Source organism: Desulfovibrio sp. SGI.102, assembly GCF_050314315.1.
Taxonomy (GTDB): Bacteria; Desulfobacterota; Desulfovibrionia; order Desulfovibrionales; family Desulfovibrionaceae; genus Desulfovibrio.
Window position 1 is genome coordinate 1 of the sequence record NZ_JBNPNC010000022.1, and the last position, 41,249, is coordinate 41,249.

A 41,249-nucleotide genomic window follows, 5' to 3' on the forward strand; every position below is an offset into this window, starting at 1 on the left:
ATGCCGCACACGCCATGCTGCGCCGGGCGCAGATGGCCGTTGACGAAGGCCGCGGCCTCCATGTCCTTGCGGCCCTGGGGGCGCACCACCAGCAGGCGGTACCAGCGATCGGCACAGGCCACGCACAGGCCTTTCTTGTCCGTACGCAGGCTGCCGGGCTGCACACCGTCGCAGGGCTCGTCCACGCGACCGGGCTGGAGCAGCAGGGGCAACAGCTCGTCCTGCCCGTCGAAACGGGCCTGGAGACGCGCACCGGGCCAGGGCGTCACGCCGCGGATGCGGGCGTGGACCTCGGCGGCCGGACGGGCCCAGTCGATATAGCCGTCTTCCTTGGCCAGCTTGGCGGCATAGGTGACGCGGCTCTCGTCCTGTTCCCGAGGCTGGGCGCTGCCGTCGCGGAGCTGGTCCAGCACCGTGAGCAGCAGCTCGCCCCCGGCTTCGGCCAGGGCGTCATGCAGGCTGCCCGCCGTATGCTCGCCGATGGGCACCTCGCACTGGGCGTAGACCGGCCCGGCGTCGAGAGCGGGCACGATGCGCATGATGGACACGCCCGTCACGTCACCGGGCTGCCAGTTCTCCATGACGGCGCGCTGGATGGGCGCGGCGCCGCGGTAACGCGGCAGCAGGGAGGTGTGCACGTTGAGGGTGTCCACCGTGGGGATTTCCAGCACGGCCTGCGGCAGGATGAGGCCGTAGGCGGCCACCACCAGCAGGTCGGGTTTGAGGGCGGCCAGCTCGTCCACCGCGCCTTCCTGACGGAAGTTCAGGGGCTGGTGCACGGGCAGGCCCAGCTCCAGGGCCAGCTTTTTCACCGGCGAGGGCGTCAGCTTGTGGCCCCGGCCGGCGGGCCGGTCAGGCTGGGTGTAGACGGCCACCACGTCGCCGCCGGGCCACCGGACCAGCCGCCGCAGCACGGCGGCGGCCAGGTCCGGAGTACCCATGAAGACTATCCTTTGCGCTTGAGCCATTTCTTCACCCGGGTGTCGTACAGGGAACGACGCAGACGGCCGATGCGGTCGATGAAGAGGGTGCCGTCCAGATGGTCGGCCTCATGCTGGATGACGATGGCCGGGAATCCTTCCAGATCCTCTTCCACGATCTTGCCGTCCAGATCCATGTAACGCAGGTGCACGCGCTCGGCGCGCTGCACGTCGGCCCGGTAGTTGAGGGGCACGGAGAGGCAGCCTTCCTGACGGCTGAGCACGGTGTCCTCGCTCAGGGTCAGTTCGGGGTTGATGACGACCCGGGGCTGCTTCTCCTCGTCCTGCGCGGCGGGGTCCATGACCAGCATGCGGATATTACGGCCCACCTGCGGGGCGGCCAGCCCCACGCCGGGGGCCTCGTACATGGTCTCCAGCATGTCGGCGGCCAGCTGGCGGATCTCGTCGGTGATCTCCGTCACGGGCACGCATTTTTCCTTCAGGCTGGCAGCGGGATAGGTCACAATATCCAGAATCATGGCATCCTCCCGCTAGGCCTGGGCGTTCTCGGCGGGTTTGGCGGCTTCCTTGTCGGTCTCGCGCAGGCGCAGACCCAGTTCACGCAGCTGACGCGCGGACACCGTGGAGGGCGCCTCGGTCATCAGGCAGGTGGCCTTCTGGGTCTTGGGGAAGGCGATGACGTCACGGATGCTGGACGCACCGGAAAGCAGCATGACCAGACGGTCCAGACCAAAGGCCAGACCACCGTGCGGCGGCGCACCGTGCTCCAGGGCCTGGATGAGGAAGCCGAACTGGGCCTCGGCCTGCTCGGGCGTGAAGCCCAGGGCCTGGAACATGTGGCGCTGCACTTCGGCGGAGTGGATGCGGATGGAACCGCCGCCCACTTCGTTGCCGTTGAGCACCATGTCGTAGGCACGGGCCAGGGCGCGGGCCGGGTCGCTGTTCATGATCTCCAGATGACCGGGCGCGGGCGAGGTGAAGGGATGGTGGCAGGCCACGTAGCGCTTTTCTTCCTCGCTGTATTCGAACAGCGGGAATTCCGTCACCCACAGGAAGTTGAAGGTGTTCTCGGGGATCAGGCCCAGCTGGTTGCCCAGGTGCACGCGCAGGTTGCCCAGGGCGGCGTTGACCATGGCGGGCTCGCCGGCCTGGAAGAAGACGATGTCGCCCACCTGGAGGTCCAGGGCCTCACGGATGCCGGCGCGTTCTTCTTCGGACAGGAACTTGGCGATGGGCGACTGCCACTCGTTTTCCTTGATCTTGATCCAGGCCAGGCCCATGGCGCCGTAGATCTTGACGAACTCGGTGTAGGCATCGATCTCCTTGCGGGTCATGGATTCGCCGCCGGGCACCTTCATGGCCTTGACCAGCTTGGCCTGGGCAAAGAGCTTGAAGCCGGAACCGCGCACGATGTCGGTGATGTCCACCAGCTCCAGACCGAAGCGGGTATCGGGCTTGTCCACACCGTAGCGGCGCATGGCTTCTTCATACTTCATGCGCGGGAAGGGACGGGGGATGTCCATGCCCATGACGTCGTGGAACACGCGGGCCATGAGGTTTTCGGCCATGGTCATGACCTTTTCCTCGTCCACGAAGCTCATCTCGATATCCACCTGGGTGAATTCGGGCTGGCGGTCGGCACGCAGGTCTTCGTCACGGAAGCAGCGCACGATCTGGAAGTAGCGGTCGAAACCGCCCACCATGAGCAGCTGCTTGAACAGCTGGGGCGACTGCGGCAGGGCGTAGAACTGGCCGGGGTTGAGACGGCTGGGCACCAGGAAGTCGCGGGCACCTTCGGGCGTGGACTTGGTGAGCACCGGGGTCTCCACTTCCAGGAAGCCGTCGTCGTCCAGCTGGCGGCGGATGGCCTGGGCCACCTTGTGGCGCAGGCGCAGGTTGGCCTGCATGCGCGGACGGCGCAGGTCCAGATAACGCCAGGCCAGGCGCAGGTTCTCACCGGCGTCGCAGCGTTCTTCGATGGCGAAGGGCGGGGTCTTGGAGGTGTTGAGCAGCTTCCACTCATGCACCACCACTTCGATGGCGCCGGTGACCAGGTTGGGGTTGGTCATGCCCTCGGGACGGGGACGCACCACGCCCTTGATGGCCAGCACGTATTCGGAACGCAGGATGTGCGCGTTCTCGTGCGCGGCGGGAGCGATATCAGGGCTGAAAACGACCTGGGTCAGGCCTTCACGGTCACGCAGGTCCACGAAGATGAGGCCGCCGTGGTCGCGGCGGTATTGCACCCAGCCCATGAGGCAGACCGTCTGTCCATCGTTGTCCAGGGTCAGCTGGCCGCAAGTGTGGCTGCGGGTCCAGTCGCCGAGGTCTTCGATGAACTTCTGGTGCTCCTGCTGCACGTCCAGGCTTTGCGTCTGTTCAGTCATTATTTTTTCCCATTGTCAGAATTGGCAGCAAGGAAGTCCGCCGCGGCATCCAGGGACAGGGTCTGCTGCTCACCGCTGTCCATGTCTTTGACGACCACGGCGCCGGCGGCCGCTTCATCGGGGCCCATGATGCAGCAGAAACGGGCATTGGACTTGCCCGCCTGACGCATCAGGCCCTTGAAACCGGCATCGCTGAAATTCATCTCGCCCTTGAGGCCCAGGCCGCGCAGGCGCTGCACCAGGCCGAAGCTCAGGTCGCGGCTCTGCGCGTCCATGGCCACGGCATAGAAATCCGGGCGGGGGGCTTCTTCGTCCCCGAGCATGAGGGCCAGGCGTTCCATGCCGCAGGCAAAGCCCACGCCGGGCACGTCGGGGCCGCCCACGCTCTTGACCAGGCCGTCATAACGGCCGCCACCGGCCACGGCGGCCTGCGCACCGATGCTTCCGCTTACCACCTCGAAGGTGGTGCGGCAATAGTAGTCCAGACCGCGCACCAGACGGTGGTCGATCTCGTACTTGACCCCGGCGGCGTCCAGCAGGCGCAGCACGGTGTCGAAGTGTTCCTTGCACTCGGGGCAGTTGTAGTCCAGCAGGCGGGGCGCTTCGTCGGTGACGCAGCGGCATTTTTCCTGCTTGCAGTCCAGCACGCGCAGGGGGTTGGTCTCCATGCGGCGGGTGCAGTCCTCGCACAGCTGGTCACAGCAGTCCTGGCGGTGCAGATAGTCCACCAGGGCCTGCTTGAACAGCGGGCGGCAGTGGGCGCAGCCCAGGGAGTTGAGCTTGAGCGTCAGATCCTTGAGGCCCAGCGCGGTGAGGAAGCGCGTGAGCATGATGATCAGGTCCGCGTCGGCATAGGGGCTGTGGGAGCCCAGGCATTCGCAGTTGATCTGGTGGAACTGGCGCATGCGGCCCTTCTGGGGACGCTCGTAGCGGAACATGGGACCGGTGGTGAACAGACGGCTCACGGACTCGCGGCTGTAGCGGGCATCTTCCACATAGGCGCGCATGACGCCGGCCGTGGCTTCGGGGCGCATGGTCATCATGCGGCCCTTGCGGTCCGGGAAGGTGAACATCTCTTTCTGCACCACGTCGGTCTCTTCGCCGATGGAGCGCTTGAACAGGTCGGTGTATTCCAGCACGGGGGTGCGCAGCTCCACGAAGCCGTAACGGCTGAAGATCTCGCGCGCGGTATTCTCCATACGGGTGAACAGCGAGCTCTGCGGCGGATACATGTCCGCGAAGCCCTTGATACGATTAGCGATAACAGCCATGTGAAAAACCTCGGACTAACGGCTGCCGCAGCAGCCGCCGCATTCCAGACGGAGTTTGCCCGACTCGCGGCAGGGCACGGGATAATTGCCGTCGAAGCAGGCCAGGCAGTAGCTGTCGGACTGCATGACGGAGCGCAGCAGGCCGTCGATGCTCAGGTAATGCAGGGAATCCACGTCCAGCATCTTGGTGATCTCGGGCAGGCTGTACTTGGCGGCGATGAGCTCGCCGCGCGAGGCGAAGTCGATGCCGTAGAAGCAGGGGAACTTCACCGGCGGGCAGCTGATGCGGATGTGCACTTCCTTGGCGCCCAGCTCGCGCAGCTTCTTGACGCGGGTGATCATGGTGGTGCCGCGCACGATGGAGTCGTCCACGATGCAGATCTTCTTGCCTTCGATCATGGAGCGCACGGGGTTGATCTTCACGCGCACGCCGAAGTTGCGCATGCTCTGCGTGGGCTGGATGAAGGTACGACCCACGTAGTGGTTACGGATCATGGCGTGCTCGTAGGGCAGCTCGGCGCACTGGGCGAAGCCCACGGCCGAATAGACGCCGGAATCGGGGAAGGGCATGATGAAGTCCACGTCGGGGGTGGACTCGTGGGCCAGCTGCCAGCCCATCTGCTTGCGGCACTGGTAGACCTGCTCGCCGAAGACGAAGGAGTCGGGGCGGGCAAAGTAGACCAGTTCGAAGATGCACTGGCGGGGACGTTCCGGCAGGGGGCCGCGCAGCTGTTCGCTGTGTTCGCCCTTGCCGTCCATGATCAGCATCTCGCCGGGCTGGATGGGACGCTCGTAGTCGGCTTCAAGCAGGTCGAAGGCACAGGTCTCGGAGGCCAGCACCGGCGCGCCGTCCAGACGGCCCAGGGCCAGGGGATGGAAACCGTGGGGGTCGCGCACGGCCACCATGGTGCCGCCGGCGTAGACCAGCAGGCAGTAGGCGCCGCGCACGCGGGCACAGGCTTCGCGGATGGCGTCCACCAGGTCATGCTCGCGCAGGGCGCGCACGATGAGGTGCATGAAAACTTCGGTATCGTTGGTGGTGCTGAAGATGGCGCCGTCGTTCTCCAGCTCCTCGCGCAGCTCCATGGTGTTCACCAGGTTGCCGTTGTGGGCGATGGCGATGTCCAGCCCCTTGTAGTGGGCCACGAAGGGCTGGGCGTTGCGCGCCGCGGAACGGCCCGTGGTGGAGTAACGCACATGGCCCAGAGAGATGGTGCCCGGCAGGGCCTGCAGGTTGGCTTCGGCGAAGACATCGGGCACCAGGCCCATGCCTTTGTGCTCGTGCAGCAGGCCTTTCTCGTCGATGGTGACGATGCCCGCGCTTTCCTGTCCGCGATGCTGCTGGGCGTACAGACCGAAATAGGTCAGTCGCGCCGCTTCCTCATGACCGTAGATACCCAAAAGACCACACTCGTGGCGAATCATAGCGTTTCCTCACTGCCAGCGCAAAATGCGTTGTTGTCTCCTCCGCCCTGCGGCGGGACCGTCTTCCCTCTCACCGCTCCGGGGCCCGCCTTGCAGGCAAGGCGGCCGACCAGCGCACGGCGGTACAAAGGGCGTGTCATATAACGGCGGGCCGCGCAATGCAAGTCCGCGCCCGCGCCGTTCCTCCCCTGACTCCTGCTCTGCCCCGGACAGGGAAAGAAGGGATGCACGGCCGGGTCTCCCCGGTCCCGTGCCTGCCCGGGTCCGGCCCGGCAGCTGCCGGGGACCGGAACCAAAGGGCGCGGCGTCCCCAGGGGCGCCGCGCCGCGTATCTATTCGTTGCCGTCATCGGCTCCCGCTTCCGCCGGAGCGCTCTCCAGAGGTGCCGCCGCGCTTTCGGGCGCGTCGTCATCGTCCTCCAGGTCGTCCATGCGGCTGCCGGTCTGGCCGCCTTCGTCCACGCGGTCGAAGCCCACCACATGCGCGCCTTCGTCCAGACGCACCAGCATGACGCCCATGGTGGCCCGGCCCTTGCTGCGCACGTCTTCCACGCCGATGCGCACCACCTTGTTGGCCGAGGTCAGCATGATGAGGCCGTCGTTGTCACGCACGGGCATGGCGCCCACCACGGGACCGGTCTTGGACGTGACCTTGAAGTTGATGATGCCCTTGCCGCCGCGCGACTGCAGACGGTAGAGGTCCACGCGGGTACGCTTGCCGAAGCCGTTGGCGGAAATGGACATGATCTCCGTGGTCTGGTCGTTCTCCTTGAGGATGACGCCGGCCACCACCACGTCCTGACGGCGCAGGGCGATGCCCTTGACGCCCGTGGCCACGCGGCCCATGGGACGCACGTCCTTGCAGGCGAAGCGGATGGAGTAGCCGTCGGCCGTGGCCAGCACGATGTGGCTGTCCTCACGGATGGGCCGCACCACCACCAGCTCGTCGTCCTCGCGCAGGCCCACGGCCATGAGGCCGCTCTTGCGGCAGCGCGCGTAGAGCGAGGCCGAGGAGCGCTTGACCATGCCGCGCTTGGTCACGAAGAGGAAGTACTTGTCCTCGGCGAACTCGCGCACGGCCAGCACCGTGGTGACCCACTCCCCTTCTTCCAGGGGCAGCAGGTTGTTGATGTGCACGCCCTTGGCCGTGCGGCTGCCCTCGGGCACCTGATGCACCTTGAGCTGGTGCATGCGGCCCTTGTTGGTGAACAGGCACAGGTACTGGTGGTTGGTGGTGGTCAAAAACTCCTGCACATAGTCGTCATCGGAGGTATGCAGGGCCGCGATGCCCTTGCCGCCGCGCTTCTGCTGCTGGTAGTTCTCCAGGCTGGTGCGCTTCATGTAGCCGCGGCGCGACAGGGTGATGACCACTTCCTCGTCGGGGATGAGGTCCTCGATGTCGATGCCGCCCAGGGCGTCGGTGAGCACCTCGGTACGGCGCGGCGTGGCGAAGGTCTCGCGGATCTCGCGGATCTCGCGCTTGAGTTCGGAGCGCAGCACTTCGGGGTTCTCCAGCACGGACTTGAAGAACTCGATCTTTTCCAGCAGTTCGCGGTATTCGGCCATGAGCTCTTCACGCTGCAGGCCGGTCAGGCGCTGCAGGCGCATGTCCAGGATGGCGCGGGCCTGCACCTCGGTGAGCTCGAAGCGCTGCATGAGGCCGGCGCGGGCCTCGTCCGGGCTGGCGGAAGCGCGGATCAGGGCCACCACTTCGTCGATGTGGTCGATGGCGATGCGCAGGCCTTCCAGGATGTGGGCGCGGGCCTCGGCCTTCTGCAGGTCGTAGCGGGTGCGGCGGATGACCACCTCGCGACGGTGGTCCACAAAGCAGGACAGGGCCGTCTTGAGGTTGAGCAGCACGGGACGGTTGTCCACCACGGCCAGCATGTTGATGCCGAAACTGGTCTCCAGCGGCGTGTACTTGTACAGGCTGTTGATGACGATGTCCGGGATGGTGCCGCGCTTCAGGTCGATGACCACGCGGATGCCCTTGCGGTCGGATTCGTCGCGCAGGTCGGAGATGCCGTCGATCTTGTGGTCATTGACCAGACCGGCGATCTTCTCCACCAGCGAGGACTTGTTGAGGCCGAAGGGGATCTCGCGGATGACGATGGCCTGCAGGCCCTTCTTGCGTTCTTCCACTTCCAGACGGCCGCGCACTTTCACGGTGCCGCGACCGGTGTGGTAGGCATCGGACAGGCCCTTGCCCGCGTAGACGAAGCCGCGCGTGGGGAAGTCCGGGCCCTTGACCACTTCCATGAGGTCCGAGATGGTGCACTGGGGATCGTCCAGCAGCATCTGCAGGGCGTCGCACAGCTCGCCCAGGTTGTGGGGCGGGATGTTGGTGGCCATGCCCACGGCGATGCCCGACGAACCGTTGAGCAGCAGGTTGGGCACCTTGGTGGGCAGCACCGAGGGCTCCTGCAGGGTGTTGTCGTAGTTGGGCCGGAAGTCCACGGTCTCCTTGTCGATGTCGGCCAGGAACTCGCTGGCCAGACGCGACATGCGCACTTCCGTGTAACGCATGGCGGCCGCGGCGTCGCCGTCGATGGAACCGAAGTTGCCCTGCCCGTCCACCAGCGGGTCGCGCATGGAGAAATCCTGGGCCAGACGCACCAGGGCATCGTACACGGCGCTGTCGCCGTGGGGGTGATACTTACCGATGACGTCACCGACGATGCGCGCCGATTTCTTGTGCGGACGGTTGTAACTGTTGGCCAGCTCGTACTGGGCGTACATGATGCGCCGGTGCACGGGCTTGAGGCCGTCGCGCGCGTCGGGGATGGCGCGCCCGATGATGACCGAAAGGGAATACTCCAGATAGGACTTGCGGAGTTCCTTCTCAATGCTGACTTGCGGCTGCTGTATGCCGCTGTTCTGTTCAGACACGTTTGCCTCGCAGGTAAAATATCAGGTCGGGAGCGGGTCCCGTGTTTTTTCTCAAAGGATGTCGTACCGGGGGAGCCGCCGGGCGGCCCCCGCCGGAAAACGTCCTCAGGCAGCCAGCCAGTACCTGCCCCAGAGCCAGACCAGCAGCAGCATGGTCCCCTCACCGAAGCAGACACGGATCACGGCGGGCAGGAGACGGCGCACGTCCCCCGCGCAGCGGGAGCTGGTGAAAATAAAGACGAAGATGTTGCTGAACAGCACCGCCATGGCTGCCGGATAGGCCAGGCTGTAGGCCTTGGGGTAGCCTTCCAGCGAGATGGTCAGCCACAGGCACATGGCCGCGCAGACCAGCCAGCCGCAGACGGCGATGACGGAGCAGCCGAAGCAGCTCTTCTTTTCCTTGCCGGTATCCTGCATGCGTCGTCCCTCCGGCAGCTAGATGTCCAGATCCTGCACGCTCAGGGCGTTGCGTTCGATGAACTCGCGGCGGGGCTCCACCCGGTCGCCCATGAGTTCCTCGAAGGCGTCCGAAGCCTCGTTGGCGTCCTCCACCGAGACCTGCAGCAGCACGCGGTTCTCGGGGTTCATGGTGGTCACCCAGAGCTGTTCGGGGTTCATTTCACCAAGACCCTTGTAGCGCTGGATGTTGATGCCCTTGCGGGCCTCGTCCAGGGTCATCTGCATCAGGTCGAACACGTCGCCGGCCTGGCTGCTGCTGTCCTTGCGGCGCAGGCTGAAGCTCAGCTCGCCGCACTGCTCGCGCAGGTCGTTGAACAGCTGCCAGGTCTGCCGGTACAGGCGGGAGGCAAAGAACTCCATGCCCCGGCGGGTGTGGTGGCTGCCCGTGTTCTCGAACACGGCGAACACGCGGCCTTCGTCCTCGTCCTCGCTGTGTTCCCGTTCCAGGCTCAGGGCGTATTCGTGCTTCTCCAGCCAGGCCAGGAAGTCGGCATCGCGGGCTTCCAGCAGCTCGCGGTCCACAGCGCGGGGATAGGTGGCCAGGGCCAGGAACAGGGGACGCGGCATGCCGGTGCTCTCGGCATCGGCCACGCGCAGCTCGATCTTCTCGATGGTCTCCATGAGGCGGATCAGGTCGCTGCCCATGTATTCCCGCCCGTTGGCGGCCACCACGGTCACGTCCTCGCTCACGCGGTTGAGCAGGAACTCGTTGAGCTCGGCGTCGTCCTTGATGAACTTTTCCATGCGCGCGTTGTGCACACGGTACAGGGGCGGCTGCGCGATGTAGACGTAGCCCTTCTCCACCATCTCCTGATACTGCCGGAAGAAGAAGGTCAGCAGCAGGGTGCGGATGTGGGCGCCGTCCACGTCGGCGTCCGTCATGATGATGATCTTGTGGTAGCGCAGCTTGTCGAGGTCGGTGTCCTCTTCGCCGATACCCGCACCCATGGCCGTGATGAGGGCCTTCACTTCCTTGTTGGCCAGCATCTTGTCGAAGCGGGTGCGCTCGGTGTTCAGGATCTTGCCGCGCAGGGGCAGGATGGCCTGGTTGCGCGGGTTGCGGCCCTGCTTGGCGGAGCCGCCTGCGGAGTCACCTTCCACGATGAACAGTTCGGATTCCGCGGGGTCCTTGCTCTGGCAGTCGGCCAGCTTGCCGGGCAGGGAATTGTCCGAGAGCGCGCCCTTGCGGCGCACCAGTTCCTTGGCGCGGCGGGCGGCGTCGCGGGCGCGGGCGGCGTCCACGGCCTTGTCGATGATCAGGCGGATGTCCTTGGGGTTCTCCTCAAAGTAGACCGTGAGCCTGTCATAGACCATGCCGGCCACCATGCCGGCCACTTCGCTGTTGCCGAGCTTGGTCTTGGTCTGGCCTTCGAACTGGGGCTGGGGCAGCTTGACGCTGATGACGGCCGTAAGGCCCTCGCGCACGTCGTCGCCCGACAGGGCCGTGCCCTTGAACTTCTTGGTCAGGTCGGGCTGGTTCTTCACATAGCCGTTGATGGCGCGGGTGAGCGCCGTACGGAAGCCCACCAGATGCGTGCCGCCTTCCTTGGTATGGATGTTGTTGGCGAAGGTGAGGATGGTCTCCTTGTAGCCGGCGTTGTACTGGAGGGCAAAGTCGATGGCCACATTGTCCACCACGCCTTCGGCCATGATGATGGGGTGGATGCCCTGCTGGCCGGAGTTGAGGTCGCTCACGAACTGGCGGATGCCGCCCTCGGCGTGGAAGACGTGGGTCTCGCTGGTGCGCTCGTCGATGCACTCGATGTACAGGCCCTTGTTGAGGTAGGCCAGCTCTTCGAAGCGCTTCTTGAGGGTGTCGTAGGAGAATTCCAGCACCTCGAAGATCTGCTCGTCGGGCTGGAAGCGCACCGTGGTGCCGTGGCCGTCGGCCTCGCCGATGACCGTCAGCTGGTCCTGCGGCACGCCGCGGGAATAGTGCTGGCGGTAGCGCTTGCCGTCACGGCGCACCGTGACCGTCAGCCACTCGGACAGGGCGTTGACGCAGGACACGCCCACGCCGTGCAGGCCGCCGGAGACCTTGTAGCTGTTGTTGTCGAACTTGCCGCCGGCGTGCAGTTTGGTCATGACCACCTGCACCGCGGGCACGCCTTCCTTGGGATGGATGTCCACGGGGATGCCGCGGCCGTCGTCGCGCACGGTGACGCTGTTGTCGGCGTGCAGGATGACGGTGATGCGGGTGCAGAAGCCGGCCATGGCCTCGTCGATGGAGTTGTCCACCACTTCGTACACCAGATGGTGCAGGCCGCGCACGTCGGTGGAACCGATGTACATGGCCGGGCGCTTGCGCACCGCGGACAACCCTTCGAGAATGGTAATGGATGAGGCGTCGTAGCTGGAGGCCATGTCAGGAGCCATTAAACATCTTCCTCGCTATAATAGGTGGATTCGGAAATCTTCATGGGCATGATGATGACCGTGTACTCGTTGTCTTCGGAACCGCGGATGCCGCAGGGGCCCTCGGCGCCGGTCAGGATCATGTCCACGCTGGGCGAACTGAAATGGCCCAGCACGTCCATGAGGTTGCGGGTGGGGAAGGCGATGCGGCTGATGTCGCCGCGGTAGGTCACTTCCAGGCTCTCGTTGGCCGAACCGGTGTCCTGCCCCTGGGCGGAGAGGCGCACTTCGTTGTCGCCCAGGTCGAGATAGGCGCAGCGGTCGCTGTCGGTGTTGAAGATCTGGATGCGGCCCAGGGCCTCGATGGCTTCCTTGCGGTTGACGGTGAGCAGGCTCACGCCGTCGCCTTCCAGACGGCTCATGAACACCGTGTAGTCGGGATAGTCATGACCGGCACGCGGCACGGACAGGCTCTCGGCACCGTCCAGGGTACGCAGGTACAGGCGCTTGTCGGTGATGTTGAGCTCGATCTCGTCCACGCCCAGCCACTTCTTCATGTCCTGCAGGTACTTCTTCTGGATGAGCACGCCCTCTTCGGGCAGACGGGCGGCCAGATCGTCATGGGTGAAGGAGATCAGGGCGAACTGGTGGCCGTTGAGGCCGCAAACGTCGATACGGCCGTTGCCGCAAGGCTTCATGTACAGGCAGGTGATGGCGTCGGTGGCGTCGTCGTCGCTGATGCAGAAGACCACGCGATCCAGCACGTCCTGCAGGAAGTCGCCCGACCAGGTCACCGGGGACTCGGCCGGGAATTCGGAAAAGTTCTGGAACCACTCGGCCCCGCTCACAGGCAGCTTGTACGTGCGGCGGCCCTGTTCCAGCAGCAGGTTGCCGGTGCTCTCGTCCAGCGTGAGCTGGAGCACGCCCGCAGGCAGCTGGCGCACCAGATCCACGAAAGCACGGCCCTGCACACCGATGAGGCCGGGCTGCTTCACTTCGGCGGGATAACGGCCGGTGAATTCGATATTGGCGTCCGTAGCCATGATGGACAGGCTGCCCTTCTCGGCCTTCAACCAGATGGAACGCAGGTAGGCGGCTCCTGCTTTGGCAGGGATGATGGCTGCCGCTTTCTGCAGGCCTTCGATGATCTGTTCTTTATTAACAGAAAGTTTCATAAAAGAATCCTTGTAATAATTGATGCCTGTGCTTTTGTGCGGAACATATGCAACAGGCTGTTTTTACTTGAAATTTTTACTATCCCTTTAAGCACTGCCCGTCTACGCCCCGAACACTTCGTCCGTGGAGGAGCTGTCCGGCTGTTCCTGATGTGCGCATTTCTCCAGTCTGGCGACAAGGTGTTGCACATCTTTGTTACTTTCCAGCATTTTTCCAATCTTTTTAACCGCATGGATGACGGTACTGTGGTCGCGTCCGCCAAAGGCCCGGCCCAGTTCGGGATAAGAGAGGCCCAGATGGCGACGGCAGACGTACATGGCGGCCTGCCGGGCCATGACCAGCCGCGCGTGGCGTCCTGTGCCCGTGATGTCGGCGGGGGCGGCATCGCAGCAGCGTGCGGCCTCGGCCAGGATCTGCTCGTGGCCGGCATGGCAGGCCTGCACCGGTCCCGTACGGGCCAGACGTTCCAGATCGTCCAGGCTGGGATGCCGGGCGGCATCATCTTCCCAGGCGGACTTGACCCGGAGCAGCAGGGAACGCAGGCCGTGGAAATGGGCCGCGCGCCGCGCCATGAGGCGCAGATGTTCGCGGGGCAGGTCCAGGGCGTTCTCCCGGCAGCATTGCTGCAGGTAACGCATGCGGGCTTCCATGTCCGGCGGGGTCAGTTCGGCGGAGAACAGTTGCCGGACGCTGGCGGCGGGGCCGGGTTCCCACGCTCCGAGGGCATCGGGGCCGCCCTCCAGGGCGAGGACCACCGGAGCCTTTTCGGGGCGATGCGCCAGCAGGGCCGCCAGCAGGCGCTGGGAACGGGGCTGTCCGCCCAGGGTCTGGATATCGTCCAGGAACAGGGCCTCGGCCTGTTGCCAGAACAGGGGGGCCGTCTGTTCTTCCAGAGGACAGTGCTGAAAAAAGCGGGCCGCCGGGGCCAGGATGACGCGCAGGCCCTGCCGGGCGAGGGACGCGGCCATGTGCTGCAGCAGATGGCTCTTGCCCGTGCCTTTTTCGCCGTGGAGCAGGAAGGGGCTGTGCCCGGGCTCCCGCAGGGCGACGGCCCTGGCCATGGCCAGGGGAAAGGCATTGCGGGCGCCGCCCGGCAGCGGCATCTCGTCCCTGCTGCCGTCGGCATGGAAAAAGAGGGCGTCCGGGATGCGGGCCGGGGCCACTTGCGGCGCCGGGCCCCGGGGCAGGCGCCGCCCGGGCAGGACATACTCAAGCCGGGGGGCGTCGGCGTCCGGCCAGGCGGCCTTCACGGCTGCCGAAAAATCCGTTTTGTGCGGCGCGAACCAGCGGGCGAAGTAGATATGGGGAAAGGTGATCCGCAACACATTGCCGGACGGGAGGTATTCCATGACCAGACCATCCAGCCAGGGCGCTCCCCCGCCATCCGGGCCACCGGGGATGCCGCCGAGCAGATGCCGGCGCAGGCGGTGGCGAAAATCCTGAAGGGAAATATGTGCATTTGTCATGAGCGGCCCCTTGCGATCCGGGACCTTCTTCCGGTCGTCGCAAAGATGTTTTTATAGCATAAAAACGTCCGCTAAACAAGTCCGCGTCTCGTTCTCAGGCGCGGCGGATGGGTCAGGAAGGCTTGCATTTGGACGGTGAGCCTTTTTGCCTTCTTCTGTGTGGGGGGATACGGCAGCGCAAAACAAAAGCCCCCAGCAGCCTGCCTGTACGGACTGCCGGGGGCCGGATCCTTAACTGTGTCACTTATGACACTTTTGTGCGTATATCTATTAACATATTGTTTTTATTATTTTTTATCAACGAACGTCTCCGGCAGGAGCCAGGCGGCCAGGGCACTGACGGCAGCCAGGAGAGCCAGCGGGGCAAAGGCCCATGTCCAGGGCTGGGAAAGGCCCGCCTGCTGGGCAAAGGAAAGCAGCGCCCCGGAGATCAGCTGGAGCAGGGCCCCGCCCACGAATACCGAAGATGCCAGGATGCCGCTCAGGCTGCCCACCATGCGGTTGCCGAAGCGTTCCCGGCCGGTGGCATAGCCCACGGGGCAGGGGCCGTTGGCCGCGATGCCCAGGCCCAGGGAGACCACGAACAGCAGGGGCACGCTCAGGCCGGCGCTGCCCAGGCTCAGGGCCGCGCCGGAGACGCAGGCCAGCAGGCTTGCCAGGACCATGGCCTTGCGGCGGGACTTGAGGCGCTTTTCGCTGATCCAGGTCAAAAGCGGCGTCCCGGCGATGAAGCCCACGGCGCCCATGGCCAGGATATTGCCGATGAGGCTGGGCGAAAGGCCGAAGGTCCCGCCCATGTAGACAGCGCCCCAGAGCCCGTGGAACACGAAATACTGCGACGGCAGGGTCAGGTACCAGACGACCATCTTCCAGAAGTCGGACTGCCTGGCCATGGCGGCCACGTCACGCAGCACGTCGGCCAGACGGATGCCGCTGCAGGTGGCCGCCAGATGGGGCGGCCAGTCCCGCACCACGGTATAGATGATGACGGTCAGGGAACAGGTCAGCACGGAAAGCGCAAGGAAGACCAGCCGCCAGCCCACCCAGTGGTTGGCCAGGGAAAGCGGGGTGGTGGCCAGCAGGCCGCCCATGCCGCCCGCGATGAAGAACAGGGTGCAGAGCCGGGAGAAGGTCTCGGGCGCGAACCAGCGGCTGAACAGGGTGAAGGAAGAGGACATGACCCCGGCCATGCCCAGGCCGTTGAGCAGACGCCCGGCCACGGCCATGGGCAGGCTGTGGGCCGTGGCGAAAAGGAAGCCGCCCAGGGCCGCCACCAAGAACTGGCAGCTCAGCAGGCGGCGCGGGCCGAAACGGGTGGAGAGGATTCCGGAAAAGACCTGGGTAAGGGCATAGGCATACAGGTAGACGGAACCCAGCAGGCCCATGTCACCGGAGGAGAGCCCGAGGTCCTGCATGACGTCGGGGGTGACCACGGTGATGGCCACGTTCTGGATGAAGACCACCAGATAGGCTGAGGAAAGGACGAAGAACAGCCATTTTTTGTAGGAAAGATGCAAAGACACGGAAAACCCCACGAAAGCGTCCTGTGACGCTGCTGCGATGATGATTGTTTGTTGCGTGAGCAACATCTATACGGCAGGCGCAAGAAAATCAAGAGGGGATGTTTTTATTATTATCTTTATTTTCAGTATGTTATGATATTTGCGCACATGTTGACACAAGGAACACCCCTCAGGAAGGGCATGGTGCGCGCCGTGTTCCCCGTCCGGAGGGGATGGCGGGCATCTTGCTGGACAACTGACGGGCGCGCAGGCTATATGCCATACTGTTTGGAGTGTACCGCATGAAGAAAACAGGACTTGCAGTCTTTTTCGTCCTCGTGATCCTCCTTGGCCTGCTGGCCGGACAGCTGGGCATAGCCCACCTGCCCTGGAGCTCAGAGGATACAGATACGGCTCCCGGCCAGGCCGTGACGGAACAGGCCGCCGAGGCCCCGGCCCGCGACGGGGAGGCAACGGCCCCCGCGACCGGGACGGAAGACGCCGGGCAGGAAAAAGCCCCTGCCGCTCCCGAAGCTGCCACTGCCGCAGATGCAGAGACGGACCAGGATGCCCAGCCCGCGGTGCCCCTGCCCGAAGGGGCCGAGATCATCAACGGCGAGGCCGTGGTGCACGGCACGGTGGAAAAGGGCGATACCGTCAGCAAGATCATCGAGGGCAACACCTCTTCCGGGTCCCATCCTTATGTGAGCGCCGCCCGGCAGGTCTTTTCCATGCGGGCCTTCCGTACCGGCCAGCCCTACACCATCGTGGTGGACCCCGCTTCCGGCCAGCTCAAGCGATTCGAGTACGAGATCGACGCCAGCCGCCGTCTGGTGGTGGAGGGGGCGGAAGAGCCCGTGGCCCGCGTGGAGCCCATCGAATATGTGACCACCCTCGCCCAGGTGGAAGCCACCATCGACGACAATCTCTTCCAGGCCGTGGCCGACATCGGCGAAAGCCCGCAGCTGGCCCTGACCCTGGGCAGTCTGTTCGGCTCGGAGATCAACTTCATCCGCGACCTGCAACCCGGCGACAGTTTCAAGGTGCTGGTGGAAAAACGCTACCGTGACGGCGAATACAAGGGCTATGGCCGCGTGCTGGCCGCCCATTTCACCAACACGGGCACCACCTACGAGGCCTATCTGTTCCGCGACGGCAAGAACCGGCCGCAGCATTACAACGCCAAGGGCGAGAACCTGCGCAAGACCCTGTTGCAGGCGCCGCTGGCCTTCACCCGCGTGACGTCCCGCTTCTCGCACAACCGCAAGCATCCCATCCTCGGCTACAGCCGTCCGCATCTGGGCGTGGACTACGGCGCGCCCACCGGTACGCCGGTCAAGGCCGTGGGTGACGGCGTGGTCACCCGGCGCAGCTGGGCCGGAGGCTACGGCAACCAGGTAATCATCAAGCATTCGGCCGGGCTGGAATCCATGTATTCCCATCTGTCCGGCTATGCCCGCGGCCTGCGCAACGGTCAGCGCGTGCGTCAGGGCCAGGTCATCGGCTTCGTGGGCAGCACGGGCCTTTCTTCCGGGCCGCATCTGGATTTCCGCCTGCGGCAGAACGGCAAGTTCGTCAATCCGGCCAAGGCCATCAACCCGCGCGGCGAGAGCGTGCGCAAGGCCTCCATGGACCGCTTCCGCAAGACCGTGGAAAAGGAACGTGCCCTGCTGCTGGGCCAGACCTCGCTGCTGGAATATGATGTGGACAGCATCGTGCCCGTGGATGATGTGGAGCCTTCCGCCAAGTAGCGGTCATGATGTTTTTTGGGCAGTACGCCAATGGGAACGCCCCGTGCCATGCACGGGGCGTTCGTTTTTTGGGGGAAAGTCCCCCCTTTGACCAGTGCCCAAAGGGGGGGCCTCCCCCCCAAGCCCTCCATCCCCCTCCAAATGCACTTTCTCGAGGGGACCTGTCCCGCTCCTGAAAAGCAAAAGCCCCTGTGGAGGGGCTGTGTGCTGAAGCAGGTGGCCGTAGCCGCAACTGTTGCGGAAGCCCGGGGGAGGAAGTCTTCCCCCGGACTGTTTCACGTGGTTACTGCCCGTCTCCGGGAAGGCTGAGATCATAGGGGATGCCGGAGAAATAGCGCGTCAGCAGCTGGTGGAGCTGCGGGTAGAAGGTGGTGCGGTTGTCCCCGGCTTCCAGCAGCTGGTCCAGGCGGTGTACGCCGGTGGAGACGCCCGGCCGGAGCTGGTCCGGCGGCGGCAGGGTGATCCAGCGGGTGCCCTGGAGCTTCCGGCTGCCGCCAAGGCCCTGCCTGTCCGTATTGATGAGCATGTGGATGCTGCCGTCGAAGCCCATGTAGACATCGTGCGGGGTGAAGGCACCGGACAGGCGGTTGGCGAGGAAGCGCAGCAGCCGGCTTTGCCCCCGGCTTTCCTGCACGGGGCGCAGGGCTGCCAGAAAGGCATCGATGGCCGCCTTTGCCTCGCCGTGCTTGCCTTTGGTCCAGCGGCTGCCTTCCAGCAGGCCGTGCAGGGCCGTGGCGGCATCGTCGCGGCCGGATTCCAGGCAGACGGCCAGCTGTTCCGCCACGCCGGTCTCCTTGCGGATGGCGTTGTCGAGGAGCCTGCCGCAGGCCACGGCCGCGTCCCTGCCCTTTTCCAGCAGCCTCAGGCCGTCCTGCAGGGCCGCGCGTGCCACCACGCCGCCTTCCTGATCCTGCAGGCCGCCAAGGATGCGTTCCACGCTCTGCCGGATCAGGTCGAGGCCCTCCCGGGCGCCGTCGGTATCCAGTCCGCGCGCTTCGGGCTGGGCGCTGTGTACGGTGGGGTTCTCCGTCTGCATCCGGGCCAGGGTCAGGTTGGCCATGAAACGGGCGACGGACGTGCGCAGTTCCGTGATGGCCTGCTGCCGGTGTTCCGGCTCGCGCGGGCCGTTGGTACGCAGGCGCAGGGCCAGACGGCTGATCTGGAGCCCCTGGGAGATGAGGCTGTCCGCCTGCGGCAGCCGGGCGCGCTGCAACAGCGCTCCCGCGTGGCCCACCACCTGATGCAGGGCGCGCGCCTGCTCAAGGGCATCCAGGCGGCTCTCGGCCTGGTCGGTCCCGGCAAGCTGGAAGACGGGGCGGTCCATGGCCGGTTCGAGGTGGCGCAGCAGATCGGCCCGCCCTTCCTGGAAGCGCCGGCGCACGTCTTCCGGCATCCGGGCATCTCCTGTCCTCCGGTCGATGACGGACAGAGCGTCCCTGACGGCCCAGGCATCCGTGGCGGGAGAGCGCAGGGCCTCGATGAGCGTGTCGCAGGCCCGGCCCCATTCCTGACGGTCCATGTCCGGGGGCAGGTCGCTTTCGGCCAGCTCGTGCAGCAGCAGGCAGGCCCGGCAGCGGCTGTCCCGCTGCGCCAGCTCGCCCAGTCCTTCCGTCAGCTGGCCGTACAGGCGGGAGATATCCCGTATCTGCCGGCGTGCCTGCCGTATGCCCTGCCGGAACGGGTCCGCGTCGGGGCGGGCCGTATCCGCCGGGGCGCTGTCCCCGCTCGCGGGCCGGTCGCCGTGTTCGATGGCGGCCAGCTCCTGCCGGACGAAGTCCGCGTCGATGCGGCGGAAGTCCTGCCCTTCCTGCCCTACGCTCTCCGGCGTATCCAGATGGCGCAGGGCCAGCCCGCAGACATCGTCCAGGGCGCAGTGGATGGCCCGGCGCATCTTTTCGTCCACCTGATACTGGACGTGGGCAAAACTGTCCGCATCAGCCGTCAGCCTGTCCTGCAGCACGGCGTCCACGGCTTCCAGGGCCGCTTGCAGGGTGTCCCGGGCCTCGCCCGTGAAACGGGCCAGGGTGGCCTGGCGTTCCTGCAGGGCCTGCCGGGCTTCTTCCCTGAAGGTGATGCGGCCCAGGAAGAAGTCCCGCAGGGCGGCGGGGCTGAAACGGGAACGATAGGGCTGCGGGGCCGTTTCGGGGGGCGTGTCATCGACCGGTGCGGCGGAAGCCGTTCCCAGGTCGGTGGCCCGAGCCTCCACCCGGGCGGCCATGTCGTCCGCGCCGGTGTGCAGGGCATCCCGGATCAGGGCCAGGTCGGCGGCCATGTCCGCCTGCCCGTCATCGAGGTCGGCGATGACGGCATCCAGCAGGCCGCTCGTCTGCAGCTGCCGCAACTCCACGGCCCGTTGCGGGGCTTCCTCGCGCAGGATGGCCATGTTGCGGCGCACACGGGTCTGGAGCAGTTCGGCATAGTCCGCGCCCCGGCTGGTCATGGGGCGCGCCGCCTGTCGCAGTCCGGCCAGCTCCCGCAGGGCCGATTCCAGATCCGCACGGCGCTGAGGATCGTCGGGCGCACCGGCAGCGGCATTGCGCAGATGGCCCAGTATCCTGCCCGTCTGGGCGCTGAAGTCTTCCAGCCCGCGACGGAACTTGCCCTGGGCACGCCAGCTTGCCGGGGTAAGGCTGTCCAGCAGCTTGGCGAACCAGCGCCCCACCGTTTTGGGCGGGCCCGGGATGCGGTCGGTCTGCCGTGTGCCCGGCTCCAGCACCTCCATGCTGTGCCTGCCAAGGCGGCCCATGCCGCCCAGGGCGTCATAGCCGAAATCCGTATCAAGACTGATGTAGCGTGTCTGCGTTGCCTGCACTGGTCCTGGCATGGCGTCCCCCTTCATTATGAATATGGTTGTGAGCGGCGGCGTGGCGGCCTTCTCCGGCTGTCGCGACCGGGCAGGCGGGCGTGGGATTTCCCGCGGCGGTGATGCCCTGTGGTCGCCTGTGCGGCACGGGGCCGGTGCGGGGCTCTGCAGGGCCAAGGAGTTCCGCACAGTTCCTTGGCGGCGCTGTTACCGGCGAGACATATCTCCCGGACGCGGAGCTCCGGCCAAAATCGCCCCGGTATATGGTACCGGAAGACGGCAGCGGGCAGCGGGGCCTTCCCGTCTAGCGGCCCTGTTGCATCACATCGGCCCAGTGGGCCAGGACATCCAGAAAATCTTCCAGCGCGGTGAAGAGCGTCCCTTCCCCGGCTTCGGCCGCCGCCACGCGGGCAAAGGCCATGATCTCCTCACCGTCCAGGCCGAAAAGCGTGTTGCCGCTCTCCCGGCCCAGGCAATGGGCCCGCATCATCCGGGCCATCAGTTCCCTGCCCTGCTCACCGGCAGGGAGCGTCCCCAGGCGGGCATACAGATAGATGGCGTCCTCGTCGTCCGTGACCTCAAGGTCCACGATGAAGCGGCCGTCGAAGCGCAGGCGGCACAGGCCGTCCCCGTTGAATGCCAGGGCGGCCCCGGTCTGGCGTGAAAGCGCGTCCAGCATCTGGTGCGGTGTCATAGTTGCTCCGGTCGTTGAAGATGTGAAGGATGCCTGCCCGGCCTGTCCGTGATGTCTGTACGGGCAGATGCATCAACAGTGCCAGCACTCCCGGCAGGGACAGTGCCCGTGTCATGGCTGTGTTTCGGGACGTCCTGCGCAGGAGAGGGGGAAAAGGGGTGGGAAAAATGCTGTCATGGCCGCCCGCTGGCGTGAACGCCGTTGGCGGCCCGGCCGGGACGACCTTGCGGGCCGTCCCGGGGATACGGGGGTGCCCTCCTTTCCGGAGAGCGTGGGATTTAAACTTGTTTCTTGTTCAAAAACAAAGAGTTGCGCCTGTTGTGCACATCTGTGCGCGCATCAGGCATGGCGCAGCAGTTTGGCTGCGAAGGCCGCGGCGCCGAAACCGTTGTCTATATTGAGGACGGCCAGGCCGGGCACGCAGGAGCAGAGCATGCTGTGGAGGGCGGCCATGCCGCCCGCGCCCACGCCGTAGCCCACGGACGTGGGGACGGCCAGCACCGGGCAGGGCACCAGCCCGGCCAGCACGCCGGGCAGGGCGCCTTCCATGCCGGCCACGGCGATGATGAGGCGGGCGGCGCGCAGATCCCGGATGTGCGGGGCAAGGCGGTGCAGCCCGGCCACGCCCACATCGGTGAGGAAGCCGCAGTCGTGGCCCCAGAAGCGCAGCGCTCCGTAGGCTTCGGCGCCCACGGGGATGTCGGCCGCTCCGGCCGTGACCACCATGATCTCGCCCCGTTCGGGCCACGGCGGGCCCAGCTCCGGCACTTCCCGCCCTTCACCGCCCAGACAGAAAAGACGGCATTGCGCCCAGTAGCGTCCTGCGGGGAATTCGCGTTGCAACAGGGCCCCCTGCGCTTCCGAAGCGCGGCTGACCAGCACGGGGGCGCCGCGAAGGCTGAGGCCGCGCACGGCCCCCACCAGGGCCCCGTCGGTCTTGCCCTGGGCGAAGACGACCTCGCCCAGGCCGGTACGCAGGGCGCGTTCATGATCCAGATGCAGGCCCTGCAGGCTGTCGGCCGCAGTGGCGTCTCCCAGATGCCGCAGGGCCTGTTCCGGCGGGATGTCCCCCCGGGCCACGGCCTGCAGCAGGCTTTCGATAGCTGTATGATCCATCCCCTGCATATAGGGCAAAGGACATCGCTTGTCAGCAGCGGATGGAGGGCCGGTTCCCGCGCTCTTCTTGAGTTTCTGCCGGAATGCCCCTATAGTTGTCCGTTGCCCGAATCTTTGCGGGCAATAAATTCCGTGCCTTTTTTCGGAGTGCCCATGCTTGATTATATCCGTTCCAATGCCCAGTCCTTTGGCGTCAAGGTAGCCTTCGCCATCATCATCCTCGTCTTCATGTTCTGGGGCGTCGGCAGCCTGACCGACGGCGGTTCCAGCAATGTGGTGGCCAAGGTCAACGGTGAGGCCATCACGGCCCAGCAGTTCGAGCAGGCCTATCAGCGGGCCGCCGAATACGCCATGCGCAACGATCCCTCCCTGACCCGTGAGGCCCTGGTGCAGCAGAAGCTGGGCCGTCAGGTGCTCAACGAGCTCATCAGCGCCCAGCTGATCCGTCAGGAAGCCGCCCGCGTGGGGATGACCGTGAGCCCTGAAGAGATGCATTATGTGGTCTCCAAGCTGCCCGCGTTCCAGGACGCCCAGGGCAAGTTCGATCCCGAGGCCTACAAGCGCAACATCGAAGCCCAGCGCATGAGCGTGGCCGAATACGAACAGGGCCTGGCGGACAGCATCCTGCGTGACAAGGTGATGCGCACCGTGGCCGGCAGCGCCTGGGCCGCCGGTGACGAAGCCCGCAAGTACTATGATTTCCTCACCCAGCAGCGCACGGTGGAGTACCTGTACCTGCCCGCTGCCGATTTTGCCGCTTCGGTGAAGCCCACCGAGGAAGAGCTCAACGCTTGGTACGAGGCCCACAAGGCCGAGCTGGCCAGTCAGCCCCGCGTGGAAGTGGAATATGTGGCCGTGGCCCCCGAAGGTCTGGTGCGCCCCGAGAGCGTGAGCGCCGAGGCCGCCCTCAAGTGGTATGAAGCCAACAAGCAGCGCTTCCGCCAGCCCGAGCAGGTCAAGGTGGCCCACATCCTGGTGCCCCTGGCGGAGAACGCTCCCGAAGCGGCCGTGAAGCAGGCCATGGAAAAGGCCGTCCGCATCCGCAGCGAGGCGGAAAAGGGCGACTTTGCCGCCGTGGCCAATGCCAACAACGGCCCCAATGCCGCCGGCCCCGGCGGTGAGCTGGGCTGGATCCAGCGCGGCCAGACCGTGAAGCCTTTCGAAGATGCCGCCTGGGCCCTGCAGCCCGGCCAGATCTCCGAGCCCGTGCGCAGCCAGTTCGGCCTGCACATCATCAAGATGGAAGAGCGCAAGGACGCCAGCGTGCAGCCCTTTGCCGAGGTGGAAGCCGAAGTGCGCGCCACCCTGGCCAAGCAGGAAGGCGTGGAAAAGGTCAACGACGTGCTGGACAGCCTGATCGGTGACAACATCAACAACCGTCCCCTGCAGGAAAGCGCGGCCCGCGCCGGCAGCTACAAGGATGCCGACGGCAAGGAACAGCCCCTGCTCAAGGCCGAACGTACCGGTCTGGTGGGCCAGGCCGAACTGCAGAAGATCCTGGGCATCAGCGACGAGATGGCGGCCAGCCTGATGAAGGCCCCGGCCAACTCCCCTGTGGACACGGCCCTGGAAGCCGGTGACCGCTACCTGGTGGTGCGGGTGCTCACCTCCGAGCCGTCCACCACGCCCAGCCTGGACCAGGCCCGCGACCGCGTCATGAAGGCCCTGGTGGCGGAAAAGTCCCTGCAGGCCGCCATGGAAAAGGCCACTGCCATCCGCAAGGCCATGACCGACGGCGCGCTGCCCGCTGAAGACGCCGCCCGCGTGCAGAGCGCCGACCTGACCCGCGACGGCGCCCTGGCCGGCTTCGTGCCCAACCCGGCCATGAACCAGGTCATCTTCCGCGCCGCGCCGCAGACCTGGATCGACCAGGCCTTCAGCGTGTACGAGCAGGAAGACAGCAGCAAGTGCGGTGCCCTGCTCTGCCGTGTGACCGCCGTGGAACAGCCCAAGTCCGACGGCTGGGCCGGCATGGAGAACCTGCTCACCGAGCTGGTGCAGCGCAAGCGCGTGGAAGGCATGTACCAGACCTTCATGCGCATGCTGGAACAGAAGGCCAAGATCGAAGTCTACAACAGCCGCGTGCTGGAAAGCGCCGGTATCTAGGAAAGATAAAGGCTGGGGGAGGAAATCCTCCTCCCCTAAAACCCGCTTATTAAAGGCTGCCCGCAAGGGCAGCCTCTTTTTTATTGTATGACATTGCCGGGCATGACCCGAAGTCACGGGACCATAACTACTCGCGGACGGTTTGCTTTTAGCTTGCGGGAACAGAAAGGCAGACCAGATGTCTCCAGGCGGCCATATGGATGGGAAAAGCACGCTTTTTCCGGGGATGCAAGGGGCGGGTCTCCGCCCTCCCGGGGGCCCCTCCTGAGGGGCACTTGCCGGGCCGGGACTTTACTGACAAAATAGCCGTTCCCTGCGGCATTTTTCCCTGATTTTTTCGGGCGCCGTACGTCCCGGAGCAGGGATTGCCCTGTGGGGCAAAACAGCATATGAGCGGTTTTTGGAAGGATGGGGGGAGTTTGAGGGGGGGAAGGGAACCTTTTTTCCGCCAGGAAAAGGTTCCCTTCCCCCCCTCAAAAAAGCTCCCCTCTCCGCCATCCCTTATCGCATAGGAGGTCACCATGTGTGGCATTATCGGATATGCCGGGCACCGTCCGGCGGTGCCTGTGGTCATCGAAGGCCTGCGGCGTCTTGAATACCGCGGCTATGATTCCGCGGGCGTTGCCTGCGTGCAGCGCGGCGAGCTGTGCATCACCCGTGCCCAGGGCAAGCTTTCCGCCCTTGAGGAAAAGCTGGCCAAGGAGCCTGTTTCCATGGCCACCTGCGCCATGGGCCATACCCGCTGGGCCACGCACGGCGTGCCCGCCGAGCGCAATGCCCATCCCCATGCTTCCAACGACGGCCGCCTGGCCATCGTGCATAACGGCATCATCGAGAACTATCAGGAACTGAAGGAAGAGCTGCTGCAGAAGGGCTATGTCTTCCATTCCGAGACCGACACGGAAGTGCTGGTCAACCTCATCGCCGACTGCCACAAGCAGGAAGCCGACCTGCTCAAGGCTTTTGCCGCGGCCCTGCGCCGGGCCCACGGCGCCTACGCCGTCTGTCTCATGAGCCGGGAATATCCCGGTGAGATCTGGGCCGCGCGCATGTCCGCCCCGCTCATCTTCGGCATCGGCACGGGCGAGCACTTCGTGGCTTCGGACATCCCGGCCTTTTTGCCCTACACGCGCACGGTGGTCTTTCTGGAAGACGGCGAGATCGTGCACGCCACCAATTCCGAGTATGAGATCCTGAGCCTGGCCGACCTTTCTCCCGTGGAGCATGAGCCCCAGACCATCCAGTGGGACATGCAGGCGGCCCAGAAGGGCGGCTACCGCCACTTCATGCTCAAGGAGATCTTCGAGCAGCCCCAGGTCATCGTGGATGGCCTGAGCGGCCACCTCAACGCCGCCCGTGACACCGTGCTCCTGCCCGAGCTGGACGCCCTGCCCGTGCCGCGCCGTCTGCATATCGTGGCCTGCGGCACGTCCTACCATTCCGGCCTTTGGGCGCGGCATCTCATCGAGCCATGGGCCAAGGTGCCGGTGCAGCTGGAGATCGCTTCCGAGTTCCGCTACCGCGAGAGCCTGCCCCTGGACAAGGACGACATGGTGCTGGTCATCAGCCAGAGCGGCGAGACCGCCGATACCCTGGCCGCCCTGCGCATCGCCCGCGAACACGGCGTGCCGGTGCTGGGCCTGTGCAACGTGGTGGGTTCGTCCATCGCCCGCGAGTCCTCGGCCGTCATCTACACCCAGGCCGGGCCCGAGATCAGCGTGGCCTCCACCAAGGCCATGTGCAGCCAGATGCTGATGCTGGCGCTGGTGGCCCTGTACTGGGGCGGCCGTCAGGGTATCATGGACGCGGCGGCCCGCGCCCGCCAGATCGCCCTGCTGGAATCCCTGCCCTCCCAGCTGGATGCCGCCCTGCCCGCCATGCACGAGAAGGCCCGCCAGCTGGCCCGTGCCTATGCCCAGGCCCGCAACTTCTTCTATCTGGGCCGCGGCCACTGCTACCCGCTGGCCCTGGAAGGGGCGCTCAAGCTCAAGGAGCTTTCCTACATCCATGCCGAAGGTTATGCCGCCGGCGAGATGAAGCACGGCCCCATCGCCCTCATCGATCCGGCCTTCCCCACCTTTGCCCTGGCTCTGGACGACGCCCTCTTCCCCAAGGTGAAATCCAACATCGTGGAAGTGCAGGCCCGTCAGGGCAAGGTCATCGCCCTGACCAATCCGGGCATGGATCTGGCCGTGGACGATGTCTGGGAGATTCCCGTCTTGCCCGCTCCCCTGGCCGGTTTCATGGCCCTGCCCGCCATGCAGCTGTTCAGCTACGAGATGGCCGATTATCTGGGCAAGGACGTGGACCAGCCCCGCAACCTGGCCAAGAGCGTGACCGTGGAATAGAGCCGCTCTTCCTTCCCTAATATATGAAAAAGGACGCCGTGAGGCGTCCTTTTTGCGTCTGGCCCCATGCGCCCACTGGAGCTCAAGAGAACTTTTTTTGCTGGTGGGGCCCGTTGGGGACCGTCAGCACAGAAAAATCATAGGAGTGGTGCCGCTTGGCGCCCTTCAAGATAGTGTGCGTTCGGGGGAGGATGGAGGGCTTTTGGGGAAGGGCCCCTTTTCGCGCCAGTAAAGGGGGGGCTTCCCACCCCAAAAAACGCGCGCCCCTTCCGGGCATTGCCAAAGCATTTTGGCCTGTGGCATAGTATCTGGTGCAAAATTTCACGCCCGCCGGATGCTTGCGCATCGCCCCGTCGCCGTGGACGGGGAAAGGCCGGGCCTGCCTTTTATCGCCATCACGGCACAGCACAGACTACGCAGGAAGCAAGATGATCCAACTGAGCGACAAACCGGTCATTGTGCAGGGCAACACCCTGATGGAACAGGAAGAAGCCGCGGCGCGCGGCATCGACTGCGCCGCTGCCCGTCAAAATACCCTGGCCTGGAACATCCTGGCCGCCCACAACACGGCTGCCGGGGACGACCCCACCCTGCGCCTGCGTTTTGACGCCCTGGCCTCGCACGACATCACCTATGTGGGCATCATCCAGACGGCCCGCGCCAGCGGCCTGGAACGCTTCCCCATGCCCTACGCGCTCACCAACTGCCACAACAGCCTGTGCGCCGTGGGCGGCACCATCAATGAGGACGACCACCTCTTCGGCCTGACCGCCGCCCGCAAGTACGGCGGCATCTTCGTGCCGCCCCATCTGGCGGTCATCCACCAGTACGCCCGTGAAATGATGGCCGGTTGCGGCAAGATGATCCTGGGCTCCGACAGCCATACCCGCTACGGCGCCCTGGGTACCATGGCCGTGGGCGAAGGCGGCCCCGAGCTGGTCAAGCAGCTGCTGGGCAAGACCTACGACGTGGCCCGTCCCGAAGTGGTGCTGGTCTGGCTGGAGAACGCTCCCCGTCCCGGCGTGGGCCCGCAGGACATCGCCATCGCCCTCATCGGCGCCGTGTTCAAGAACGGCTTCGTCAAGAACCGGGTCATGGAATTCGCCGGCCCCGGCGTGGCGGGCCTTTCCGTGGAATACCGCTGCGGTATCGACGTCATGACCACCGAGACCACCTGCCTGTCCTCCATCTGGACCACGGACGACAAGGTGCGCGATTACCTGGCCATGCACGGCCGCGCCGACGATTACACCGAGCTGCGTCACGACAAGCCCGCCTGCTTCGACCGCTGCATCCGCGTGGACCTGTCCGCCATCGAGCCCATGATGGCCCTGCCCTTCCATCCCAGCAACGCCTATCCCGTAGCCGAAGTGGTGCGCCATGCCGACGAGCTGTTCGCCGCCGTGGAAGAAGAGGCCCGCAAGCAGTTCGGCAAGGCCGGTGAAGGCCTGAAGCTGCGCGACAAGATCCATGACGGCGGCGTCTGGGTGGACCAGGGCATCATCGCCGGTTGCGCGGGCGGTTCGTTCGAGAACTGCTGTATGGCCGCCTCCATCCTGGACGGCCGGAGCACCGGCTGCGGCGAGTTCTCGCTCTCCGTCTATCCCGCCAGCGAACCCCAGGCCATCGCCCTAGTGCGCAACGGCGCCGCTGCCAAGCTCATGGCCGCCGGTGCGGTCATCAAGAACGCCTTCTGCGGTCCCTGCTTCGGCGCGGGCGACACGCCGGCCCACGGCGCCCTGTCCATCCGTCACTCCACCCGCAACTTCCCCAACCGCGAAGGCTCCAAGCCCGGCAACGGCCAGATCTCTGCCGTGGCCCTCATGGACGCCCGCTCCATCGCCGCCACCGCCGCCAACGGCGGCCGCCTGACCCCGGCCACGGAACTGGATTGGGACAAGCTGGCCGTGGACACCACCTACACTTTCGATGCGGGCATCTACCAGCGCCGCGTCTACAACGGTTTCGGCAAGGCCGATGCCGCCGCGGAACTCAAGCGCGGTCCCAACATCGCCGACTGGCCGTCCATGAGCCCCCTGCCGGAGAACCTGGTGCTGCCGCTGGCTTCGGTCATCACCGACCCCGTGACCACCACCGACGAGCTCATCCCCTCGGGCGAGACCTCGTCCCTGCGTTCCAACCCGCTCAAGCTTTCCGAGTTTACCCTGTCGCGCAAGGATCCCGCCTATGTGGGCCGCGCCAAGGACGTGCAAGCCATGGAAAAGGCCCGTCTGGCCGATCCTGCCGATGCCGCCCTGCTGGCGAAGCTGGAAGGCATGCTGGCCCCCCTCAAGGCCGCGCAGCCTGAGGTCTATGCCGCGGTGCTGGGCGCCGGTCTGAAGGACACCGGCATCGGTTCCACCATCTTCGCCCTCAAGCCCGGTGACGGCTCCGCCCGCGAGCAGGCCGCTTCCTGCCAGAAGGTGCTGGGCGGCTGGGCCAACGTGGCCGCCGAATACGCCACCAAGCGCTACCGTTCCAACCTCATCAACTGGGGCATGCTGCCCCTGCTGGCCGATGCCGCTCTGGCGCAGAAGCTCAGCGTGGGCGACTGCTTCGTCCTGCCCGGCATCCGTACCGCCGTGGAACAGGATGCCGCCGGCATCACCGGCTGGCTGGTGAGCGCTGCCGGGGCCGTGGAGGCCGTGGAACTGCGCCTGGGCGACCTGACCGCCGACGAACGCCAGATTATTCTGGACGGCTGCCTCATCAACTTCTACAACCACAACTAACGCTGCGGGACGAGACCGCCGCGTCGCCATCTGGAAAGGGGCCTCACCGGGAGGCCCCTTTTTCTTTGTGGGGCCCTCCCCTCTTTGCCAAAGTATTTTTCTGTATTCCATCAGGTGGAACGTCCGCAGGGCACTCTCGATCCTGCCGCCGGGGCGCGTGCCTTGTCTACCCTTCCCACACATATGCCAACACGGGCAAGGGACAGCTCCGGCGGCCCTGCGGCTGCCCGGCCTGACAGCCGCGACGGCGGGAGCTCCCTTGCGAGACGGGGAACTCCCGCCTATATTTTTTAGAGTGGGAGGGAACATCATGACATACTGGAAAGCCCAGAAAGAACAGCACCTGCGGCAGCTTGCCCATCTGTTCGAAGGAGATCCCGGTGGCGGGAAGTTCAACGGACAGGCACAGCCATTCGCCCTGCAGGCACCTGAAAAAAATCTTTTTGCCCCGATACGGGACGAGGTGCTGCTCTATTTCAACGGCCATTTGCCGGGAGCGGACGGAAGACTGCGTTTCTGGCGTTCCGGCGGGGAAAGGGTGGTCGCCGGTCATGTGTGCAGTCTGCCCACCGGCCATGTGCTTTCTTCGCAGGTGGCCTGTCTCAACCATCTTTTCCCCTTGAGTCGTGACGGGAAGGCGGCCACCTTGCTGCTGCAAGGGCTGCGTCCGGACATGGTGGAAGCCTTGCCCGTGGGCATCCATGCATGTGACATGTTCGTGGAATTTGAGGTCACAGGGGGCGGAAGCTACCTCAATGAGGAGCAGCGGGGCAGATCGTTGACCCGGGGGGCCAATGCCACATCTGTGGATGCGGTCATGAAAGGACGGGACGCCCAGGGGAACATCCGGCTGTTCCTCATCGAATGGAAATATACGGAAAGTTATCCTTCCAAGCGCGAGAAGAAGCCCGGCAGCAGGGGGGATAATCGCCTCTGGCGCTACAGGAGTTTCTTTACCCGTGACGGCAGTCCCTTCACCTTTTGCAACAGTGACGTGGGTTCCACGTTTTTTGAAGAGCTTTTGACCGAGCCGTATTACCAGCTCATGCGCCAGACCCTGCTGGGCTGGAAGATGACGCAGGACCCGTCCCGTAACGGACAGGCCACGTCGTTCACGCATATCGTGGTCATCCCGCACGGCAATACGGCCCTTCGTTCAGGCTGTGCGGTCATCGCAGGACGGCAGGGGGATCTTGCCGGGGCATGGAACGCACTTGTCCGGGAGCCTGTGCTCTTCCTTGCACCCGAAGAGTTGCTGCAACCGTTGACGGCGCAGCCGGACTACGCCCGCCTGCTGGACTATCTTTGCCGGCGTTACTGGCAGGACGGGCGGTCCCGTTCGTAACACACTGCTTTTCCCTCCAGACCATCAGGCATGAAAAAAGGACGGCCCTCGCGGGCCGTCCTTGTCGTCTTCGTTACCGTACGGCAGCCTTACAGGCTGGCAGCCACCTTGCTCAGCAGGCGGGCCAGCTGGTTGGTGAAGCCGGATTCGTTGTCGTACCAGATGATGAGCTTGGCCATGGTGCCGTCCATGACCTGGGTGGACAGGGCGTCCACGACGCCGCCGTGGGTGCTGCCCTTGAAGTCGATGGAGACCAGGGGCTCGTCGCAGTAGCCCATATTGTCGTGCAGGGCGCCGTCATGGGCGGCCTTGAGGGCGGCATTGATCTCTTCGGCGGTGGCGGGCTTTTCCAGCTCGCAGGTCAGGTCCACCAGGGAGATGTCGGGGGTGGGCACGCGCACGGCCATGCCGTCCAGCTTGCCCTTGAGGGCGGGCACCACCAGGGCCAGGGCCTTGGCCGCGCCGGTGGAGGTGGGGATCATGGACACGCAGGCGGCGCGGGCACGGCGCAGGTCCTTGTGGGAACCGTCCAGGATACGCTGGCTCATGGTGTAGGAGTGGATGGTGGTCATCAGGCCGTGGCGGATGCCGAAGGCATCGTTGAGGACCTTGGCCACGGGAGCCAGACAGTTGGTGGTACAGGAGGCAGCGGAAAGCACGGTATGGGCGGCGGCATCGTAGATGTCGTCATTGACGCCCATGACGATGGTGGCGTCGGCTTCCTTGCAGGGGGCCGAGACCACGACCTTCTTGGCGCCGCACTGCAGGTGCTGGGCGGCGTCCTCGCGCTTTTTCAGGGTACCGGTGGTCTCCACGGCGATGTCGATGCCAAGGCGGGCCCATTCCCATTCGCCGGTCTTGCAGCGGGTGACTTCGATATGACGGCCGTTGATGATGATGCCGTTGTCGTCATGATCGACGGTGCCGGGGAAAATACCGTACACCGAGTCGTATTTGAAAAGGTGGGCCAGCGAAGCATTGTCGGCGCGGGCGTTGATGGCGGTGATGCGGATGTCTTCCGAGTCAGCCAGCAGACGCAGCAGATAACGACCGATGCGGCCAAAGCCGTTCATCCCCAAAGATACGGACATGTTGCGCTCCTTCACGCGAGAGAGATGGAAAACGCCGCCTCCCCGGTGGAGGCGGCGTGAGATACTGGTTTAGGCCTTGCCGGAAGATCCCATGACGTTGCGGATCTTGTGGGCGACCATATCCTTGACGGCCTGTCGCGCGGGTTTCAGGTACGCGCGGGGGTCGAAGGCTTCGGGATGTTCCACCAGATACTGGCGGATGGAGGCGGTCACGGCCAGACGGATGTCGGTATCCACATTGATCTTGCACACGCCCATGCCGGCAGCCTTGCGCAGCATGTCTTCCGGCACGCCGCGGGCGCCGCCCACCTGGCCGCCGAACTTGTTGCAGGCTTCCACGAATTCCTGGGGCACGCTGGAGGCGCCGTGCAGCACCAGCGGATAGCCGGGCAGGCGCTTGCCGATCTCTTCCAGGCGTTCGAAGTCCAGCTTGGCTTCGCCCTTGAATTTATAGGCACCGTGGCTGGTGCCGATGGCCACGGCCAGGGAGTCGCAGCCCGTGCGTTCCACGAAGTCCACGGCCTGGTCGGGGTCGGTGTACACATGGTCGGCATTGCTCACATGCTCTTCCACACCGGCCAGCTTGCCCAGTTCGGCTTCCACCCAGATGCCGCGCGGGTGGGCGTATTCCACCACCTGCTTGGTCAGGGCGATGTTTTCTTCATAGGGCAGGTGCGAGCCGTCGATCATCACGGAGGTGAAACCGCCGTCGATACAGTCGCGGCACAGCTCGAAGCTGGAGCCGTGGTCCAGATGCACCACCACGGGCACGGAAGGATCCTCGGCCAGGGCGGCTTCCACCAGCTTCATGAGGTATTTCTGCCCGGCATAGCTGCGCGCGCCCGAAGAGACCTGAAGGATCACGGGGGATTTTTCCTCCGAGGCGGCCTGCATGATGCCCTGCACGATTTCCATGTTGTTGACGTTGAACGCGCCCACAGCATACCGGCCCGCATAGGCGGCGGCGAACATTTCCTTAGGCCCGATAAGCGGCATGGATTCCTCCTGCACCAGGTGCGATACGACACTGCGCGCACCATGCGCGAGTGTGGGATAAAATGGGAAGGCGGACAGAAAAAGCCTGTCCGGCCGGCCTGTCTGATGTATCGGCGGCCGCCGTCTGATCCGGCAGGGATGCATGCCGGAAGGACTGTTGTGGGGCAGCCGCAACGAAGCGATTCATTATATAAAAAAAAGCCCCAAAGGGGAATGACTTTGGGGCGGTCGTGGAAAAATTCATAAAATCGGCACCCGCAGGGGCCGTATGCTGTCTAGGAAAGCAGCATGTCCTCCAGACTGCGCAGGCTTTCGTGGTCCGTGAACTCGAAACGCAGGGGCGTCACGGTGATATAGCCGCGATTGAGCAGGTCCTTGTCCGAACCGGCGTTGATGGTGTGCGGCGGGATCTCGCCTTCCAGCCACCAGTAGGGTTCGCCGCGCGGGTCCTTGCGTTCGGCGTAGGCGTTCTTCCACACGGCGCTGGTCTGCGGGCAGATGCGCAGGCCCTTGGCCTCGGACAGCGGGCCGCGGGGATAGTTGACGTTGATGACGCGGCGGTGGGCCACCTTTTTCCAGTCGATGCGCGCGGCCAGCTCCACGGCGTGGCGGGCGATGGCATCCATGTCCGGGTGGCCGCCGCCGGCATCGCAGGAGAGCGCCATGCTGGGCAGGTCTTCATGGGCGGCTTCGGTGGCGGCGCCCACGGTACCGGAATAGAGGATGTCCGGGCCCACGTTGCTGCCCGCGTTGATGCCCGAGATGACCATGTCGGGCCGCTTTTTCAGCAGGTTGCCCAGGGCCAGCTTCACGCAGTCCGTGGGGGTGCCGTACAGGCCCAGACCTTCGAAGTCGGGTTCCTCGATCTTGTGGGCACGCAGGGGATCGAAAAAGGTCAGGGAATGGCCCACGCCGGACTGTTCATGCATGGGGGCCACCACATGCACGGTATGCCCGGCTTCGCGCAGGGCCCGGTACATGGCACGCAGGCCCTCGGCCCGGATGCCGTCGTCGTTGGTCAGGAGGACACGCATTTGACAATACCTCTGAAACAAGGGAATCTTTATGGATAAACAGGCCCCCGCGGGCCTGCGGGGATACCCCGGGACCTCAGAACATACAAGACAGGCGGCCTTTGGCCGCAGAGTCAGGATATATGCAAAAAGGCATCTTCGTCAAAGACATGGCGGCCCCCAACGAAGCGGAAGGCGTCTTCGTCATCACCCTGGCCGCACAGGGCAGCTCGCGCAACGGGCCGTACTGGCGGCTCGTGCTGGCCGACGCCAGCGGCAGCGTGGAGGCCAAGATCTGGTCGCCCCTGAGCGCCTCTTTCCCCGCCCTGCATACGGGCAGCTTCTTCTATGCCCACGGCAGGGTGAGCACCTTCCGCGACCAGCTCCAGTTCACGGTGGAGGAAGGCCGCCTGCTTTCGCCGGAAGAAGGCGCGGCCCTTGACCTGGCCGACTTCATGCCCGCCAGCCCCTACCCGCTGGATGCCATGATGGACGAGCTCATGGCCCTGATCCGCGAGGAGTTCCGCTACAAACCTTGGCGCAAGCTGGTGGACGGCGTGTTCAAAAATGAAGAGCTGCGCGAGGCCTTCCGCACCTGCCCGGCGGCCAAGGGCGTGCACCATGCCTATGCGGGCGGCCTGCTGGAGCATACTCTGAGCGTTTTCAAGCTTTGCCGCCGTCTGGCCGACCAGTACCCCGAGCTGGACCGCCAGACCCTGCTGGCCGGGGCCCTGTTCCACGACTTCGGTAAGATCCGCGAATTTTCCGGCGGCATCGCCAACGATTATACCGACGAGGGCCGCCTGCTGGGGCATCTGGAGATCTGCGTGGAGATGCTGGCTCCCTATCTGGAAAAATCGGGCCTGGAGCCCGAGTTGCAGCGCCATCTCAAGCATCTGGTCCTGAGCCACCACGGTACGCTGGAATTCGGGGCCGTGCGCGTACCGCAGACCGCCGAGGCCCTCGTGCTGCACTATGCGGACAACATCGATGCCAAGATGGCCCAGTGCCGGGGCCTGTTCGCCCAGCTGGGCGAAGGCGAGAGCTGGACGCCCTATCAGGCCACCCTGGGCCGGGCCATGCACCGCTGCGCGCAGACGCCGGTGGAAGAAAAAGTCGAAAAGAAGCCCCGCGCCTCCCGGAAGTCTTCCGGGGAGGACGGGATGCTCTCCCTGCTGTGAGGCTGCCATGTTCATCACATTCGAAGGCATAGAAGGTTCGGGCAAGACCACGGCCCAACAGCTGCTGGCCCTGGAACTGGAAAAGCGCGGCCACGACGTGCTGCTGACGCGCGAACCGGGCGGCTGCGGTCTGGGGCGCGCCCTGCGTCCCATCCTGCTGGACGCCCGCAATTCCGGCCTGTGCAACCGGGCCGAGCTCTATCTCTTCCTGGCCGACCGGGCCCAGCATGTGGCCGAGATCATTCGTCCGGCGGTGGAAGCCGGACAGATCGTCATCTGCGACCGCTATACCGACTCCACCCTGGCCTATCAGGGCTACGGCCGCGGCCGTGATCCCGACCGCCTGCGCCGGGCCAACGATCTGGCCACCGGCGGCCTGCAACCGGATCTGACCCTGCTCTGCGACCTGCCCGTGTCCGTGGGGCTGGAGCGCGCGGGCCTGCGCAACCGGCGCGAGGGCACGGTGCTCTCCGAAGGCCGTTTCGACAGCGAGAGCCTCAATTTCCATGAGCGCGTGCGCCAGGGCTATCTGACCATCGCGGCGGAAGAGCCCGACCGCATCGCCATCATCGACGCATCGCAACAGCCCGAGGACGTGGTGTTGCAATGCCTCTCCGCCGTGGAGCGGCATCTGAAGCAGCGCGGCAGCGGGCTGGAATAAGACGTAAGGATATTGCCATGAGCGAACTGTATACCGTCACCGCCGAGGAAGGCCGCCTGCGCTTCCTGCCCCGTACCGATGCCGCCCTGGAGCAGGCCGTGCTGGACGAGAGCCCTCTGCCCGGCTGCGAATTCGTTTCCCGCCTGGGCGATCCCGGGCTGCTGCATTGCGTGGTCTTCCGTCATGAGCAGAAGCCCGGCGGCGTCTTCGTGGTGGAAGACGACAACGGCCTGCTCTTCGCGGCCGTGGCCGAGACCAACCTTGCCTATGCCATGGCTCTGGGCCGCTTGGGCAAGATGATCTCCTATGCGCGCTACAGCGCCGACATCTTTGCCGAAAACATGCTGGACGACGATGACTGATCCCCTGAGAGCCCGTAACCGGCTGGGCGTGGTCTTCTTCCCCGCCTTCGACTGGGCCATCTCCGCCACCCACCCCGAGCGTGAGGAGCGCCTGCTCTACACCCGCGACCAGCTGGCGGAAGAAGGTCTGTTCGACATCCCCGGCATCACCGAATACCGTCCGGAGCTCGCCACCAACGCCCAGGTGGAGCGCGTGCACTTCTGTCTGCCCTCCACCGGCGCCGTGGTCACCGATTCGCACCGGGCCTCGGCGGGCGGGGCCATCACGGCCGCCCGTCTGTTCATGGAGAAGAAGGAAGACAAAGCCTTTGCCCTGGTGCGTCCTCCGGGACACCACGCCATGCGCGTGACCCACGGCAACCGCGGTTTCTGCAATATCAACAACGAAGCCGTGATGGTGGAGTACATCCGCGACCACTATCCGCATCCCACGGGGCGGCCCCTGCGCATCGCCATCGTGGATACGGACGTGCACCACGGCGACGGCAGCCAGGACATCTTCTGGAACGACCCGAACACCCTGTTCATCTCCCTGCATCAGGACGGCCGCACCCTCTATCCGGGCACGGGCTTCCCGCAGGAATGCGGCGGGCCGGGCGCGCTGGGCCGCACCATCAACATCCCCCTGCCGCCCGAGACCTCGGACGAGGGCTACCTTTACGCCATCGAGCACGCCGTGCTGCCCATGCTGGCGGACTTCAAGCCCGATCTGGTCATCAACTCCGCCGGGCAGGACAACCACTTCACGGACCCGCTGGCCAACATGAAGCTCTCGGCCCAGGGCTACGCGGCCCTCAACCGCGCCCTTAACCCGGACATCGCCGTGCTGGAAGGCGGCTACGCCATCCGCGGCGCCCTGCCCTATGTGAACCTGGGCATCTGTCTGGCGCTGGCCGGCCTGGACGCGGGCGACATCCGCGAGCCCCAGTGGCGGCCCGAGAGCACCCGCCAGAAACAGAAGATCAGCGACTACATCGCCCGCCTTTGCGACGGCCTGCTGGAGCTGTACCACAACCCGCCGTCCGTGCCGCAGGAAGGCGAGGAAGAGAACGGCTGGTGGACGCGGCGCAAGCATGTCTTCTACGATACGGACATGCTGCGCGAGAGCCAGCGCGAAAGCTGGCGCCTGTGCCCGGACTGCTCCGGACTGGGCTGCTTCGAGACCAGCTCCGAGCGCGTGGCCCGCTCCCTGTGCCTGCTCATCCCCCGCCACGCCTGCCCCCGCTGCCGCGCCGAGGCCGAGGCCCGCGCCGCGGCGGCCCGCAAGGCCGGCCTCCACGCCCATGTGCTGGTGCTGGATGGGGATAATATTGGAGGATTGTATGGATAACTTTAATATAAGGCTATGTCACAACAAACAGTTGATAAATAGCCATTTTTATAGGGGAGTATCAGAACTCCCCTACAAACTGTTATTTGCAGTTATCTATACTCATTTGGAATTTCGATATGAAGTGTCTCACACAATAACTTCACATCATGTGCATCATTTTCATCAAACTCGTATCCCAGATGGAACATTACTTGACTATATGGTTCAATACAGGAAACCTCTATTTCCTCAATTCTTCCTTTACCCGAAAAAGTTTCTACCGGAAAACAATCCCCATCATAAAGAATTTCACCTTCGTCCGTATATTCAAAACAATGCAAATCAATAATTCTGTTTTTCAAATCTTCCCATACAGTATGGTTCAATGTTGTATATTCCATCTTAATCTCATAAAAGCCATTAGCTTTCATTATTTCTATAAAGTTCTGATAATCGTTCTTTTCTACAAAAATGTCAATATCATTATGGGCTCTTGACTGATATCCAAGAAGAGCATCTACACCCCAGCCACCATCAAGAAAGACTTTAATCTCCGCATCTATTGCAAATTGAAGAATCTGTTTTACATCTGTTATATTGACCATCTTATCATCTCCACAAATTCTAATTAGGCGACCAGAGGAACTGCTGGTCTGTTTGATAAATCTCTGCATTTAGCAGTTTTCAATGTTGCCAAAACGAAAGTTAAGAAGATGTTCCTTTTCTCCATGTCGCTTTCTTTGGCGTAATTTACAAGGTTATTCCACACAAGATAGTTGTTCAGATACTTGGTAGAAACACCGTTAAAGCCACGCATAAACCTCTTTAGCTGGCTATGGTAGCTATTGATATGTTGGATATTATAAATGCCTTTCTTGGCTTTGCCAGTCTTTAACTGCACAAGGTCAATGCCATTGGCATTTGTAAATCTCACATAGGAGTTCATCTTGTCCGTAACAAGAGTGGAATTGGTCTTAATCCTACCATCATAAATATGATGTAAATCTCTTGTAGAAACTCTACCAGTATTCGTAATCTTGGAGATAGACAAGCCATTCCTATTAACCGCACAAGGAACACATACCTTTTCTTGGGACAAGCCTCTGATATGTGTAGAATGACCACGCTTATGAGCCTTGCGTGGCATAGCAAATGTCTTACTCTTGCTATGATTGCCCTTGTACGAGATGGCGAAAAAAGTTTCGTCAGCCTCAATAATGCCGTCAAGGGTAACATCGTCTGCCATATTCTGAAGTGCATCCAAAATCTTGTGTCTCCAAAGGAATGCGGTGTTTCTGTGAATCCCACAAGCAACAGCAGTCTTACGAATGGATAAGCCATTCATCATACAATCAATGTACTGCTCCCACACGGACAAGTCTTTTCTTGTACCAGACACAATGGAGTTCGTAGCAATCACGAAGGACTTGCCACAATCCTTACATACATATCGCTGTGTGCCATCTTTACGATGACCATTGCGAACCACATGGATACAGCTACAAAGAGGGCATACACGACCATTTGCAAAGCGTTCCTTTGCTACGAAATCTTCAATATTCAAAGACTTTACAAAGGCAGGACTTAAAAGCATTGTTTTAAGGCTTTCCTGCTCTGCGACAGTCAACTTACCGATAATATCTAATGCGTCTTTGATAGTAGGCATATCCAATTACCTCCTTCGGTGGTACTGTTTCTTACTATTATTATACGCTATTTCTCGTCAAAAATCAACCATTTGTTGTGACAGAGCCTAATATAATCTATGAATTTTTGACAGCTCATCCAGAATTAGCCCATCTTAGAAGTGGGGAGACTGTTGGCTGTGATGTTTATAGGAATAGGATTTTTAATAAATATACAAAAGAAATAGAAGCATTTCCGTGCCCTAAAATTCCACAAACGACAACTGATGAAGCTGTAGAAGAAATATTAAATATATATTATGGGATAGAAGAGGGGGCAGTAGTGAATGCTATTGGTATACATAAACAAGCAATGGGCGCTGAAAATATAATTGGGACATTACTTGAACGTTATATTGATAACCAGGCAAGTAGGTTTGGTTGGATATGGTGCGCAGGATCAATTGTAAAGGCCGCTGATTTTATTAGAAAAAATGAGAATGGTTGGGATGTTTTGCAAATTAAAAATAGAGATAACTCTGAGAATTCTTCTTCAGCAGCTATACGAGAAGGCACAGATATAAAAAAATGGTTCCGGACGTTTTCAAAACGCAGTGGTACAAACTGGGATAATTTTCCAGATGATAAATTAAAAAAAGTTTTGTCAGAGAAGGGCTTCCATCAATTTATCAGGGATTATATAGCTTCTCATTGTTTAAAATAGGACGTGGCCGTAGTGTGACCACTACGACCACGTCCTAGTCAAATAAAGTCAAAGATTGAGGTCGTAAAGAGACTTTATCCTCCATCTGTTTTATCCATATCCAATCACGAGTATTTTTATAGCGAGAGAACTTAAAATTATCAGGGGGAAGGCTCTTAATACCTTGAATATGATTCATAATGGTTGTTCCAATAGCTCTTCCTAGAGGAACAGGGACAGCATTTCCTAACTGACGATATTGGTCGAGAAGCGAACCACATATTTCCCAGCTGGCAGGAAATTCTTGTATAGCTTTATATTCCTCAACGCTCAGCGGCCTATCCAATACTGGATGTGCAAGATCTGTCGCAGGCATAGCTGGGTGTGTAACTAGGGTCGGGCTCGGTTTATCAAAAGACAGGCGTCGGAAGAAGCCGGTTTTTCCACCAGGGAGGTCATAGGATTTACCGAGGGCCTCTTTTTGAAGTGATAAAGGAAGATTTCTCCAATTTTGTCCTTCTTTTAACATTCTGTAATATTTTAAGCGCTTCTCTGGAAAAGAAACAAAATGATGTTCAGTGTCGTCTGGAATAGTATCCAGTGCTTCCTTTAATGTTTTCCATTTTTTCAAAGAGAAGCGTCCAAGTTCATCATGGGTTGGATTAAGGTAAGGAACTTTATCGCTTCCGTGATATGCAATGATGATGAGCCGCTCACGTATTTGAGGAGCCCCAAAATTTGCAGCGTTATATAGATCAAAAGTTATAGTATATCCATGTTTTTCAAGAACTCTCACTATATATAGAAGCGCTCCTCCTTTTATTTGTATATCAGATAGCTGATTTAATTTTTTATCTACAGGAAAGTATGGTGCGGATAGAATGCCACGAACATTTTCAAATACAGCATACCGAGGTAGCAATTTGGTAATTAGATCAAGATAAATAAGGAAAACATTTCCTCGTTTATCTCCAAAACCTTTGCGTTTTCCTGCTGTACTGAATGCTTGGCAGGGCGGGCCACCAAAAATAACATCGATATGATCCTTTTCTGTTAATCCGGCCATGTTTAGTATGGCATTAGGTGTAAAATCTGCAATATCGCCAATAAGTGCTGTATTTTTATTGTTTGTAAATAATGTCGTGCGGCTAGCTTTATCGCATTCGCACATAAGCCTAGGTGTGATTCCTGCTTGACTCATACCAATATCTAATCCACCACCGCCAGTAAAGAAACTTAATGCATTTAATTTCTGGTTAGGAGCGCAGGATAAAGCATGATCAATAACTTTTTCAGGATGAAGTTTTTGGGAACGAAAGTCATTAATGGCATCTATATCAATGACCCATTGCCTACCAACCATAGTTCCCCTAAGCTTATTTGAGCGGAGAAGTAATCTGACTTGTGCTTCAGAAACACCTAAAATTTCAGAAGCTTGTGATACAGAAAGGAGGTTTTTCATGGGTATATCCTATTTTTTGTTTGCGAAAAAATATATATACCCTTGATTATTTTTTGTCAACTTTTAAAGCCTGTCAAC

The 41,249-nt window shown here is 62.7% G+C and carries 30 protein-coding genes; 10 read left to right on the forward strand and 20 right to left on the reverse strand.

The window, feature by feature from the left end; all coding sequences use genetic code 11:
• From fmt to ACQRCJ_RS06515, 11 genes are all read right to left on the reverse strand, one after another.
• On the reverse strand, window positions 1–968 hold a 968-nt coding region (gene fmt / locus ACQRCJ_RS06465), incomplete at its 3' end, for a methionyl-tRNA formyltransferase (protein ID WP_427799505.1).
• A complete protein-coding gene (gene def / locus ACQRCJ_RS06470; RefSeq protein WP_168936021.1) occupies window positions 947–1,459 on the reverse strand; it encodes a peptide deformylase in 513 nt (170 codons plus the stop codon). The genes def and fmt, both read right to left, overlap by 22 nt.
• Window positions 1,460–1,471: 12 nt before the next feature.
• Complete coding sequence (gene aspS / locus ACQRCJ_RS06475) at window positions 1,472–3,328, reverse strand: aspartate--tRNA ligase (protein ID WP_168936020.1); 1,857 nt, start codon at window positions 3,326–3,328, stop codon at window positions 1,472–1,474.
• The gene (gene hisS / locus ACQRCJ_RS06480; protein WP_168936019.1) at window positions 3,328–4,599 is read right to left on the reverse strand and encodes a histidine--tRNA ligase; all 1,272 of its coding nucleotides are present in this window, start codon (window positions 4,597–4,599) and stop codon (window positions 3,328–3,330) included. The genes aspS and hisS overlap by 1 nt, the downstream gene beginning before the upstream one ends.
• Before the next feature lie 15 nt (window positions 4,600–4,614).
• Complete coding sequence (purF, locus tag ACQRCJ_RS06485; RefSeq protein ID WP_168936018.1) at window positions 4,615–6,024, reverse strand: amidophosphoribosyltransferase; 1,410 nt, start codon at window positions 6,022–6,024, stop codon at window positions 4,615–4,617.
• A 332-nt stretch (window positions 6,025–6,356) separates the two neighbouring features.
• Window positions 6,357–8,912: a DNA gyrase subunit A gene (gene gyrA / locus ACQRCJ_RS06490; RefSeq protein WP_204674512.1), complete on the reverse strand. Its 2,556-nt coding sequence runs from the start codon at window positions 8,910–8,912 to the stop codon at window positions 6,357–6,359.
• Between the two features lie 105 nt (window positions 8,913–9,017).
• On the reverse strand, window positions 9,018–9,329 hold the full coding sequence (locus ACQRCJ_RS06495) for a hypothetical protein (protein WP_168936016.1): 312 nt from the start codon (window positions 9,327–9,329) through the stop codon (window positions 9,018–9,020).
• 18 nt (window positions 9,330–9,347) lie between these two features.
• Window positions 9,348–11,747 (reverse strand): DNA topoisomerase (ATP-hydrolyzing) subunit B, encoded by a 2,400-nt coding sequence (gene gyrB, locus ACQRCJ_RS06500; RefSeq protein ID WP_412389221.1) that lies wholly within the window; start codon window positions 11,745–11,747, stop codon window positions 9,348–9,350.
• Window positions 11,747–12,901 carry a DNA polymerase III subunit beta gene (dnaN, locus tag ACQRCJ_RS06505; RefSeq protein ID WP_289616690.1) on the reverse strand — a complete coding sequence of 385 codons (1,155 nt, stop codon included), beginning with the start codon at window positions 12,899–12,901 and terminating at the stop codon, window positions 11,747–11,749. Before dnaN ends, gyrB begins: the two co-directional genes overlap by 1 nt.
• A 102-nt stretch (window positions 12,902–13,003) precedes the next feature.
• On the reverse strand, window positions 13,004–14,368 hold the full coding sequence (locus tag ACQRCJ_RS06510) for a helix-turn-helix domain-containing protein (RefSeq protein ID WP_427799506.1): 1,365 nt from the start codon (window positions 14,366–14,368) through the stop codon (window positions 13,004–13,006).
• 287 nt (window positions 14,369–14,655) lie between these two features.
• The gene (locus ACQRCJ_RS06515) at window positions 14,656–15,891 is read right to left on the reverse strand and encodes an MFS transporter (protein WP_204625759.1); all 1,236 of its coding nucleotides are present in this window, start codon (window positions 15,889–15,891) and stop codon (window positions 14,656–14,658) included.
• Between the two features lie 281 nt (window positions 15,892–16,172).
• On the opposite strand from ACQRCJ_RS06515, the gene ACQRCJ_RS06520 reads away from it, so the two are divergent.
• Complete coding sequence (locus tag ACQRCJ_RS06520) at window positions 16,173–17,621, forward strand: M23 family metallopeptidase (RefSeq protein ID WP_204625760.1); 1,449 nt, start codon at window positions 16,173–16,175, stop codon at window positions 17,619–17,621.
• Between the two features lie 283 nt (window positions 17,622–17,904).
• Here ACQRCJ_RS06520 and ACQRCJ_RS06525 read toward each other — a convergent pair whose 3' ends face one another.
• The 3 genes from ACQRCJ_RS06525 to larB all read right to left on the reverse strand — a co-directional run bounded on the left by ACQRCJ_RS06525 (window position 17,905) and on the right by larB (window position 22,234).
• Window positions 17,905–20,445, reverse strand: coding sequence for a hypothetical protein (locus ACQRCJ_RS06525; protein ID WP_427799507.1), 2,541 nt, complete (start codon window positions 20,443–20,445; stop codon window positions 17,905–17,907).
• A 283-nt stretch (window positions 20,446–20,728) separates the two neighbouring features.
• Entirely contained in the window at window positions 20,729–21,118 is a 390-nt protein-coding gene (locus tag ACQRCJ_RS06530; protein ID WP_168936009.1) for a type III secretion system chaperone, read from the reverse strand.
• A gap of 339 nt (window positions 21,119–21,457) precedes the next feature.
• A complete protein-coding gene (larB, locus tag ACQRCJ_RS06535; protein WP_168936008.1) occupies window positions 21,458–22,234 on the reverse strand; it encodes a nickel pincer cofactor biosynthesis protein LarB in 777 nt (258 codons plus the stop codon).
• Window positions 22,235–22,387: 153 nt separating this feature from the next.
• Here larB and ACQRCJ_RS06540 point away from each other — a divergent pair, with 153 nt between their 5' ends.
• The 4 genes from ACQRCJ_RS06540 (at window position 22,388) to ACQRCJ_RS06555 (ending at window position 30,765) form a co-directional block, all read left to right on the forward strand.
• Window positions 22,388–24,340 (forward strand): SurA N-terminal domain-containing protein, encoded by a 1,953-nt coding sequence (locus ACQRCJ_RS06540; RefSeq protein ID WP_297159422.1) that lies wholly within the window; start codon window positions 22,388–22,390, stop codon window positions 24,338–24,340.
• A gap of 521 nt (window positions 24,341–24,861) precedes the next feature.
• A complete protein-coding gene (glmS, locus tag ACQRCJ_RS06545; RefSeq protein WP_427799508.1) occupies window positions 24,862–26,688 on the forward strand; it encodes a glutamine--fructose-6-phosphate transaminase (isomerizing) in 1,827 nt (608 codons plus the stop codon).
• Window positions 26,689–27,116: 428 nt separating this feature from the next.
• Window positions 27,117–29,420, forward strand: coding sequence for a hydratase (locus tag ACQRCJ_RS06550; protein WP_204674526.1), 2,304 nt, complete (start codon window positions 27,117–27,119; stop codon window positions 29,418–29,420).
• Between the two features lie 310 nt (window positions 29,421–29,730).
• Window positions 29,731–30,765, forward strand: a complete 1,035-nt coding sequence (locus tag ACQRCJ_RS06555; protein WP_427799509.1) for a PGN_0703 family putative restriction endonuclease — start codon at window positions 29,731–29,733, stop codon at window positions 30,763–30,765.
• 89 nt (window positions 30,766–30,854) lie between these two features.
• On the opposite strand, the gene gap is transcribed toward ACQRCJ_RS06555, so the two are convergent.
• From gap to surE, 3 genes are all read right to left on the reverse strand, one after another.
• Window positions 30,855–31,856, reverse strand: coding sequence for a type I glyceraldehyde-3-phosphate dehydrogenase (gap, locus tag ACQRCJ_RS06560; protein ID WP_427799510.1), 1,002 nt, complete (start codon window positions 31,854–31,856; stop codon window positions 30,855–30,857).
• A gap of 69 nt (window positions 31,857–31,925) precedes the next feature.
• On the reverse strand, window positions 31,926–32,852 hold the full coding sequence (gene fba, locus ACQRCJ_RS06565; protein WP_168936061.1) for a class II fructose-1,6-bisphosphate aldolase: 927 nt from the start codon (window positions 32,850–32,852) through the stop codon (window positions 31,926–31,928).
• 275 nt (window positions 32,853–33,127) lie between these two features.
• Window positions 33,128–33,886: a 5'/3'-nucleotidase SurE gene (surE, locus tag ACQRCJ_RS06570; protein ID WP_204625768.1), complete on the reverse strand. Its 759-nt coding sequence runs from the start codon at window positions 33,884–33,886 to the stop codon at window positions 33,128–33,130.
• Between the two features lie 122 nt (window positions 33,887–34,008).
• Between surE and ACQRCJ_RS06575 the strand changes: the two genes are divergently transcribed.
• From ACQRCJ_RS06575 to ACQRCJ_RS06590, 4 genes are read left to right on the forward strand one after another with little or no spacing between them, the layout of a single operon-like run.
• Complete coding sequence (locus tag ACQRCJ_RS06575) at window positions 34,009–35,046, forward strand: 3'-5' exoribonuclease YhaM family protein (RefSeq protein ID WP_168936059.1); 1,038 nt, start codon at window positions 34,009–34,011, stop codon at window positions 35,044–35,046.
• A gap of 7 nt (window positions 35,047–35,053) precedes the next feature.
• Window positions 35,054–35,707 carry a dTMP kinase gene (tmk, locus tag ACQRCJ_RS06580; RefSeq protein WP_168936058.1) on the forward strand — a complete coding sequence of 218 codons (654 nt, stop codon included), beginning with the start codon at window positions 35,054–35,056 and terminating at the stop codon, window positions 35,705–35,707.
• A 17-nt stretch (window positions 35,708–35,724) separates the two neighbouring features.
• Window positions 35,725–36,069, forward strand: coding sequence for a hypothetical protein (locus tag ACQRCJ_RS06585; RefSeq protein ID WP_006006835.1), 345 nt, complete (start codon window positions 35,725–35,727; stop codon window positions 36,067–36,069).
• A complete protein-coding gene (locus ACQRCJ_RS06590; protein WP_427799511.1) occupies window positions 36,062–37,399 on the forward strand; it encodes a histone deacetylase family protein in 1,338 nt (445 codons plus the stop codon). The genes ACQRCJ_RS06585 and ACQRCJ_RS06590 overlap by 8 nt, the downstream gene beginning before the upstream one ends.
• Before the next feature lie 92 nt (window positions 37,400–37,491).
• On the opposite strand, the gene lnu(C) is transcribed toward ACQRCJ_RS06590, so the two are convergent.
• Together lnu(C) and ACQRCJ_RS06600 are read right to left on the reverse strand one after the other, a co-directional pair.
• Window positions 37,492–37,986, reverse strand: a complete 495-nt coding sequence (gene lnu(C), locus ACQRCJ_RS06595; RefSeq protein WP_019543803.1) for a lincosamide nucleotidyltransferase Lnu(C) — start codon at window positions 37,984–37,986, stop codon at window positions 37,492–37,494.
• Window positions 37,987–38,009: 23 nt separating this feature from the next.
• Window positions 38,010–39,047: an IS1595-like element ISSag10 family transposase gene (locus tag ACQRCJ_RS06600; protein ID WP_153950643.1), complete on the reverse strand. Its 1,038-nt coding sequence runs from the start codon at window positions 39,045–39,047 to the stop codon at window positions 38,010–38,012.
• A gap of 77 nt (window positions 39,048–39,124) precedes the next feature.
• Here ACQRCJ_RS06600 and ACQRCJ_RS06605 point away from each other — a divergent pair, with 77 nt between their 5' ends.
• Window positions 39,125–39,730 (forward strand): SinI family restriction endonuclease, encoded by a 606-nt coding sequence (locus ACQRCJ_RS06605; protein ID WP_427799512.1) that lies wholly within the window; start codon window positions 39,125–39,127, stop codon window positions 39,728–39,730.
• A 34-nt stretch (window positions 39,731–39,764) separates the two neighbouring features.
• Here ACQRCJ_RS06605 and ACQRCJ_RS06610 read toward each other — a convergent pair whose 3' ends face one another.
• The gene (locus ACQRCJ_RS06610) at window positions 39,765–41,171 is read right to left on the reverse strand and encodes a DNA cytosine methyltransferase (protein WP_427799513.1); all 1,407 of its coding nucleotides are present in this window, start codon (window positions 41,169–41,171) and stop codon (window positions 39,765–39,767) included.
• Window positions 41,172–41,249 lie beyond the last annotated feature (78 nt).

Bases quoted from the DNA above. Each gene is read 5' to 3' on its own strand.
- def (WP_168936021.1), bottom strand. From the start codon at position 1,459: ATGATTCTGGATATTGTGACCTATCCCGCTGCCAGCCTGAAGGAAAAA.
- aspS (WP_168936020.1), bottom strand. From the start codon at position 3,328: ATGACTGAACAGACGCAAAGCCTGGACGTGCAGCAGGAGCACCAGAAG.
- hisS (WP_168936019.1), bottom strand. From the start codon at position 4,599: ATGGCTGTTATCGCTAATCGTATCAAGGGCTTCGCGGACATGTATCCG.
- purF (WP_168936018.1), bottom strand. From the start codon at position 6,024: ATGATTCGCCACGAGTGTGGTCTTTTGGGTATCTACGGTCATGAGGAA.
- ACQRCJ_RS06495 (WP_168936016.1), bottom strand. From the start codon at position 9,329: ATGCAGGATACCGGCAAGGAAAAGAAGAGCTGCTTCGGCTGCTCCGTC.
- gyrB (WP_412389221.1), bottom strand. From the start codon at position 11,747: ATGGCTCCTGACATGGCCTCCAGCTACGACGCCTCATCCATTACCATT.
- dnaN (WP_289616690.1), bottom strand. From the start codon at position 12,901: ATGAAACTTTCTGTTAATAAAGAACAGATCATCGAAGGCCTGCAGAAA.
- ACQRCJ_RS06510 (WP_427799506.1), bottom strand. From the start codon at position 14,368: ATGACAAATGCACATATTTCCCTTCAGGATTTTCGCCACCGCCTGCGC.
- ACQRCJ_RS06520 (WP_204625760.1), top strand. From the start codon at position 16,173: ATGAAGAAAACAGGACTTGCAGTCTTTTTCGTCCTCGTGATCCTCCTT.
- ACQRCJ_RS06525 (WP_427799507.1), bottom strand. From the start codon at position 20,445: ATGCCAGGACCAGTGCAGGCAACGCAGACACGCTACATCAGTCTTGAT.
- ACQRCJ_RS06530 (WP_168936009.1), bottom strand. From the start codon at position 21,118: ATGACACCGCACCAGATGCTGGACGCGCTTTCACGCCAGACCGGGGCC.
- larB (WP_168936008.1), bottom strand. From the start codon at position 22,234: ATGGATCATACAGCTATCGAAAGCCTGCTGCAGGCCGTGGCCCGGGGG.
- ACQRCJ_RS06540 (WP_297159422.1), top strand. From the start codon at position 22,388: ATGCTTGATTATATCCGTTCCAATGCCCAGTCCTTTGGCGTCAAGGTA.
- glmS (WP_427799508.1), top strand. From the start codon at position 24,862: ATGTGTGGCATTATCGGATATGCCGGGCACCGTCCGGCGGTGCCTGTG.
- ACQRCJ_RS06550 (WP_204674526.1), top strand. From the start codon at position 27,117: ATGATCCAACTGAGCGACAAACCGGTCATTGTGCAGGGCAACACCCTG.
- ACQRCJ_RS06555 (WP_427799509.1), top strand. From the start codon at position 29,731: ATGACATACTGGAAAGCCCAGAAAGAACAGCACCTGCGGCAGCTTGCC.
- gap (WP_427799510.1), bottom strand. From the start codon at position 31,856: ATGTCCGTATCTTTGGGGATGAACGGCTTTGGCCGCATCGGTCGTTAT.
- fba (WP_168936061.1), bottom strand. From the start codon at position 32,852: ATGCCGCTTATCGGGCCTAAGGAAATGTTCGCCGCCGCCTATGCGGGC.
- surE (WP_204625768.1), bottom strand. From the start codon at position 33,886: ATGCGTGTCCTCCTGACCAACGACGACGGCATCCGGGCCGAGGGCCTG.
- ACQRCJ_RS06575 (WP_168936059.1), top strand. From the start codon at position 34,009: ATGCAAAAAGGCATCTTCGTCAAAGACATGGCGGCCCCCAACGAAGCG.
- tmk (WP_168936058.1), top strand. From the start codon at position 35,054: ATGTTCATCACATTCGAAGGCATAGAAGGTTCGGGCAAGACCACGGCC.
- ACQRCJ_RS06585 (WP_006006835.1), top strand. From the start codon at position 35,725: ATGAGCGAACTGTATACCGTCACCGCCGAGGAAGGCCGCCTGCGCTTC.
- ACQRCJ_RS06590 (WP_427799511.1), top strand. From the start codon at position 36,062: ATGACTGATCCCCTGAGAGCCCGTAACCGGCTGGGCGTGGTCTTCTTC.
- ACQRCJ_RS06600 (WP_153950643.1), bottom strand. From the start codon at position 39,047: ATGCCTACTATCAAAGACGCATTAGATATTATCGGTAAGTTGACTGTC.
- ACQRCJ_RS06610 (WP_427799513.1), bottom strand. From the start codon at position 41,171: ATGAAAAACCTCCTTTCTGTATCACAAGCTTCTGAAATTTTAGGTGTT.